This is a genomic window from Nocardia grenadensis NBRC 108939, from assembly GCF_001613445.1.
In the GTDB taxonomy this organism is placed as follows: Bacteria; Actinomycetota; Actinomycetes; order Mycobacteriales; family Mycobacteriaceae; genus Nocardia; species Nocardia grenadensis.
The window spans coordinates 1-57,397 of record NZ_BDCJ01000031.1; the positions used below are offsets into that span (position 1 = coordinate 1).

At 67.2% G+C, this 57,397-nt stretch carries 50 protein-coding genes (1 of these 50 cut by a window edge); 24 read left to right on the plus strand and 26 right to left on the minus strand.

The window, feature by feature from the left end; all coding sequences use genetic code 11:
- Positions 1–100: 100 nt before the first annotated feature.
- A complete protein-coding gene (locus NGR01S_RS27660; RefSeq protein WP_063041950.1) occupies positions 101–892 on the minus strand; it encodes a winged helix-turn-helix domain-containing protein in 792 nt (263 codons plus the stop codon).
- A 99-nt stretch (positions 893–991) separates the two neighbouring features.
- On the opposite strand from NGR01S_RS27660, the gene NGR01S_RS27665 reads away from it, so the two are divergent.
- Complete coding sequence (locus tag NGR01S_RS27665; protein ID WP_245664808.1) at positions 992–2,365, plus strand: ABC1 kinase family protein; 1,374 nt, start codon at positions 992–994, stop codon at positions 2,363–2,365.
- Positions 2,366–2,444: 79 nt separating this feature from the next.
- Here NGR01S_RS27665 and NGR01S_RS32940 read toward each other — a convergent pair whose 3' ends face one another.
- Positions 2,445–2,570, minus strand: a complete 126-nt coding sequence (locus tag NGR01S_RS32940) for a hypothetical protein (RefSeq protein ID WP_281179812.1) — start codon at positions 2,568–2,570, stop codon at positions 2,445–2,447.
- Between the two features lie 118 nt (positions 2,571–2,688).
- Here NGR01S_RS32940 and NGR01S_RS27670 point away from each other — a divergent pair, with 118 nt between their 5' ends.
- Complete coding sequence (locus NGR01S_RS27670) at positions 2,689–5,073, plus strand: lysylphosphatidylglycerol synthase transmembrane domain-containing protein (RefSeq protein WP_063041954.1); 2,385 nt, start codon at positions 2,689–2,691, stop codon at positions 5,071–5,073.
- A gap of 107 nt (positions 5,074–5,180) precedes the next feature.
- Here NGR01S_RS27670 and NGR01S_RS27675 read toward each other — a convergent pair whose 3' ends face one another.
- Positions 5,181–5,774: a cysteine hydrolase family protein gene (locus NGR01S_RS27675; RefSeq protein ID WP_063042055.1), complete on the minus strand. Its 594-nt coding sequence runs from the start codon at positions 5,772–5,774 to the stop codon at positions 5,181–5,183.
- Between the two features lie 142 nt (positions 5,775–5,916).
- Positions 5,917–7,485, minus strand: coding sequence for a fatty-acid--CoA ligase FadD5 (gene fadD5 / locus NGR01S_RS27680; protein ID WP_063041955.1), 1,569 nt, complete (start codon positions 7,483–7,485; stop codon positions 5,917–5,919).
- A 331-nt stretch (positions 7,486–7,816) separates the two neighbouring features.
- Between fadD5 and NGR01S_RS27685 the strand changes: the two genes are divergently transcribed.
- Complete coding sequence (locus tag NGR01S_RS27685; protein ID WP_174551756.1) at positions 7,817–8,794, plus strand: NAD(P)H-dependent flavin oxidoreductase; 978 nt, start codon at positions 7,817–7,819, stop codon at positions 8,792–8,794.
- A 136-nt stretch (positions 8,795–8,930) separates the two neighbouring features.
- On the opposite strand, the gene NGR01S_RS27690 is transcribed toward NGR01S_RS27685, so the two are convergent.
- Entirely contained in the window at positions 8,931–9,884 is a 954-nt protein-coding gene (locus NGR01S_RS27690) for an MBL fold metallo-hydrolase (RefSeq protein ID WP_245664809.1), read from the minus strand.
- A gap of 354 nt (positions 9,885–10,238) precedes the next feature.
- Here NGR01S_RS27690 and NGR01S_RS27695 point away from each other — a divergent pair, with 354 nt between their 5' ends.
- On the plus strand, positions 10,239–12,194 hold the full coding sequence (locus NGR01S_RS27695) for an acyltransferase domain-containing protein (protein WP_063041960.1): 1,956 nt from the start codon (positions 10,239–10,241) through the stop codon (positions 12,192–12,194).
- A 122-nt stretch (positions 12,195–12,316) separates the two neighbouring features.
- On the opposite strand, the gene NGR01S_RS27700 is transcribed toward NGR01S_RS27695, so the two are convergent.
- Entirely contained in the window at positions 12,317–12,721 is a 405-nt protein-coding gene (locus NGR01S_RS27700) for an RNA-binding S4 domain-containing protein (protein ID WP_063041963.1), read from the minus strand.
- Between the two features lie 3 nt (positions 12,722–12,724).
- Entirely contained in the window at positions 12,725–13,363 is a 639-nt protein-coding gene (locus NGR01S_RS27705) for a C40 family peptidase (protein WP_307718785.1), read from the minus strand.
- Between the two features lie 399 nt (positions 13,364–13,762).
- Between NGR01S_RS27705 and NGR01S_RS27710 the strand changes: the two genes are divergently transcribed.
- From NGR01S_RS27710 to NGR01S_RS27730, 5 genes are all read left to right on the plus strand, one after another.
- On the plus strand, positions 13,763–14,950 hold the full coding sequence (locus tag NGR01S_RS27710; RefSeq protein ID WP_063041967.1) for an ATP-binding protein: 1,188 nt from the start codon (positions 13,763–13,765) through the stop codon (positions 14,948–14,950).
- Positions 14,951–15,435: 485 nt separating this feature from the next.
- Positions 15,436–15,726 carry an Rv0250c family protein gene (locus NGR01S_RS27715; protein ID WP_063041969.1) on the plus strand — a complete coding sequence of 97 codons (291 nt, stop codon included), beginning with the start codon at positions 15,436–15,438 and terminating at the stop codon, positions 15,724–15,726.
- 287 nt (positions 15,727–16,013) lie between these two features.
- Positions 16,014–16,847 carry a succinate dehydrogenase subunit SdhC gene (sdhC, locus tag NGR01S_RS27720; protein ID WP_063041971.1) on the plus strand — a complete coding sequence of 278 codons (834 nt, stop codon included), beginning with the start codon at positions 16,014–16,016 and terminating at the stop codon, positions 16,845–16,847.
- Between the two features lie 15 nt (positions 16,848–16,862).
- Entirely contained in the window at positions 16,863–18,833 is a 1,971-nt protein-coding gene (locus NGR01S_RS27725) for a fumarate reductase/succinate dehydrogenase flavoprotein subunit (protein ID WP_063041973.1), read from the plus strand.
- A gap of 4 nt (positions 18,834–18,837) precedes the next feature.
- Positions 18,838–19,584: a succinate dehydrogenase/fumarate reductase iron-sulfur subunit gene (locus NGR01S_RS27730; RefSeq protein WP_063041975.1), complete on the plus strand. Its 747-nt coding sequence runs from the start codon at positions 18,838–18,840 to the stop codon at positions 19,582–19,584.
- Between the two features lie 18 nt (positions 19,585–19,602).
- Here NGR01S_RS27730 and NGR01S_RS27735 read toward each other — a convergent pair whose 3' ends face one another.
- Positions 19,603–19,800: a hypothetical protein gene (locus NGR01S_RS27735; protein ID WP_030524513.1), complete on the minus strand. Its 198-nt coding sequence runs from the start codon at positions 19,798–19,800 to the stop codon at positions 19,603–19,605.
- 75 nt (positions 19,801–19,875) lie between these two features.
- Complete coding sequence (locus NGR01S_RS27740) at positions 19,876–20,112, minus strand: DUF397 domain-containing protein (protein WP_063041977.1); 237 nt, start codon at positions 20,110–20,112, stop codon at positions 19,876–19,878.
- Between the two features lie 279 nt (positions 20,113–20,391).
- Between NGR01S_RS27740 and NGR01S_RS27745 the strand changes: the two genes are divergently transcribed.
- Positions 20,392–20,592 carry a hypothetical protein gene (locus NGR01S_RS27745; protein ID WP_063041979.1) on the plus strand — a complete coding sequence of 67 codons (201 nt, stop codon included), beginning with the start codon at positions 20,392–20,394 and terminating at the stop codon, positions 20,590–20,592.
- A 101-nt stretch (positions 20,593–20,693) separates the two neighbouring features.
- Here the strand turns inward: NGR01S_RS27745 and NGR01S_RS27750 are convergent, their stop codons facing one another.
- Both NGR01S_RS27750 and NGR01S_RS27755 read right to left on the minus strand, forming a co-directional pair.
- Positions 20,694–21,641, minus strand: coding sequence for a DNA-3-methyladenine glycosylase family protein (locus NGR01S_RS27750; protein WP_063041981.1), 948 nt, complete (start codon positions 21,639–21,641; stop codon positions 20,694–20,696).
- 275 nt (positions 21,642–21,916) lie between these two features.
- Positions 21,917–24,724 carry an FAD-binding and (Fe-S)-binding domain-containing protein gene (locus NGR01S_RS27755; RefSeq protein WP_063041983.1) on the minus strand — a complete coding sequence of 936 codons (2,808 nt, stop codon included), beginning with the start codon at positions 24,722–24,724 and terminating at the stop codon, positions 21,917–21,919.
- A 364-nt stretch (positions 24,725–25,088) separates the two neighbouring features.
- Here NGR01S_RS27755 and NGR01S_RS27760 point away from each other — a divergent pair, with 364 nt between their 5' ends.
- The 3 genes from NGR01S_RS27760 (at position 25,089) to NGR01S_RS27770 (ending at position 28,856) form a co-directional block, all read left to right on the plus strand.
- Positions 25,089–25,529, plus strand: a complete 441-nt coding sequence (locus NGR01S_RS27760; RefSeq protein WP_063041985.1) for a hypothetical protein — start codon at positions 25,089–25,091, stop codon at positions 25,527–25,529.
- Between the two features lie 258 nt (positions 25,530–25,787).
- Entirely contained in the window at positions 25,788–26,900 is a 1,113-nt protein-coding gene (locus NGR01S_RS27765) for a DNA polymerase IV (RefSeq protein WP_063041987.1), read from the plus strand.
- A gap of 75 nt (positions 26,901–26,975) precedes the next feature.
- Positions 26,976–28,856: an ABC transporter ATP-binding protein gene (locus NGR01S_RS27770; RefSeq protein WP_063041989.1), complete on the plus strand. Its 1,881-nt coding sequence runs from the start codon at positions 26,976–26,978 to the stop codon at positions 28,854–28,856.
- 18 nt (positions 28,857–28,874) lie between these two features.
- Here the strand turns inward: NGR01S_RS27770 and NGR01S_RS27775 are convergent, their stop codons facing one another.
- The 4 genes from NGR01S_RS27775 to NGR01S_RS27790 all read right to left on the minus strand — a co-directional run bounded on the left by NGR01S_RS27775 (position 28,875) and on the right by NGR01S_RS27790 (position 33,004).
- Positions 28,875–30,482 (minus strand): molybdopterin-dependent oxidoreductase, encoded by a 1,608-nt coding sequence (locus NGR01S_RS27775; RefSeq protein ID WP_084481776.1) that lies wholly within the window; start codon positions 30,480–30,482, stop codon positions 28,875–28,877.
- 216 nt (positions 30,483–30,698) lie between these two features.
- Entirely contained in the window at positions 30,699–31,547 is an 849-nt protein-coding gene (locus NGR01S_RS27780; RefSeq protein WP_063041991.1) for an anti-sigma factor, read from the minus strand.
- On the minus strand, positions 31,540–32,199 hold the full coding sequence (gene sigK, locus NGR01S_RS27785) for an ECF RNA polymerase sigma factor SigK (protein WP_063041993.1): 660 nt from the start codon (positions 32,197–32,199) through the stop codon (positions 31,540–31,542). Before sigK ends, NGR01S_RS27780 begins: the two co-directional genes overlap by 8 nt.
- A 151-nt stretch (positions 32,200–32,350) precedes the next feature.
- A complete protein-coding gene (locus NGR01S_RS27790; protein WP_063042062.1) occupies positions 32,351–33,004 on the minus strand; it encodes a fasciclin domain-containing protein in 654 nt (217 codons plus the stop codon).
- Between the two features lie 692 nt (positions 33,005–33,696).
- On the opposite strand from NGR01S_RS27790, the gene NGR01S_RS27795 reads away from it, so the two are divergent.
- Positions 33,697–34,251, plus strand: coding sequence for an LLM class flavin-dependent oxidoreductase (locus NGR01S_RS27795; RefSeq protein WP_063041995.1), 555 nt, complete (start codon positions 33,697–33,699; stop codon positions 34,249–34,251).
- A gap of 63 nt (positions 34,252–34,314) precedes the next feature.
- Here NGR01S_RS27795 and lon read toward each other — a convergent pair whose 3' ends face one another.
- On the minus strand, positions 34,315–36,660 hold the full coding sequence (gene lon / locus NGR01S_RS27800; RefSeq protein ID WP_063042064.1) for an endopeptidase La: 2,346 nt from the start codon (positions 36,658–36,660) through the stop codon (positions 34,315–34,317).
- A gap of 83 nt (positions 36,661–36,743) precedes the next feature.
- Positions 36,744–36,950 (minus strand): hypothetical protein, encoded by a 207-nt coding sequence (locus NGR01S_RS27805; RefSeq protein WP_063041997.1) that lies wholly within the window; start codon positions 36,948–36,950, stop codon positions 36,744–36,746.
- 98 nt (positions 36,951–37,048) lie between these two features.
- On the opposite strand from NGR01S_RS27805, the gene NGR01S_RS27810 reads away from it, so the two are divergent.
- The 5 genes from NGR01S_RS27810 to NGR01S_RS27830 all read left to right on the plus strand — a co-directional run bounded on the left by NGR01S_RS27810 (position 37,049) and on the right by NGR01S_RS27830 (position 42,091).
- The gene (locus tag NGR01S_RS27810; protein ID WP_063041999.1) at positions 37,049–37,264 is read left to right on the plus strand and encodes a hypothetical protein; all 216 of its coding nucleotides are present in this window, start codon (positions 37,049–37,051) and stop codon (positions 37,262–37,264) included.
- Between the two features lie 224 nt (positions 37,265–37,488).
- Positions 37,489–40,065: an excinuclease ABC subunit UvrA gene (locus NGR01S_RS27815; RefSeq protein WP_218020839.1), complete on the plus strand. Its 2,577-nt coding sequence runs from the start codon at positions 37,489–37,491 to the stop codon at positions 40,063–40,065.
- A gap of 288 nt (positions 40,066–40,353) precedes the next feature.
- Complete coding sequence (locus tag NGR01S_RS27820; RefSeq protein ID WP_063042001.1) at positions 40,354–40,788, plus strand: helix-turn-helix transcriptional regulator; 435 nt, start codon at positions 40,354–40,356, stop codon at positions 40,786–40,788.
- A 20-nt stretch (positions 40,789–40,808) separates the two neighbouring features.
- Positions 40,809–41,219 carry a VOC family protein gene (locus tag NGR01S_RS27825; protein WP_063042068.1) on the plus strand — a complete coding sequence of 137 codons (411 nt, stop codon included), beginning with the start codon at positions 40,809–40,811 and terminating at the stop codon, positions 41,217–41,219.
- 71 nt (positions 41,220–41,290) lie between these two features.
- Positions 41,291–42,091 carry a VOC family protein gene (locus NGR01S_RS27830; RefSeq protein ID WP_063042003.1) on the plus strand — a complete coding sequence of 267 codons (801 nt, stop codon included), beginning with the start codon at positions 41,291–41,293 and terminating at the stop codon, positions 42,089–42,091.
- A 171-nt stretch (positions 42,092–42,262) separates the two neighbouring features.
- On the opposite strand, the gene NGR01S_RS27835 is transcribed toward NGR01S_RS27830, so the two are convergent.
- Both NGR01S_RS27835 and NGR01S_RS27840 read right to left on the minus strand, forming a co-directional pair.
- A complete protein-coding gene (locus NGR01S_RS27835) occupies positions 42,263–43,945 on the minus strand; it encodes a thiamine pyrophosphate-binding protein (RefSeq protein ID WP_063042005.1) in 1,683 nt (560 codons plus the stop codon).
- Positions 43,942–44,742: a cyclase family protein gene (locus NGR01S_RS27840; protein ID WP_063042007.1), complete on the minus strand. Its 801-nt coding sequence runs from the start codon at positions 44,740–44,742 to the stop codon at positions 43,942–43,944. Before NGR01S_RS27840 ends, NGR01S_RS27835 begins: the two co-directional genes overlap by 4 nt.
- 145 nt (positions 44,743–44,887) lie before the next feature.
- Between NGR01S_RS27840 and NGR01S_RS27845 the strand changes: the two genes are divergently transcribed.
- From NGR01S_RS27845 to NGR01S_RS27860, 4 genes are all read left to right on the plus strand, one after another.
- Entirely contained in the window at positions 44,888–46,243 is a 1,356-nt protein-coding gene (locus tag NGR01S_RS27845) for a DUF445 domain-containing protein (RefSeq protein WP_063042009.1), read from the plus strand.
- Positions 46,244–46,375: 132 nt separating this feature from the next.
- A complete protein-coding gene (locus NGR01S_RS27850) occupies positions 46,376–47,179 on the plus strand; it encodes a TIGR03084 family metal-binding protein (protein WP_063042011.1) in 804 nt (267 codons plus the stop codon).
- Positions 47,180–47,544: 365 nt separating this feature from the next.
- On the plus strand, positions 47,545–48,015 hold the full coding sequence (locus NGR01S_RS27855) for an SRPBCC family protein (RefSeq protein ID WP_063042070.1): 471 nt from the start codon (positions 47,545–47,547) through the stop codon (positions 48,013–48,015).
- Between the two features lie 9 nt (positions 48,016–48,024).
- Positions 48,025–48,588, plus strand: coding sequence for a ribonuclease H family protein (locus tag NGR01S_RS27860; RefSeq protein ID WP_063042013.1), 564 nt, complete (start codon positions 48,025–48,027; stop codon positions 48,586–48,588).
- A 373-nt stretch (positions 48,589–48,961) separates the two neighbouring features.
- On the opposite strand, the gene NGR01S_RS27865 is transcribed toward NGR01S_RS27860, so the two are convergent.
- Complete coding sequence (locus tag NGR01S_RS27865; protein WP_157107459.1) at positions 48,962–50,452, minus strand: hypothetical protein; 1,491 nt, start codon at positions 50,450–50,452, stop codon at positions 48,962–48,964.
- A gap of 101 nt (positions 50,453–50,553) precedes the next feature.
- On the opposite strand from NGR01S_RS27865, the gene NGR01S_RS27870 reads away from it, so the two are divergent.
- Positions 50,554–51,126, plus strand: a complete 573-nt coding sequence (locus tag NGR01S_RS27870) for a TetR/AcrR family transcriptional regulator (RefSeq protein ID WP_063042015.1) — start codon at positions 50,554–50,556, stop codon at positions 51,124–51,126.
- A 485-nt stretch (positions 51,127–51,611) separates the two neighbouring features.
- Here NGR01S_RS27870 and NGR01S_RS27875 read toward each other — a convergent pair whose 3' ends face one another.
- The 6 genes from NGR01S_RS27875 to NGR01S_RS27900 form a co-directional block, all read right to left on the minus strand.
- Positions 51,612–52,238, minus strand: a complete 627-nt coding sequence (locus NGR01S_RS27875) for a hypothetical protein (protein ID WP_063042017.1) — start codon at positions 52,236–52,238, stop codon at positions 51,612–51,614.
- Between the two features lie 39 nt (positions 52,239–52,277).
- On the minus strand, positions 52,278–53,261 hold the full coding sequence (locus NGR01S_RS27880) for a prolipoprotein diacylglyceryl transferase (RefSeq protein WP_169811981.1): 984 nt from the start codon (positions 53,259–53,261) through the stop codon (positions 52,278–52,280).
- A 135-nt stretch (positions 53,262–53,396) separates the two neighbouring features.
- Positions 53,397–54,560 carry an MlaD family protein gene (locus NGR01S_RS27885; RefSeq protein WP_063042021.1) on the minus strand — a complete coding sequence of 388 codons (1,164 nt, stop codon included), beginning with the start codon at positions 54,558–54,560 and terminating at the stop codon, positions 53,397–53,399.
- Positions 54,560–55,654 (minus strand): MCE family protein, encoded by a 1,095-nt coding sequence (locus NGR01S_RS27890; RefSeq protein WP_063042023.1) that lies wholly within the window; start codon positions 55,652–55,654, stop codon positions 54,560–54,562. Before NGR01S_RS27890 ends, NGR01S_RS27885 begins: the two co-directional genes overlap by 1 nt.
- The gene (locus NGR01S_RS27895) at positions 55,651–56,751 is read right to left on the minus strand and encodes an MCE family protein (RefSeq protein ID WP_063042025.1); all 1,101 of its coding nucleotides are present in this window, start codon (positions 56,749–56,751) and stop codon (positions 55,651–55,653) included. Before NGR01S_RS27895 ends, NGR01S_RS27890 begins: the two co-directional genes overlap by 4 nt.
- Positions 56,748–57,397 carry the 3' portion of an MCE family protein gene (locus NGR01S_RS27900; RefSeq protein WP_063042073.1) on the minus strand. The gene runs 346 nt beyond the window's last position, so only the last 650 of its 996 coding nucleotides appear in the window; the start codon falls outside the window, past its right edge; the stop codon is at positions 56,748–56,750. Before NGR01S_RS27900 ends, NGR01S_RS27895 begins: the two co-directional genes overlap by 4 nt.

Here is a 57,397-nt window from a genome sequence, read left to right on the forward strand (position 1 = left end):
CGCATAAGGTTGCGTCGGCATCGAACGGCGGATCGGCATGTGGACTTGCGCCACCGCGAGACCCGCCGGGTTCGGCCCTCCGGTCGTCGCGCAAATTCGTTCAGGCGGTGGCCGCGTGGACTTCTTCGGCTTCGGCGTCGGTGCCGAGTAGTTCCTCGAAGCGGGCGATGACCTTGTTGTGGTACATCCCGAACAGGTCCTCGAACAGCGCCAGCTGGGCCGGGGTGGGGCCGGATTCCGATTCCCAGACCGCGATCAGTGCCCGCCACACCAGGACGTGCAGATCGGCGGCGCCGGCGAAGTAGGCGTCGACGGCCTCGGGAACTTCGAGCACCATTTCGCCGATGGAGTTCAAGATGGCGCGCTGCATACTCGATTCGAGAGCCACCAGCAGTTTGCGAACCACGCCGATCTCTATGGCGAGAATGCGCCGATAGTCGGGAACGTCCAGCCGCGCCAGCGTTTCCAGGGTGTCGATCTCGGCTTTCAGTTCGGCGAGGTCGACGCCGGCCGCGGCGGCGGCACCGTGGGCGAGACCGGTGTAGGAGAGCAGTGCGTCCATGACGATGCCGCGCTCGACCTCGACGATATCGCGGAACATCTCGATCGCGACCTCGGGCATCGGGATGGAGAACCGGAAGAGGTGCCGGTAGACGTCGAGACCGCCGGCCGCGCGGACCTCACGGATGGTGAAACCCTTACCGCGCCGTGCCTCGACGAATCCGTAGGACTCCAGCCGGCCGAGGGTGAGCTGGGCGGTGGCCCGGTTCATCTCGAATTCCTCGGCGACCTGCCGGACCGAGGGCATCAGCCCACCCGGCTGATATTCCCCTGCGGCGACGCGACGCGCCAGTTCGTCTGCGACGTCGGCGACCACCGTGCGGGATCCCATGGATGCACCTTTCTCGGCAGCTGATACGTCCCAGACAGTCTAGGCGCAAATATGCCAGACTGCACAGGAGAACTGGCGAATCGCTTCTGGGGATGAGGTATGAGCAGTCGACGTGATCCTGGTGCGCCGCCGGTGCGGCGGGCGCTGCGCAGCGCCAAGCTCGTAGCACTTCCGGTCGCGTTCGCGGGTCGGCAGGCGGCGGGCGCGGGCCGCCGGGCGTTCGGCCGTTCGGCGCAGGAGGTGAACCGGGATATCCAGTCCCGGACCGCCGAGCACATGTTCGCGGTGCTGGGTGAACTGAAGGGCTGCGCGGCCAAACTCGGCCAGCTGCTGGCGATCTACCAGCTGGCACTGCCTCGCGATATCGCCGCCCCGTACCAGGCCGCCCTGGCCCGGTTACAGGATTCGGCGCCGGTGATGCTGCCCGCCACCGTGCACGCCGTACTGGCCGAACATCTGGGGCCGGACTGGCGGGCACTGTTCCGCGAGTTCGACGATCGGCGGGCCGCCGCCGCCTCGATCGGCCAGGTGCATCGGGGGGTCTGGCGCGACGGGCGCGCGGTCGCGGTGAAGGTGATGTATCCGGGCGCCCGGGCGGCGGTGGAGTCGGATCTGGTGCAACTGCGGCGGATCTCGACATTGGCGTCGGTGTTCCTGCCGGGCGCGGATGTGAAATCGGTGACCGAGGCACTCTGCGAGAGCGTGCGGGCGGAGCTGGATTACGCGGCCGAGGCCGATAATCAGCGAGCGTTCGCGAGGGCGTATGCCGACAGTGCCGAATTCCGGGTGCCCGAGGTACTGGCACAGCGCGGCGACGTACTCGTCTCGGAATGGCTCGACGGGATTCCGGCCACCCGGCTCATCGAGTCCGGGAGCCGGGCACAGCGGGACCGGGTCGGCGAGCTGATGATGCGGTTCGTGCTGACCGGATGGGAGGAGCACGGGCTGCTGTACTGCGACCCGCATCCCGGCAATCTACGGCTGCTCGCCGACGGGCGGCTGGGGGTAATGGATTTCGGTGCGTGCGCGCCGTGGCCGCATCCGGGTTTCACCCGGCTGGTGGTCGAGATGTGCGACGCGATCTGCAACGGTGGCCCGGCCGCGGTGGAGACGGCGGTGCGGACGCACGGGTTCGCGCTGCCGGGCCGGGCCTTCGATGCGGTGGCACTCGACGCGGCCCTGTCGGCCTGCGCGGAACCGGTACGGCATCCGCGGTTCCGTATCACCACACCGTGGTTGCGCAAGCAGGTGCTGCGTACCACCGCCCTGCGGTTGTCGAATGTGATGCGGGAGCTGACCCTGCCGCCGGAATGCACTCCGTTCGCGCGGGCCGCACTCACCATGGTCGGCACCTTGAGCCAGCTGGAATGCGAATGCGATTTCGGTGACGAACTGGAACGGTCGGTGCCCGAGCTCGGGGACGTCTTCGCGGTCATGCGGCGCGCTCCGGCACCAGGCGTATCGGCGAACTGACACGCCACCGGCCGGATACGACCAGCTCACCGTCTGGGACATTTTCCGGTGAAGAAACCTAATTTACGTAAAAAATATCCTATTTATCCTGCCCGCGGCCCAGGTCGTGCGCGGTCAGCCGCTCGGTCCAGCCCAGAGCCTGCGGGTCGCCCACGCCGGCGACGAAAGAATCTCCTACGAAACAGATGCGTTGATCACCACTCACCCCTGGATTCTGACAGCGTGTTGGTGTGTATCGTCCGGCTCGGGCTCCTGCATACTCACCTGCTGGTGGGCGTGACCGGCCCGTCAGCGTCACCTCGATCCGAAAGTACCGATACGACATGCGAGTCGATGGGCGGGAGATCCCGGTCACGGGCAGTCTCCTCCAGCCGCTCACGCGGCGGACCAGCGATATTCTGCGTGTCGTCTTCGCGGCCGTCGGCGTGGCTGTCGTCATCGCCGGTTCCCTGATCACCCGGCCCGAGTGGCTGGCGCTGGAACGTTCGGTTTCCAATATCGTCGGATTCCTCAACCCCGACCAGTCCAACCTGGTCTATCTGCTGTACGGGATCGTCATCCTCATCCTGCCGTTCGCGATCCTGGTGGAACTGGCGTTCGGCCGGCAATGGAAACTGCTCGCCGGTTACGCCACCGCCGGGCTCACCGCGGTCCTGCTGCTGTCCATCACACCGAGTGGGTTGTCGGCCCCACAGTGGCACCTGCAGGTGCCGGAGAATCTGGACGACAAAACCTTCCTGCAGCAGTTCCTGGACGACCCCCGCTGGATTGCCATGCTGGCCGCGGTGCTCACCGTCTCCAGCCCGTGGCTGCCGGTGCGGCCACGACGCTGGTTGTGGGTGCTGCTGCTGGCGTTCGCACCGATCCACCTGGTGGTCAGCACCGTGGTTCCGGCCCGCGCCATGTTCGGCCTGGTGGTCGGCTGGCTGGTCGGCGCGGTGATCGTGCTGCTGGTGGGTACTCCGGCGCTGGAGGTACCGCTGGACGCGGCGGTGCGCCAGCTGGCCCGCCGCGACTACACCGTCACCCGGTTCACCGTCGTTCGGCCGGCCGGTCCCGGCGCGCTGCTGCTCTCGGCGACCGTGGAGGAACGCGAGCGGGCGCTGGTGGTCGAACTGTACGGCAAGAATCAGCGCTCGCTGAGCGCGCTGCGCCAGTTGTGGCGCTGGCTGACCTTCCGTTCCAGCGAAACCGCGCCGCTGCACGGTTCCATGCATCGCGCGGTCGAGCATCGCGCGCTGATGGCGATCGCGCTGGCCGAACTCGGCCTGGCCGCGCACCGACCGGTCACGGTCGCCGGACTGCCGCGCGGCTGGATGCTGTACGCGCATACGCTGCCGGCCGGACGCTCGATCGAACAGGATCCCGCCGATACCGCGGCCCTCGATTCGGTGTGGCGGGCGCTGACTGTGCTGCGCGAACGCGGGATCGCGCACGGTGAACTGCGGCCCGCCGAGATCCGGATAGGACCCGACGGTGCGCTGTTCGGTGGCTTCACCGCGGCGGAACTGTGTGCCTCCGACGCACAGCTGCAATCCGATATCGCCCAACTGCTGGTTTCGATGACCGCGGTTTTCGGCGCCGCGGCGGCCGTGCGGTCGGCGATCGGCGTGCTCGGCGAGCGGACCGTGCTCACCGCCTCGCGTCGGCTCACCAAATTCGCCATGCCGGGCGGGATCCGGAAATCCATCACGGACTGGAAATCGGTGGTGTCGGCTGCCCGCGAAGAGGTCCGCACCCAGACCGGCGAGGACCGGATCGAAGCCGAGCAGATCACCCGGTTCAGCCGGAAGAGCCTCATCCAACTGGTGTTGCTGATCGGCCTGGTCTATGTGGCCTACCCGTTCATCAGCGCGGTACCGACCTTCTTCACCCAGCTCAAAGAGGCCAACTGGTGGTGGGCCCTGGCCGGCCTGGCGCTGTCGTCGCTGACCTACCTCGGTACGGCCGCGGCCCTGTGGGCCTGCGCGTCCAGTGTGGTGAAGTACTGGCCGCTGGTCCTCATGCAGATCGCGAACACCTTCGCCGCCACCACCACTCCCGCGCGGGTGGGTGGACTGGCCCTGAGCGTGCGCTTCCTCCAGAAGGGCGGAGTCGGCGCGGTGCGGGCCACGGCCGCGGTGGCATTGCAGCAGGCTGTGCAGGTCTGCACGCATATCGGGCTGCTGGTGCTGTTCAGCGTGGCCGCCGGGACCTCGGCCGACCTCTCACATTTCGTACCGTCGCCGACCATCCTCTATCTGATCGCCGGAGTCGGGGTGGGGATCGTCGGTACTTTCATGTTCGTGCCGAAACTGCGTCGCTGGCTCAATAATTCGGTACTCCCGCAGGTGCAGGAGGTCGTCGGCGAGCTGGCGCTGCTGGCCCGCGACCCGAAACGCTGCGTGATCATCGTGCTCGGCTGCGCGGCCCTGACCCTCGGGCAGGCGCTCGCGCTGTTCGCCAGTGTCCAGGCGTTCGGCGGCGGTACGACCTTCATCACCGTCACCATCGTGACGATGATCGGCGGCACCCTGGCCTCGGCCGCGCCGACACCGGGCGGTGTCGGCGCGGTCGAGGCCGCGCTGATCGGCGGTCTGGCCGCATTCGGTCTTCCCGCCGCGGTCGCGGTGCCGTCGGTGCTGCTCTACCGGGTGCTCACCTGCTGGATCCCGGTGTTCTGCGGCTGGCAGGTGATGCGGTGGATGACCGAGAAGAACATGATCTGAGGTGTGTTCGATTGCCCCGCCTCCGGCGGGGCGGGCCCGACCACGGATGCAGACCCTCCGGAGTAGACGGAGGATCTACGCAGACCTGCACCTCGACCGGCGGAAGGTCAATCGAGGTCGTCGAAGGCGTCTGCGTTGGTGCGGAGGCCGGCGCTGACAAGTGCGATATTGGCCAGAGAGGCCGTGTGCACCTGGTGGTCGGCGGCAGCCACGCAGTCGGCGACCGTATAGACGGTGAAACCGAGGTCGGTGCCGTGGCGTGCGGTCTGCTCGACGGTGAGGTTGGTGGCGACGCCGGTCAGGAACAGCGTGTCGATATCGTTCTCGACCAGCCAGCGCGGCAGATCGTTACCGGCCAGCCCCGACAGCTTCTGGTTGTCGACGATGCGGTCGGCCTGTCCGGCGATCTCGTCGATCAGCCGGCTTCCCGGAGCGTCCGGGCGGAATTCGTGCTGGGCGGCCCCGACCGACTGCATGAACCCGGTATTGCGCACCAGCCGCCCTTCCCCTTCCGGGACGATGAACCGCGTGCAGATAACCGGCAGTCCCAGCTCTGCCGCCTGTTTGTGGAAGTCCGCGGCCCGTTGCACCACTCCGCTGGCGGCCACCGGTTCGGCCAGCATCGGGCCGAAGAACCCTTCCGGCCGAATAACGTTCACCTGCCAGTGCAGGGCGAGGACTGCAGCATGTTGATCCGACATGGCGTAGATGATCGACCATGCGCTCGCGGGGCGCACCACTGCCCGGGATAAATGCTGGCCACCGGGCGCGCCGGAGTCCCCGGCGCGGCTGTGCGCCGGATCGGCGGAACCGATCCGGCGCATGATTCACGTGAAACGTTACCTACGAATCGAGCTTGCGCAGTTCGACTTTCACGACCTTGCCGCTGGCATTGCGCGGCAGTTCCGCCACGAGCACCAGCTCTTTCGGATGCTTGTAGCGGGCCAGGTTCTCGTTGAGGAACGATTCCAGTTCCGCGAGGGTGAGAGCGTCGGCCGGATCGTTGAGCGCGACCACCGCGACCGGTACCTCGCCCCACTTCTCGTGCGCTTTGCCGATCACCGCGGCCTCACGGATCTTCGGATGCGAGAACAGGACGTTCTCCACCTCGGCACAGTAGATGTTCTCGCCACCGGAGATGATCATGTCCTTCTTGCGGTCCACGACGTAGACGAAGCCCTCATCGTCCTGGCGGACCAGATCACCGGAGTGGAACCACCCGCCGGCGAACGCATCCGCGGTCGCCTCCGGCTTGTTCCAGTAGCCCGACATCATGGTGGGGCCGCGGTAGACGATTTCACCGACCTCGCCGGGCGCCACATCGTTCATCTCGTCGTCGACGATGCGGGCCTGGATGGTGGGGATGACCTTCCCGACCGAACCGAGCTTGCGGATGGCGTCCTTGCCTTCGAGTACACAGGTGATCGGCGACATCTCGGTCTGCCCGAACACCGCGACATTGAAGGCATCGGGGAACGCGTCGGCCATCGCCTTCAGCACAGTGTCCGAGGCGGGCGCGGCACCCCAGCTCAGCGCCCGCAGCGCGAGTTTGCGCTGCTTGACGGTCGGCTCGTCACAGATCAGCTGCCACTGGGCGGGCACGCAGAACGCGGAGGTGGCCTGCTCGGCCTCCACGGCGTCGAGGAACTCGGTCGCGCTGAAGGCGCCCAGCGGATGCAGCACCGTCTTCGCGCCGAGCAGGAAAGCCGGTGCCAGGCTGCCGAGTCCGGCGATATGGAACAGCGGCGAGGTGCAGAAACCGATCGACTCCTGCTCGAGCTGCAGCGCGCGGATACAGGTGAGCGCCTGGGAGTTCATATTGCCGTAGGAGAGGATGGCGCCCTTCGGGCTGCCGGTGGTGCCCGAGGTGTACATGATGAGGCACGGCGTGTCCTCGGGGATGTCGAGCGGGGTGTGCGCATCCCCAGCCTCGGCGATCGCGTCCGCGAAGCCGACGACCCCGTCGGCACTGGTACCGCCGATGACGAAGCAGTGCTCGAGGCCCGGCGCCTGGCCCTGTACCGCGGTGGCCAGCGGCTGCAGCACGGTATCGGTGACCACGGCCCTGGCACCGCTGTCGCCGACGATATAGGCGACCTCGGGCGGAGTGAGCCGGAAGTTCACCGGGACCGCGATGGCACCCAGGGCATTGATCCCGAACACGGCCTCCAGGTACTCGGGGTAGTTGAGAGCCAGGATGAGGACCCGGTCGCCGAGGCCGACGCCGCGGCGCGCTAGGGCGTCGGCGAATTTCTGCGACCGTTCGTGCAATTGCCGCCAGGTGGTGTCGGCACCGCGGAAACGCAGCGCCACCTCGTCGGGCCGCATGACCGCATGCGTGGCGAGCTGGTTGTTCCAGTGGTTGCGACGCGATCTGATCGGCTCGGCGAGGGCCTGCGCACCGGTGGACATCCCACGTACTCCTCTCGGTACCGCGCGTCCCGCCGGAGTGTCCGGCGCCACACGCAGTGTGAACATGTCGGCAGAATAACAATTCACATCAGCACCGGCAAGGAAATCGGGCACGAATAGCGGTTAATCCCGAGGAACCCACCCGAGGAGAGAGTCCGCGCTCGTTGAAGCGTGTATTTGGGGTGATACTGGCCGCTGCGCACGTCATCCAGCTACGCGAGATACGATCACATATGCGAATCACGACTCACTTCCAGGGTTGATCGGGCGCTGACACCCGTGGCACCATGCAGCAGACGCGGACTATCCGCGAAAGTAGAGGAGAGCACCGATGCTGCGGACCAGGTTCACCGAGACCTTCGGTATCGAACACCCGATCGTGCAGGGCGGGATGATGTGGGTCGGCCGGGCCGAACTCGTCGCAGCCGTCGCGAACGCCGGTGGGCTCGGTTTCATCACCGCACTGACCCAGCCCACGCCCGACGACCTCCGGCGCGAGATCGAGCGCACGCGCGAACTCACCGACAAGCCGTTCGGGGTGAACCTGACCATTCTGCCCTCGATCAACCCGCCGCCGTACGAGGAGTACGCGCGGGCGATCGTGGACAGCGGGATCAGGATCGTGGAGACGGCCGGCAGCAACCCCGAGCCGTTTCTGCCCACCTACCACGAGGCCGGGATCAAGGTGGTGCACAAATGCACCAGCGTCCGGCACGCCCTCAAAGCCCAGAAGATCGGCGTGGACGCGGTCAGCATCGACGGCTTCGAATGCGCCGGGCATCCCGGCGAAGACGATGTACCGGGCCTGGTGCTCATTCCCGCCGCGGCCCGCGCACTGACCATTCCGATCATCGCCTCCGGCGGTATCGCCGACGCCCGCGGCCTGGTCGCGGCGCTGGCGCTGGGCGCCGACGGCGTGAACATGGGGACCCGGTTCCTGTGCACCGAGGAGTCCTCCATCGACCGGAAGGTCAAGGAGCAGATCGTCGCCAACTCCGAGCGTGATACCAAGCTGATCTTCCGCACCATGCACAACACCGCCCGGGTCGCCGACAACGAGGTGAGCCGCAAGGTGGTCGAGATCGAGAAGGCCGGCGGCAAATTCGAGGATGTCCGCGAACTGGTGTCCGGTGCCCGCGGCCGGCGCGTTTTCGAAGAGGGCGACCTCGACGCCGGTATCTGGTCGGTCGGGCTGTGCCAGGGCCTGATCGAGGACATCCCGAGCTGCGCCGAACTCATCGGCCGCATGGTCGGCGAGGCCGAGGAACTGATCAGCGCGCGGCTGGCCGGTTTCGTCGCTTCGGCCTGAATCGGGCCAGTTCCCCCGCACCGGAACCCCTGGGCCTCCGTCGGACCAATGGCGATTCGATCCGACGCAGGAAACGCGGGAAGCCATCCGGGAAAGGTTGGCTTCCCGCACTCTCCGGCCCGCCGGGCCGTCGGGTTCAGCGCGCCGCGAGCGCAGTCACCGCGTCGTAGTCGTGCGCGGCGACCACCTCGATACCGTCCGGCAGCGCGTGCAGCCGGTGGATGGTCTCGAAGGCGATATTGCGGTCGGCGTCGAACAATCGCCCGGGCATGGGCGCCTTCTCCCGGATCAGTTCGATCTGCAGCCGGTTCCATACCGAGTCGCCGGCGAGCAGCACCCGGCGTCCGTCACTCGTGGCCAGCAGGACGCCGATACTGCCCGGGGTGTGCCCGGCCAGGTCCACGAGTAGTACCGAACCGTCCCCGAACAGATCCAGGCTGCGCGCGAAGGTGAGCACCGGCGGACCGTCGAGCTCCAGCGGTTCCAGCGACCGGCCCTCCAGTGGCCCCCGCACCACACCGGTCGGCGCGTGCGGACCCCGCAGCGCCCAGCCCAGTTCCGCGGACGGCAACCGCACCGGCACCGAATCCGGCAGTTCGAGCACCCCGGAAATATGATCCCAGTGCAGGTGGGTGGGCAGTACGAAATCGACAGTGGCGGGGTCGAGATCGCGTGCGGCCAGTGCGTCCGCCAGCCCGAGGACCGGTTCGTCCGGCGCCACCAGTGACGGAATCGGGAAGGGCAGCCCCGGCAGCACCCGCCGGTGGACATGTGCGCACAGTGCCGGGTCCACGACGAACCGCGCCGAGGGATGCTCGACGATATAGGCGCCCATCGCCATGGGCAGATGCTCGAGACTGCGCACGCCCTCAGCGACGATGGTCGTCGGCGCCGACATCCGCCCCTGGACGAGCACGGTCAACTCCACACTCGCCCGGGCCGCGGGCAGCGGCGCGGATTCCAGCCGCGCCAGGAAATCGGTATCGGGCCGCCGCGGGCGCAGCAGCCGCGCCGGGGTGGCGGCCAGCGCCGCACAGCAGCGCAGCACAGTCGGGAGAGTGGGGGTTCGTCCGTCCACGGAATCGGCCACACGGCAACGGTACCGGCCGGACCCGGGAACCAGTAGCCACAGCGGTGCGGGTCCCCCGCGATACCACGACCACGCACTACCTGCCGGTCTCCGGCGGCGCGCTGTATTCCGCGCTAGGTCGCACCGGCGCGATCTAGATCAGGTGGAGACACGCCGGCCGCGCCGAGCACGGTGATCGCGCCGCCGCGCAGATATCCCACCGGTCGATCGGTCCAGACCGTTGGCGACGGAAGCCGCACGGCGCCAGGAGTTTCGGGCAAACCGAATCCCCGGATTTCTCCGGCATAATCGAGTCGTGAGGCCATCCGCTCGCCACGGCCGCCAGGCAGTCCGGCTTTCCGCAATGTCACTACGATGATCGCTTCACCCCAGGGAGTACTCTTCCTGTTCCCGGGCGAAGGCGGGGAACACGAGCGCATGGGCCGTATGCTGGCCGGCCGCTATCCGGTCTTCGCGGATGCGGTCGCCGCGGCCGGTGACGCGGTCGCCGCCGCCGGCGGGCCCCGGGTCTGGACTCCCCGATACGGCTTCCGCCCGCCCGGCGGATTCGAGCTCGCCGCGGATACCGTCGAACCTTCGGCACATCCGGAGTTCGTCCAACCCGCCCTGTTCGTCTACCAGGTCGCGCTCGCCGAACTGCTCGCCGCGTGGGGTGTGCGGCCGGATGCGGCCGTCGGTCACGGTCCCGGCGAGATCGCCGCGGCGGTGACCGCCGGGGCGCTGCCACTGGCCGAGGCCGCGAAAGTGGTGGTGACGCGCGGCCGGGCGGCGGGCCGGCTGGCGGGTTCGAGCGCGACGGCCGAACTACTGACCGCCGAGTCCGAGGCGATCCGCCTGGTACGACCGCTGGATGGCAAGGTCACGGTCGCCGCGGTCAACGGTCCGCGGTCGGTACTGGTCGCCGGCGCATCTCGCTATGTGGAGGTGGTGGTGCGCCGCGCGGAACGCCGCGGTATCGCCACCGCCCGCCACCCGCGGGATCATCCCGCGCACAGCCCGGCCATGATCGAGGCGATACCGCGATTCCTCGACGAGCTCGGCCCGGTTCGCTCCGGGTTCTCCCGCCTACCGTTGTATTCCAGTACCCACGCGGGCGCCGTCGTCGACGCGGCCGGTATGTCCGCCGGATACTGGGCCGAAAACCTCACCGGCCGCGTGGAACTCGACGCGGCGCTACGGCGGGCGGCCGATGACGGGATGGCGATGATTCTGGAGGTCGGGCCGGAATCCCTGCTCGCACCGGCGGTCCGGGCGATACCGCGGTTCGCGCACACCACCTACGGCGCCGCGGACAGCTCGGATGAGGGAACCGCTTTCCTCACCTGCCTCGCGCAGTTCCACGCGGCACGCGCACTGGGCACGGCCGCGACTGCGGACGGCCGCAACGGTGTCGAGGGACAACCGGAACCGCGCGATGGCACCGCTGTGATCGCACCGGCCGGGCGGCGTCCGGGGCCGTGCGGAATCGGAACAGATTTCCCGGCAATATCTTTCGATGATCGCGACACGGCTACGCGGTCGGACCGGTCACCGCGACCGGCCGGATCCACAGCCACGGCCGAGCCCGGCCGGCGATCGAACGGGGGGGATTTGCGGGCGGAGGTCACGGGTGCCGGAACGCTGGCATCGATACGGCTCGCCGATGACCCCCCACCCACAGATATCATCGCATGGACGCGGGTTGTCGATGCCAATAGGGCTATTCGCTTCATGGCCGGGCGCATCGCGCTCGATCCGCCCATGATGATCGATCGGACCGGAACCTACGTCGTCAGTGGTGGTTTGGGTGCCCTCGGCTCGGTGATGGTGCGCCGTCTGCTCGCCGCCGGAGCACGCGATGTGGTGGTACCGACCCGGTCACCACGGCCGGTTCCGCCGCTGCTGGAGGGGTTCGAAGAGCGGATTGTGGTGGTGCGCTGCGATACCGCCGACCGCCACGATCTGGACAACGCATTGCGCGATATCCGGGAAACCGGCTGCACCATCCGCGGAGTGATCCATGCGGCACAGGTTTTCGAGGACACCGTGGTCGATGCCGCCGTATCCGTCGATATCCCGATGGGGTCGGCGACCAGGGCCCCGCAGGCGGTGGCCGAGAACTCGATACCGGATCCGGCACTCGACGCGGGCCGGCTGGCACGTCGATTCGCCCGGATCTCCGCATCGGCGGCCCATCTCATCGAACTCACCGCGGCCGACCCGGTCGCTTTCATCGCCGTGTTCTCCACTCCGGTCGTCGGAGCGCCCCGGCCCGCCGGGGCGACGACGGCCGGACCCTGGACCTATCCGGATACCGCCGACTCCCCGTAATCCGCCGCCGGTACCCGCGAGCACTGAACCTCCGGCGCGGCCCGAGCACGTGGGCCACGCCGGACGATAGAGATCGGGTCTACCGTTGGGCGAGAAGATGGTCGCCGGGCCGGGGAGCGGGCTCAGTGATCGGTCCGACCGAGCAGCCGGTCGGTTTCGCGACGTTCCCGTTTGGTCGGACGCCCGGTCCCGCGGTCTCGTTGCGGCAGGGCAGCGAGCACTTCCTTGGGCGGAGGCGGTGGACTGCGGTCGATCAGGCATTGGGCGGCGATCGGAGCACCTACCCGTTTTGTGATCACCCGTTCCACGACGACGATGCGCTCCAGACCGTGGTTCCGGATCCGGATCTCGTCGCCCGGACGTACCGGCTGTGCGGGTTTGGCCGTCGCCCCGTTCACACGCACATGACCGCCCCGACAGGCGGCTGCGGCAGCCGACCGAGTTTTGAACAAGCGGACAGCCCAGACCCAGGAGTCGACCCGGGCCTGGATGGTGCCGTCGTTCGGCTCGGTCGCGGCTCGGTTCACCCGCTATACGATACGACGCGCGGTGACCACATCGTCGGCGGACAGGTGGGTGTAGGAGACCGGCTCACCGGACTGCACCGCGTTCAGCAGCAGACCGTCACCGGCGTACAGGCCGACATGACCGCCACCGTTGGTGATGACGAGATCGCCGGGCTTCAGGTTGGAGAAGGCCACCGGCGCGCCCACATGGGACTGTTCGAAGCTGGTACGCGGCAGTTTGATACCGGCCTGCTTGTAGGCCCACTGGACCAGGCCGGAGCAGTCGAAGTTGGCCGGGCCGGCGGCACCCCAGGAGTACATGGCGCCGACCTTGGTCTTGGCGGCGTCGAGCGCGATATCGCCGAGGGTCTGCTGGACCGGGGCGGGCGGCGCGAAGTTGGGCAGCGCGGGAGCGGCGGGCATGGCGTGGGGGGCCTGTTCGAGGACCTGGTTCAGCTGCTGGTTGAGCTGATCGGCCTGGCTGGCGAACTGGTCCGGTACCTCGACGTCGAACTTACCGATGCCGGGGACGTCGATCGTGGTCGTCGCGGCCGAGGCGATCGCGGGCATCGTGCCCGTAGTCGCGGCCAGCGTGCCCATGACCAGTGCGCCCTTGACAGAATTAGGCAGCTTGGATTCTCGCTGCAAGCTGTGCTTACCCACCGAGCTACGTCTCCGATCCTCGTGCTCTCCCGTCGTTCCGGTCGCGCGTCCTGCTCTATTCGCGGCGGCCGACTGCGGCGGTGACCAATGGCGCCGCCTCACTTACGAAACGACTCGACTCCACTAAGTCACAAGAAGGTTACGATGCCGCCCGGGTGTTGTCCAGCCGAACGGGTGTCCTTTTCGCGCCAACAGGGAGTACACCTGCAAAGTGCAGGCGCGCCAGCGTTTTTCGACCCGGCAACAGGTCACGCGGAGGTCTCGTCCGGGCGTGTCCCGCCGATCCCGGCCGGTGTCACGGCGCGGTGGCGCGCAAGGCTCCGAAGGCCCACTAAGCCTCTCCAGAACCCGGCATAGATACGGACAGATTTTCCGATCGGTTCGCTACGGTGTGAGGGTATGGACCCCGTGCGGAACCCGTATGCGCCCGGCGCCGGCCAGCGTCCACCGGAACTCGCCGGGCGCGGCAAACAGCTCGACGCGTTCGATATCGTCCTCGAACGGATCGCCCGGGGTCGTCCGGAGCGCAGCGTGATGCTCACCGGGCTGCGCGGGGTGGGGAAGACAGTACTGCTCAACCAGTTGCGTTCGGCCGCGGTTTCCCGGGGGTGGGGCACCGGCAAGATAGAAGCCCGCCCGGACCAGGAGTTGCGCCGGCCGCTGTCCTCGGCTCTGCACACGGCCGCGCGAGCCATCGCCAAAACGCACCACAACCAGGAACGTATCGACGATTTCCTGGGCATCCTCAAAGCGTTCGCGTTGCGCGCGTCCGCGGACAAGGGCATGCGGGAGCGATGGCAACCGGGTATCGACGTACCGGCCGTGACCGGCCGCGCCGACTCCGGCGATATCGAGATCGACCTCGTGGAACTGTTGATGGAGGCCGCGGCGCTGGCCCAGGACGTCGGCGCGGGTATCGCCGTCTTCATCGACGAGATGCAAGATCTGGGCCCGGCCGATATCTCGGCCATCTGCGGCGCCTGCCACGAACTCAGCCAGGACACGGCGCCGTTGATCGTGGTGGGGGCGGGTCTGCCGCATCTGCCGGCGGTCCTGTCGGCGTCCAAGAGCTATTCCGAACGACTGTTCGGCTATCACCGCATCGACCGGCTGGACCGGGCGGCGGCCGACCGCGCGCTGATCGCGCCGGCCGAGCGCGAGGACGTGAAGTTCTCCGACGAGGCGCTCACCGCGCTCTATCGCAAGGCCGACGGGTATCCGTATTTCGTGCAGGCCTACGGCAAGGCGACCTGGGATCAGGCGCCGGGCAGTCCGATCACCGCCGAGGATGTCGAGGTGGCGGCACCGACCGCCGAGGAGGAGCTCGCGGTGGGATTCTTCGGCTCCCGGTACGAACGGGCGACCCCGGCCGAACGCGAGTACATGCGCGCGATGGCCGACCTCGCCGGTGACGACGGTCCGGTCGCCACGTCGGCGGTGGCCGCCGAGCTGGGCCGCAAACCCGCATCACTGTCGCCGGCCCGCGACGGGCTCATCAAGAAAGGTCTCATCTACTCCGCGGAGCGCGGCACCATCGGGTTCACCGTCCCGCATTTCGGGCGCTACCTGCGCAGTGTCGCCACCTGACAGCCACGCCATCAATCTATTGGCATTACTAGAGGAATTCGTAGAAAGGCGTAGAGAGTCCGATATCGTCGGCGGACCGCCACTGCCTCCGGGGCCGCTCACACAACCGCGGACCCCGGACATCCACCCGGCCAGCGGCGCACGCTCCCGCGACATCGCCTCCATACCGGCAATACATCTTTATGCCGTTTTCTAGTGCCTCGACTAGAGATGTTCATACAGCCATCGAGTCCCGCCGGAGCGATGTGTTCGCGATTCTCGCCTGAGCGCTAGACAGCCGTATAGACCCACACAGACCGTCGGTCGAGCTGTACACATCGGCCCCCAACCGAAACCCGATCTTGATCATCGGACGAGCCGGAATCGGGATTTTGACGTACTGTGTTGTAGATCACCTTGTGTGGTCGGTCACAAGCACGCCGGGCGGCCGGCGCAGTCCGGGCGGCGTTCCACATCGCGACCGGTCAGCAACTCAGGAGGTATCCATGACACGTAGCGACATCGCGGAACTCCGATACGCCGTAAACCAGCTCCGCCACTCCATCGGGGTGCTGCGCACCCATTATGGGGACGCCGGCTCCGTACGGCGACTGGAGAACGACCTGGAACGGCTCTGCATCGATGCAGACGAACTGGAGAAGAGCCCGCCACCGCAGGTGGCGGGCCGCCGCGGCCAGGAACCCATCTACGTCCCGGACAGCAAATCCGACGAATCGGCGTGGATGGGCGCCCAGGACGAGGGCCTCGGCTTCCACTCGCGGCCACGTACCCAGTGATCGGCCGGAGTTCACCGCCGGATAACTGAACACCGGGCATCGGGCCACAACCCGATGATCTTCGGACGGCCGGTCGCCGCACAGGCGACCGGCCGTCTTCGTTTGCGACGTGTTCACCCGCGCAAGATCGTCAGTAAATGTGGCGCAAATCACCCACCCTCTAGCTCATCGAGATTACGCAGACCCTGCTCGTTCGATAGCGGGCCGGGCGTATGGTGCTCAGCATCACATTCGATCGCGGAGGTACCCATGACCACCCGCACCGCCGATCAGCGAGGCATCGACCAGTGAGTGCCACAACGACCACGACCGCTCCCGAAGCGGGTACAGGCGTATTCAGCAGGACCCGGGCCCGGATCACCGCCCGGACCCTACGCACGGATCGGTGGTGGCTACCGCCGCTGATCACGGTGATCGGACTGGCCGCGTTCGTCATCTACGCGGCCATCAGATCCTTTGTACGCACGGCGTATTGGGTACCCGACTACCACTACCTGACGCCGTTCTACTCCCCCTGCCTGAGCACCTCATGCGTCGAAGGGGCGAGCCATTTCGGCACCCCGTTCGGCGACCTGCCGATGTTCCTGCCGCTCGGGTTCCTGGTGCTGCCGTTCCTGCTCGGTTTCCGGCTCACCTGCTACTACTACCGCAAGGCCTACTACCGGTCGGTGTGGTTCTCACCGCCGGCCTGCGCGGTGGCCGAACCGCACGCGAAGTACACCGGAGAGACCCGGCTGCCCCTGATCATCCAGAACGCGCACCGCTACTTCTTCTATGTCGCGGTGCTCATCTCGCTGATCAACACCTACGACGCGGTGCTCGCCTACCACGGCAGAACCGGCGGATTCGGGCTGGGTCTGGGCAGTCTGATCATCACCGGCAATGTGATCCTGCTCTGGGCCTACACCCTGTCCTGCCATTCCTGCCGGCATATCGCGGGCGGACGGCTCAAACACTTCTCCGCACATCCGGTGCGGTACTGGTTCTGGACACAGGTCTCCAAGCTCAACACCAGGCATATGCAGCTCGCCTGGACCACGCTGGGCACCCTCGTACTCACCGACTTCTACGTGATGTTGGTGGCCGGCGGCACGATTTCCGATCTTCGCATCATCGACTGAGGAGTTAGCACGGCTATGCCCGAAGTGGAGCGGCACACCTACGACGTCGTGGTGATCGGTGCCGGCGGCGCCGGACTACGCGCGGTGATCGAAGCCCGGGAACACGGTCTCTCGGTGGCGGTGGTGTGCAAATCGCTATTCGGCAAGGCCCATACCGTGATGGCCGAGGGCGGCTGCGCGGCGGCGATGGGCAACGCCAATGAGAAAGACACCTGGGAGACCCATTTCCGCGACACCATGCGCGGCGGCAAATTTCTGAACAACTGGCGGATGGCCGAACTACACGCCCGGGAGGCCCCCGACCGCGTCTGGGAGCTGGAAACCTACGGTGCCCTGTTCGACCGGACCGCCGATGGCCGGATCAGCCAGCGCAACTTCGGTGGGCACACCTACCCGCGGCTGGCGCATGTGGGAGACCGCACGGGGCTCGAACTCATCCGCACCATGCAGCAGAAGATCGTCTCGCTGCAACAGGAGGACTACGCGCAGACCGGTGACTACGAGTCACGGATCAAGGTCTTCGCCGAATGCACCATCACGGAACTGCTCAAGGACGGTGACCGGATCAGCGGCGCCTTCGGCTACTGGCGCGAATCCGGCCGCTTCATCCTGTTCGAAACCCCCGCGGTCGTGCTGGCGACGGGTGGAATCGGCAAGTCCTACAAGGTGACCTCGAACTCCTGGGAGTACACCGGTGACGGCCACGCCCTGGCGCTGCGGGCCGGCGCCCGGCTGATCAATATGGAGTTCCTGCAGTTCCATCCCACCGGGATGGTGTGGCCGCCGAGCGTGAAGGGAATCCTCGTCACCGAGGGTGTCCGCGGTGACGGCGGCGTACTGAAGAACACCGACGGCGAACGGTTCATGTTCGACTACATTCCGGCGGTCTTCAAGGGGCAGTACGCCGAGAGCGAAGAAGAGGCCGATCAGTGGCTGCGCGACAACGATTCGGCGCGCCGCACCCCCGACCTGCTGCCCCGCGACGAAGTGGCCCGCGCCATCAACGAAGAGGTCAAGGCCGGCCGGGGTACCGAACACGGCGGTGTCTACCTCGATATCGCCTCGCGACTCGGCCCGGAGGAGATCATCCGCCGGTTGCCGTCGATGCACCACCAGTTCAAGGAACTGGCCGATGTGGACATCACCAAGGAACCGATGGAGGTCGGGCCCACCTGTCACTACGTGATGGGCGGGATCGAGGTCGATCCGGATACCGGCGCGGCGCACGTACCGGGGCTCTTCGCCGCCGGGGAATGTTCGGGCGGTATGCACGGGTCCAACCGGCTCGGCGGCAACTCCCTGTCCGACCTGCTGGTCTTCGGTCGGCGGGCGGGGTTGGGCGCGGCCGAGTACGTCGAAGGGCTCGCCGAGCGGCCGGCGGTTGCCGACACCGATATCGCGACGGCGGCCCGGTCCGCACTGGCTCCGTTCGACCCACCGGAGGGCGCGTCCGGGGAGAACCCGTACACCCTGCACACCGATCTGCAGCAGACCATGAACGATCTGGTGGGCATCATTCGCAAGGAAGCCGAGGTCCGCGAGGCGATCTCGCAGCTGGAGGCCCTGCGCGAGCGGTTCGCCCACGTCACCATCGAGGGGCACCGGCAGTTCAACCCGGGCTGGCATCTCGCCATAGATATGCGGAACATGCTGCTGGTCAGCCAATGCGTGGCCCAGGCCGCGCTACTGCGCACCGAGAGCCGCGGCGGACACACCCGCGACGACCACCCGGGCATGGACCCGCAGTGGCGCAACAAGCTGCTCGTCTGCGCCGCCGACGGCGCCGGAGTCGCCGACATCCCCGATATCTCGGTGACCGTGCAGGATCAGCTGCCGATGCGGGACGAACTACTCGCCCTCTTCGATTTCGGCGAGTTGGAGAAGTACTACACCCCAGCCGAACTCGCGGCCCATCCGGCCGCGGTGGACGGCGCCGCGGCCGGGACTACGCCCGAAGGCCGCGAATCAGACAGCAAGGAGGCGTGAGCGGATGAGTTACGACGCCCGGTTCCGCGTATGGCGCGGCGATACCGACGGTGGGGAACTACAGGATTTCACGGTGGCGGTGAACGAGGGCGAAGTGGTTCTCGACATCATCCACCGGCTGCAGGCGACCCAGGCGCCCGATCTCGCGGTCCGCTGGAACTGCAAGGCGGGCAAATGCGGTTCGTGTTCGGCCGAGGTGAACGGAAAACCGCGGCTACTCTGTATGACCCGTATGTCCACCTTCACGCCGGAAGATGTTGTCACTGTGACACCGCTGCGCACGTTCCCGGTGGTTCGCGACCTGGTGACCGATGTCTCCTACAACTACAAGAAGGCCCGCGAGATCCCCTCGTTCACCCCGCCGCCGGATCTGGAGCCCGGACAGTACCGGATGCAGCAGGTGGATGTGCAGCGCTCGCAGGAGTTCCGCAAGTGCATCGAATGTTTCCTGTGCCAGAACATCTGCCATGTGGTGCGCGATCACGACGAGAACAAAGAGGCCTTCGCCGGCCCGCGGTACCTCATGCGGATCGCGGAGCTGGAAATGCATCCGCTGGATGTGGCCGATCGCCGGGATGCCGCGCAGGAGCAGCACGGACTCGGCTACTGCAATATCACCAAATGCTGCACTGAAGTGTGCCCGGAGAATATCAAGATCACAGACAATGCGCTGATACCGATGAAGGAGCGCGTCGCCGACCGGAAGTACGACCCGATCGTCTGGCTCGGCAACAAGCTCTTCCGCCGCTGACCGATCCACACGACCGTCTCACAACATCGCGACCACACCGGTCGCGACCAGCCCCACCAGCACCCCGACGAACAACGCCGAGAACACCGATCCGGTGAGTACGAAAACGCCCACCGCCGATGCCGCAAAGAGCAGGCCGACGATCAATCGCGCGACGCCGTCGCCGGGCCCGAATTTGCGGAGCCGGGGACGGGAATTCTTGATCCCTGGGTCCACATATTGTTGTCTACCCGTTACCTGTTTGACCCAAACGCGGTGATCAGGGAGAGGCCGGCCCGGGCGAACAGGTAGTTATGGCCGGTCGAACTCGCCGTCGCGTACGCCGGCGGTGAAGGCCGCCCACTCGCCCGGGGTGAAGACCAGCACCGGTCCGTCGGGATTCTTGCCGTCGCGCATTCCGACATGACCGTCGGCGAGCATCGCGATCTCGACGCTGTGGGTCCCTGGCGTAGCGGCGCTTTCTCCGGTCGCGCCGCTGACCCAGCGGGCGCCGGACAGGTCCACTCTCGTACCGTTGTCGATGCTCATCCAGATTCTCCTTCACCGCCGCGGATATCGCCGTGTTTCGAGTCGAGGGTCCCGGCGCTGCGCGCCACAAGCATGTAGCGCGATGCTACGCGCAGCACCGGCCGAGGCGGGTTTACACCCGTCTACAGGAAATTTCGTGAATCGGTACCGGTAAAATCACCGAATCTCACCCGTTATCGGACCTTCTCGGCCTATGGTGAGCTGTTGGTCGTATGTGCACACCCGGAAAACCACCGCGGACAACAGGAGTCGACCGCGGGTTCAGAAGGAGGTCGTGTGATGCGGTTGAATCTGGACGCCCCGATCCCCACCCTGCTCGCCTGCGGTGACGATCCCGGCGTGATGACCCCCGAACAAGCCCATTCGGCGATGCAACTGCATCTGGACTGCACCGTCGACGAGTGCCGGGTCCGTCGGCGCGCCCGGGCCACCCTGGTGGAATCGGGCCGCTGCGTACTGGACAACCGCGCCCTCCAATAGCGAGCGGGTTCCACCGCCGTACCGGCCGCTCACCGGCCGGACCCGACAGGTTCGGCGAAGCCGGAACCTCGGATGCTCCGGACCGCGAACGCCCCTACCGGTCAGTGCCAGCGGTGATCGGTCACCGCGGCGCGCGGGCCGAACCGTGGCTTACGAGCCTGCCCACTGATCTCGAGCAGACGGATGGTGCGATAGCGATGCGGACGTACCGGTTCGAGGTAGTCGACCATCTCGGCGTCATCCATATCGCGACCGAGCAGGGTCCAGCCGACTATCGACGCCAGATGGTAATCACCCACCGACAGCGCGTCGGCGTCGCCGAAAGCGCGCTGCGCTGTCTCCGCGGCGGTCCATTCCCCGATCCCGGGGATCGTCCGGAGCCGGCGCGCGGCCTCGGCCGGGGGCAGCGTGGTCATCCGCTCCAGGGAATCGGCGAGACGGGCCACCCGTACGATGGTCCGGCTGCGCTGCGGCCCGACATTGGCCCCGTGGAAGCTCCATGAGGGAATATGGCTCCAGGCCGCCGCGTCCGGCGGTACCAGCATCCCCGCCGGGGCAGGGCCGGGCGGCGGACTGCCGAACAGGTGCACCAGGCGGCGCCACGCGGCATGGGCGGAGACGATCGTCACCTTCTGTTCCAGGATCGCCGGGATCAGCGCTTCGAGCACCCGGCCGGTGCGCAGCATCCGCAGCCCGGGATACCGCTGGTGCGCGGCCGCCACCGTGGGGTGGATCGGTACGAAATCGTCGACCCGCTGGTCCAGGCACAGCATGCGATCGAGCTCGTCCAGGAACTCCGCGGCGCCCACGCCCCACGCGTCCGCGGTGACGGTCAGCGGATCGTCCTGGACCAGCCGGTAGGTGACCGGCCCGGTCGCCATGCGCGAGGTGTGCCAATGTGCCCCGTCCGGGGTGATCTGGTGACAGGGGTCGCCGGGCCCGCGGCGCAACGGCGCGAGGGTATGGGCGAGGTGGACCGGGGCGTCGGCGGACAGGGTCCGCGTCACCCACGCATCATCGGTGGATCCGGCTGCTCGGACAGGCACCATGCCATTGTGCGCTGCCCGGAGTAACGCCGTACGATCGCCCGGCGATGAAGACGCAGTTGAGCAAATATGCGGTTTCTGCCGTGACTGGAGGTTCCTATGATCACCGAAGCGCTCAATTGGTTACTCGATCTCTGGGGTTCGGTTTTCGCCGGTAGCTCCGGCTACCAGATTCCACCCGAGACCCTCCCATTCGGAAGTTGAGCTCTTACCAACAGCGGCCGCCCATTCGAGGTCGGCCGCTGTTCGATAACCAGGAACCCGCAGCTCACCCGGAATCAATTGTCTCCCAGCAGGATCTGTGCCAGATGTCGGCCGCGGCGGGCGGTGAGCTGGGCGGCCTGGGTCCGGCAGGAGAATCCGTCGGCGACCACCACGGCATCCGGCCCGGCGCTCTCGATTGCCGGCAGTATTCCGTTGCCTGCCACCGCCGCCGATATCTCGTAATGCCCTTTCTGCATTCCGAAATTACCCGCCAAGCCGCAACATCCTGCGATCTCTGTCACATTTACCCCCATCTGGGCAAATACCTGGCGATCTGCGTCGAAGCCGAGCACCGAATGGTGGTGACAATGCGGCTGGACGACCATCGTGCGGCCGGGGAGCCGGGGTGGACGCCAGTCCGGTTGCGCGGTGAGGAACTCGGCGAGCGTGCGTACCGCGGCCGCCACCGGCCGGGAACGCGGGTCCTCGGGCAGTAGCTCCGGCAGATCGGCCCGTAACACCGCGGTGCAGGAGGGTTCGAGGCCGATCACCGTCCCACCGGCCCGCACATGGTCGTCGAGGGCGTCGAGCGTGGCGCGCAGCCGCGCCCGGGCGCCGTCCAGCTGCCCGGTGCTGATCCAGGTCAGCCCACAGCACACCGGCCGATGTGGCACCACCACTCGGTAGCCGAGCGTATCGAGCAGGCGCATCGCCGCCACCGCGATATCCGGATCGAAGGCATTGGTGAAAGTGTCGATCCACAGCATTACGGTGGTCGCGTCCGGCTTCGCCACCCGCTGCTTCGCCGCCTCCCGGCGCCGGCTGCGCCGGAAGGACCGCGGTGCGAGCTCCGGCACCTCCCGGCGTGGATCCATCCCGGCGGCCCGCATCCCGAGCCGGCGCAGCGGCCCGATCCCGGCCAGCGCGTTGACCAGCCGCGGCGCCCGGGTGGCGGCGGCCAGCCAGCGCGGGAGCATACCCAGCGTGTAGTGGTCGCGGGGGCGCAGCCGACCGCGGTAGCGGCGGTAGAGGGTTTCGGACTTGTAGGTCGCCATATCGACGCCCGCCGGGCAGTCCGTTCCGCAGGCGCGACAGGACAGGCACAGGTCCAGCGATTCGGCCACCTCGGGCGCGGACCAGTCCAGTTCCCCCCGGACCACCTCCTGCAATACCCGGGCCCGGCCGCGGGTGGTGTCCTTCTCGTCGGCCGTCGCCAGATAGGAGGGGCACATGAAACCACCCGTGCCGCGGGTATCGGCCCGGCATTTGCCCACCCCGACACAACGGTGCACCGCGGTGGCCAGGTCCCCGGCGTCATCGGCGAAGGCGAAGCCGCCCGCGCGCGGCAGCGGTGGCAGACCCGCCAGCCGCAGGTCGGCATCGAGCGGGCGCGGCTGCACCAGCACACCCGGGTTGAGGAGGTTCGCGGGATCGAACAGCGCCTTGTAACCGGCGAAGACCGCGCGGACCTCGGGTGAGTACATGATCTCCAGCAGTTCCGACCGGGCCCGGCCGTCGCCGTGCTCCCCGCTCAACGAACCACCGTGGCCTACCACCAGATGCGCCGCGTCGGTCAGGAAGGCCCGGAAGCGTTCCGGCGCGGTGGCGATGGGCAGGTCCAGCCGCACATGGATACAGCCGTCGCCGATATGCCCGTAGAGCATTCCGTCGACCTTGTGCTCCCGGGTCAGCTCATCGAAATCGCGCAGGTAGGCACCGAGCCGGGCGGGCGGGACCGCCGCGTCCTCCCAGCCCGGCCAGGCGGGCTCACCGTCGCGGGTGCGTCCGGCCAGACCGGCGCCGTCGGCCCGGATCCGCCACAGCGCCGCCGCGGCGCCGGGGTCTTCGATGATCCGGCTGTCCAGCGCACCCGCCGCCCGGCACAATCGGCGGGCCGCGGCGTGGGTGGCGGCCGCGTCCTCCCCCGCCAGTTCCACGAACAGCCAGCCGGTGCCACGCGGCAGATCGGGGACCCGCCGGCCGTGTGCGCGCACCATCTCGATCAGCCGGGCATCGATACCCTCGACCGCCACCGGCGCGACCGAGACCACCGCGGCGATATCGTCGGCGGCGGTCGCCAGATCCGGGTACCCGAGCACGACCAGCAGGGTCGCCGCCGGGATCGGCACCAGTTCCACCTCGGCTTCGAGTAGCACACCGCAGGTGCCTTCGGCGCCGACGAACGAAGCGGCCACCGAACCGCCGCGTTCCGGCAGCAGATGTTCGAGCCCGTAGCCGGATGCCTGCCGGTCGAACCGGCCCAGGTCGGTGCGCAGTACAGCGAGGGATCTCGCGGTGAACTCCGGGAGCCCGGGAACCGCGTCCAGCGAGTCGGCGAGGTGGCGGGACGCGCCGGTACCATCGATGATCCGCAACTCCCGGACCCGGTCGGCGGTGCGGCCCCACGCGATGGCGTGCGGACCGCAGGCGTTGTTGCCGATCATGCCGCCGAGGGTGCAGCGGTTCTGGGTGGACGGATCCGGCCCGAAGCGCAGCCCGTATTCGCGGGCCCGGCGCTGCAACTCCGACAGCACCACGCCCGGCTGCACCCGGGCGGTCCGCCGATCCGGATCGATCTCCGCGATACCGGTCATATGCCTGCTGAAATCGAGGACGATGCCGGTACCGACCGCATTGCCCGCGACCGAGGTGCCGCCGCCCCGCGGGGTCACGGCTGTGCCCGCGCTCCGCGCGACCTCCAGTACGGCCGCCACGTCGTCGTCGGACCGGGGGAAGACCACCGCCTCGGGCAGTACCCGGTAGTTCGACGCGTCCGACGAGTACTCCACCCGTCGTCGGTGGGAGATGTCCACCGCCTCGGCACCGATCCGCGCGCGCAGCTGCCGTGCGGGTATGTCCCGTCGTGCGTCGTGGTCGGTCACAGGATCCAGAGTAGCCAGCCGACAAGGGGGTCCGGAAACATCGACGAGGTACACGCTGAGCAGTTCCTGCGGATATCGATCTGGTCCGGGCGTGCGCTTTACATGCAGAGGTGCATCGTTCGGGCGATATTCCCATTTCAAAAGCAATGTTCCGGTTCCGAAGCGGGGTGGTCGACGGTTTCTCTGGGCGGCCCATTGCCGGTGGGTTCCTGCCTTGGAAGGACCTTATCCCCTTGTTTCTCCATTTCGACCTTCGGGACAATCCAACTGGTTGTCGGCACCACCGAAATCTGTGTGCGTTCATTTTGCCTGCCTCCACACCGCTCGAGGCAGATGGAGCCAGATCGAGAAGAAGGGAACGGAAATGAGTGACTACGCAGACTTCCACGGCCCCTGCGGGGAAAGTAAAGACAAGCACAATCCGAAGGTGGTGACTTCACAGTCTCATCTTCAACGCGATCAGGAAGTCCGCCTGAACGGCAACTCAAACCTCAGCACCTGCATCGTAGGCAACAACAACGCCAAGGTTTACGGAATTTCGTTGACCGAATCGGCCTCATCCGTGTATTACCGATACACGATATATGTGGATGCCGAGGGGCCCCACGGTTTCGGTTCCGGATCCCTCTACCTCGCCTTCAAGGATGAGACCGACGACGTTTACTACCTGAGCATATTCAGAAGCGATAGAATGCGGCATTCCGTGTCGTTCGACAGTGATGCTCCGGCAATCAAAGAGATTTACTGGTGCGATTTCGAATTCACCGTCGAAAAAGCAGCCACGAGTCGTGATCTGAACGTGTAACCCGACCACGGACATGCCTGATTTATGGACCTTCCGGGATAGCGGGTCCACCTGCCGGTCGGGGTAGCCCGGTAGGTGGACCCGCGCTCCCGAACGGTCACGCAGTTCGAAAGGCGACTGGTCGCGCGGTGCCATGGTGATATGTGACCCGTCGGCCGCCGAGTATGACTTTTCGTCTCTGGCCCACAGACCGGCCGGCGCCGGTGCGCCGGCCCCGAAATCCCGCTCCTTGTCACCCGGTAGGAGTAAGACGGTGTCGTGGCCAGATGGCTGTTGCACGTCGACCTCGACCAGTTCCAGGCCGCGGTGGAGTACCGGCGCCATCCCGAACTACGCGGGCGGCCGGTGATCGTGGGCGGAAACGGCGACCCGGACGAGCCCCGCAAGGTGGTGACCTGCGCGTCGTATCCGGCGCGCGGCTACGGGGTGCGGGCGGGTATGGCGTTGCGGTCGGCGGCGCGAAAATGCCCGGAGGCGGTCTTCCTGCCCTTGGACGTCCCCTGTTACGAGGAAGCGTCCGAGGAGGTCATGGCGCGGCTGCGCGCGTTCACCGATCAGGTGGAGGTCTGGGGGTGGGACGAGGCATTCCTGGCGGTGGATACCGAGGATCCCGAAGAATACGCTCGGGCGATCCGGGCCGCGGTGGCAGAACTGGATCTCACCTGCGCGATCGGCATCGGCGACAACAAGCTCACCGCGAAACTGGCCACCGGTTTCGCGAAATCCGTCGGGAAGCCCGGGGTGGCCGCGGCCGACCATCCGGGAGCGCACGACGGCATGTTCCGGCTCACCGCCGCCAACTGGTCGGAGGTGATGGCCCATCGTCCGACGAACGCGCTCTGGGGGATCGGTAACCGGATCGCGGCCCGGCTGGCCGCACTGGATATCCATACCGTCGAGGAGCTGATGGCCGCCGACCGGGCCCGGCTCGCGGCCGAGTTCGGTCCGGCGAACGGTCCCGCGCTGTGGGTAATGAGTCGCGGCGCCGGTGATACCGAGGTGGTGACGAAACCGCCACCGGCGGTGGGGCGCAGCAGATCGGAGACCTTCCCGCGGGATCTCGGCGATCCGGCCGAGATCGGCGCGCAGGTGGCCCGGTTGGCGGCGGAGGTCGCGGCGGAGATCGTCGAGGCGGGCCGGACCGCCACCCGGGTCTCGGTCACCGTGCGCACCAGCACCTTCTACACCCGGAGCAAGCAATCCAAATTTCCGGAGCCGACCACCGATATCCCCACGATCGTCGATACGGCACTGCGGGTGCTGGACCGCTTTCCACTGGATCGTCCGGTCCGGTTGCTCGGTGTCCGTCTCGAACTCGCCCCGGTCGCGCAGGCGCCGAGGACCGGTGGTTCCCAGGCACCCGATGCTTGACCTGAACGATGGTTCAGCTTTTAGTGTCGGTGCACCGGAGTTCAATCGTGCTCCGGAGCGGAAGGACATTCTCAGATGAGCATGGAATCGGTGGCCTGGGACCAGATGTACCGGCGTATGCACGCGCCCGAGGAGACACGGTCGTTCAGTCTCGCCACGGCCCGGCGCATCCTGCGCTTCGCCCGGCCGCATAGGCGGCGGCTGATCGCCTTTCTCGTCCTCAGCGTGGCCGCGGCGGTACTGGTGGTCGCCACGCCGCTGCTCGCGGGCCGGGTGGTCGACGATATCTTCGCGGGGTCGCCACCGCGGACGGTGATACTGCTGGCACTGGCCATCGCCGCGCTGGCCGTCTTCGATGCCGGCCTCGGCCTGGCCATCCGGTGGTTGTCGGCGCGAATCGGGGAAGGCCTGATCCTCGACCTGCGGACCGCGGTCTTCGACCACGTCCAGCGGATGCCGATCGCCTTCTTCACCCGGACCCGGACCGGCGCCCTGGTGAGCCGGTTGAACAACGATGTGATCGGGGCGCAGCGCGCGTTCAGCGATACCCTCTCGGGCGTGGTCGCCAATATCGTCACCGTGGCGCTCACCCTGGTGGTGATGCTCCAATTGTCCTGGCAGATCACCCTGCTCGCGCTGCTCCTGCTGCCGGTTTTCGTGATTCCGGCCCGGCGAATGGGCGACCGGCTGGCCGATATCCAACGTGAGGCAGCGGGCTTGAACGCGGCGATGAGCACGCAGATGACCGAGCGTTTCTCCGCGCCGGGCGCGACCTTGGTGAAACTCTTCGGCCGTCCCGCGCAGGAATCGGCCGAGTTCGCGCTACGGGCGCGGCGGGTCCGCGATATCGGCGTGCGCACCGCCATGCTGCAGACCGTTTTCGTCACGGCGTTGACGCTGGTCTCGGCGCTGGCCGTCGCGCTGGTCTACGGTCTCGGCGGCTGGTACGCGCTGCGCGGGCAGTTGGACGCGGGTGCCGTGGTGGCCCTGTCACTCCTGCTCACCCGGCTGTACTCGCCGCTGACCGCGCTGGCCAGTGCCCGGATGGAGATCATGTCCGCGCTGGTCAGTTTCGAGCGGGTCTTCGAGGTCCTCGATCTGAAACCACTGATCGAGGACGCGCCTGGCGCGCGGCCGGTCCCCGCCGGCCCCGTCGCGGTGGAACTCGACGAAGTGCGGTTCGGATACCCTGCCGCCGACAAGGTCTCGCTGGCCTCGCTGGAAGAGGTCGCGACCTTGGACACCCGCGGCGGTGAGGAAGTGCTGCACGGGGTGTCACTGCGCGCGGAACCCGGGCAGCTGATCGCCCTGGTCGGCTCCTCCGGCGCCGGCAAATCGACCATCGCGCAACTGGTCTCCCGGCTCTACGACGTCGATTCCGGCGCGGTCCGGCTGGGCGGCACCGATATCCGCGAACTCACCACGGAGTCGATCCAGGAAACCGTCGGCCTGGTCACCCAGGACGGCCATCTGTTCCACGACACCATCCGTGCCAACCTGCTGCTGGCCGCCCCGGAGGCCGACGAGGAACAGTTGTGGGACGCGCTGGAGCGGGCCCGCCTGAGCGATCTGATCGCGAGCCTGCCCGACGGGCTGGACACGGTGGTCGGGGAACGCGGCTATCGCCTCTCCGGCGGTGAGCGCCAGCGTCTCACCATTGCCCGGCTGCTGCTCAAACAGCCGCGGGTGGTGGTCCTGGACGAGGCGACCGCCTCCCTCGACTCGACCTCCGAGGCCGCAGTGCAGGCGGCGCTCACCGAAGCGCTCCAGGGGCGTACTGCCCTGGTGATCGCCCACCGGCTCTCCACCGTGCGGGCTGCCGATCAGATCCTGGTGGTCGAATCCGGTCATATCGTGGAACGTGGATCGCATACCGAACTGCTCGCCGCGGGCGGACGCTACGCCGAGCTGTACCGGACCCAGTTCGCGCAAGAACCGGCGCCGGCGGCCGCATAACAGGCCGGACGGTCACCATCACCCGACGGTGACCGTCCGGCTGTGCCAACCTGTGGCACCATCCGGGACCGGGTCGGCGCGCTGCTCTGTCTGCACCTGCCCCGCCCCGTCGGTGGCCCGTACTCGCAGCGTGTGCGAACCGGGTAGCGCGTCCCACCGCCAGGTCCACTGCCGCCAGGTGTCCAGTGAGTACTCCGGTGCCAGATCGGCCGCCTGCCAGGGGCCGTCGTCGACCTGGACCTCCACCGCCGCGATTCCGCGCTGCTGAGCCCAGGCCACCCCGGCCACCGTCACCGGTCCCGGAGCGACCCGACCGAAGGCCGCCGGAACATCGATACGGGAAGCGGTTTTGATCGGGCCGAACGCCGACCAGCCGCGCCGGGTCCAGTAGGCCTGGGCGCGATCGAATCGGGTGACCTCGAGATCGACCACCCATTTCGTGGCACTGACGTATCCGTAGAGACCGGGGACCACCATCCGGGCCGGGTAACCGTGCTCGACCGGCAGCGGCGCACCGTTCATACCCACCGCGAGCAGGGCGTCGCGACCATCGGTGAGCGCCGCGAGCGGGGTACCGGCGGTGAAACCGTCGACGCTGGTGGACAGCACCATATCCGCGTCCGGTCGGGGCCCGGCCTCGGCGAGGAGGTCGGCGAGTGGGTATCCGATCCAGCTCGCGTTGCCGACGAGGTCACCACCGACCTCGTTGGATACGCAGGTCAGGGTGATCATTTTCTCCACGGCGGGGCGCCGCAGCAGCTCGTCCATGGTGAGCTGTATCTCACGGTCCACCATGCCGTGGATGCGCAGCTGCCAGTCGTCGCTGGTCAACGCGGGTATCCGCAGAGCGGTATCGATCCGGTAGAAGGTTTCGTCGGGAGTGCGGAACGCCGTGAGTCCCGGGACCGGCGGGTCGGTCCCCGCCGGTATGGGCGCGGCCGCCACCTGCGGACGCGGCACCACGAACCGCCGCAGATCCGCGGTCACCGCGCGGGCACGTTCGCCGACCCACCGCCCGGCGGCGGCGGATCCGGCGGCAAGCACCACGGCCCCGGCGGCCCACCCGAGGAACCGTCGCCGCGAGGCGTCGGCAGTATCCCCGCCCGCGGCGGCCGCACCGGTGGATTCGCCCTCCGGCGCCGCGCGGCGCGGTGCCCGGGTGATCAGGATTCGCAGGGTGAGGACCCCGGCGACAGCACCGAGCAGTATCGGCACGGCGAACGCCGCCGTCGCGTTCGGTCGCTGCAACACAGCGATACCGACGGCCACTGCCAGCCCGGCCAGCAGCACACTGCCATAGGGCCGACGCCGTTCCAGCAGTCCAGCCACCACGGCGAGCACCACCATGGCCGCACCCATACCGAGGAACAACACGAGCTTGTCGCGCGTACCGAACTGTTCGATCGCGAACTCCCGCAACACCTGCGGGGTGTGGTCGACCACGGTGGCCCCGGTGGCCAAGAAGGGCGAGGCCTCGGGTGCGATCAGGGCCGCGACCAGCTCCCCCACTCCGAGCACCACAGCGGCGGCCAGCAGGCCGCTCGAGCCCGCCGCGAACCACCCGATGGTCCGCCGATTCTGCCGATCCGGCCCCGGGAAACCGGTCGAACTCGTCGTATCCTGCATCGGCGTCCCCGTTCTTCCATCGGCGCGAAGCGCACCGGAGCTGGGAATTCGTCACGTGGCCCTTCGCGGATGGTGCCACTCACGACCGCGGCAGGGAAGACCTCGCCGCACGGCGGCACCGAACCGGTCGATATCGCTCTGCGAGGGCGCGCCGGAGCAGGGTGTCGTCCACGCCCCGGCGAGAACCCTCACGTGGGTACACCCGGACCCGCGGACTCAGCCGAGCGCCACAGCGGCCAACGGATCGCCGGTGGGCGCGGGCGATCCGCCGTCGGGCTCCAACGTGATCGCGAGCTGGTCCGAATCGGTGAATTCGGTGACGTACGGATCGTTCGCACCCGGGAGATCGGTCAGTACACCGGCCGATCGCGGTGTCCCCTTCGCATCGATGAGCCACAACTGATAATCGCTGCCGGGCGGCGGCGCGGGAGTCGCATCGAAGGAGACAGTGGCCGCCCCCAGCGCGGCGGATATGTGGACGGTGAGAATGCCGTCGGACCCGATCGCGGCGCTGGCGGTCCGGGCGTCGGGCTGGGCCAGCACCTCCTGCGCGGTCACGGTCCCGGGCGGTTCGGCACCGCGCTGGGTGACCACACCCACCCCTACCGCGATACCGACGGCGACCACCACCGCGGCCGCTGCGCCTATCAGCGTCCACCGGCGCGAAGACGCCCGGCTACGCTCGCGGGCGCGCGCCAGCTCGTCGGTGCCGGGAACGGGTGGATCGGCTTGCGGACCGCCGGCGTCGTCGGGCGTTGCTCCGGACCGCAGCGGCCACCGCACCGCGGACCGAGCACCCGGCGCCTGCTCGAGGGACGCGAGAATCCGGGCCTCGACGCGGGCCGGGGGAGCTTGGGCATCGAGAACCGAGAGCGCCGCCATGGCTTCCCGCACCTCTCGGACGGTGTCCTGAAAAGCGCGTACGGTCGCGGGATCGGCGGCGTCCATCCGCTCCTCGATTTCCCCGCCCTCAGCGGTATCCACCGCGTCGAGGGCATAAGGGAACGCCAGATCCAGTAGGTCGCCGCCATTCTCCGGCGAATCGGGTGGTGAGGTATCAGGCATCGGAAACAACCCCTGCTAGGCAATTCTGGAGCCGCTTCAGACCGTCGCGGATGCGGCTCTTGATCGTGGGCAGCGGAGATTCGAGGTGGTCGGCCACCTCGCGATAGGTGCGCCCGCTGTAGTAGGCGAGGGCGACAGCCTCACGCTGGGTGAAGGTCAGTACCTCGAGACAGTCGCGGACCGCCTGCTCGTCGAGCCGCTGATCCACCGTTTCGGAGACGATATCGTGATCGCGCCCCAGGTGGGTGTGGCCGTAGACGATTTCTCTGCCGGTAGCCGACTCCTCGGCCCGCACCCGGTCCACAGCGCGCCGGTGGGTGATCATCATCAGCCAGCCGATGGCACTCGACCGGGACGGGTCGTAACGTGCCGCCGCGGACCAAACCTGGAGGTAAACCTCCTGGGTGGCTTCCTCGGCGGCCGCCGGGCTGCGTAGGATCCGCCGCGCCAGCCCGAACACGCGCGGGCTGGTCTCCCGGTAGAACCGGGTGAACGCTTCCCGATCACCGTCGCCTGCCGCGAACAGCAGGTCGGCGAGCCGTCGTTGCGTCGCGTGGTCCTCGTGTCCGTCGGGACGAACCGGGCAGGACGCCCCGTCCTCGGCGCCGGCATCGGCCAACCGGATCGGGCCGGACCCCGGCCCCTTCGTCATGATCGTGCCCTCGACTGCATGGCAAGGCGTTCGCCGGGGGACCCGGCCGGGACGGGTCCGAGCCCCGGATTGTTGTCCAGATCACCGTAGCGAACACAATGCATCATGCCGACAGTCTCGTGTATCCGGCCCGCATACGCACCCAGAACTGTCAGGCCGGTGGCATGAGGACCTTGTCGATCATGTACACCGTGGCGTTCGCTGTCTGCACTCCGCCGCAGATCACCGTGGCGTCACCGACCTCGATGGTCTCGCCGTCCCGGGCGACCTCGACAGGCGCGCCCTGCACCGTGGCGTGTTCCCCGGCGATATCGGCGGGCGCGATCCGGCCGGGCACGACGTGGTAGGTGAGGATCTTCGTCAGTGTGGCGGAGTCGGTCTTCAAACTGTCGAGTGTCGCCGGATCGATTTCGGCGAAGGCCGAATCGATCGGGGCGAAGACGGTGAATTCGCCGCCGTTGAGTGTATCGACCAGATTCACCTGCGGATTGATCTTGCCGGACACCGCCTGGACCAGAGTCTTCAGCATCGGGTTGTTCGAGGCCGCCACCGCGACCGGGTCCTGGGCCATACCGCCGACCGAACCCGCGCCACTGGGCACCTGGGCCGCGTAGTCCGCGCAACCGGGACCGACGAGGCCGGCGGCCGGATCGTCCGAGGCCGGGGACGCGGACTTCGCCATCGGGCTACTCGTGGCCGACCCGACGGGATCACTGGCTGCGTCGGTGGAACAGGCCGTCGATCCCAGCAGGGCGGCGGTCGAGACGATAGCCGCCGCAAGCACAACGCGTTGCATGCTCTTCATGGATTCCATCACTTTCGGCCAGGACGACCCGCGAGCGGGTGCACCGTGAACATTGCAAGACGGAATTCGGGTGGCACGGCGTCGCGGATGGGACCTGACCGGATTCGGCCGAAAGATACCGCTACATGGGGTAGCCGTAGCATTCGCCGAAACACTCGGCACCCAGATCGCTGAACTCACCAACGCTCTCGGCGACTGGGCACTCGCCCATGTCGACCAGATCCTCACCGCGCGAATAGCTTTCGACACGCACGGAACGTGCCCCAACAGCCGCTCAACGCGACCCGACTGCGCGCGAGCCGACGACACAGCCACTACGCCGCCCCCCGGGTTCCGGTAGTGACCGCCGAAAAACCAACAGATATGGCATAGCCGTCGGCGACAAAAGCAGTAGTCGATGCGCTGAGCTGGGCGTATAGGGCCATACGAGTCCAGTCGGGGTGCGATCCGGCTTGGGTGCACCTGCCGACCGACGGTGGCTGCCGCGACACAGCGGATGTCCGATTCGTTCAATCCTGGCCCAGGGCCGACTCCATCAGCTGACTGCGTGGGAATTCGAGGTGTTCGAGGAGGTTTCGGGCTGCTCGGTCCCGCTTCCGGCTTCGCGGCCGATCATCCGCGGCGGCTTCATGTGGTTGCCGTCCCGGCCGCAGGCGCGAGGTCCTTACACCACCACGATCTGAGGAGAAGAGTTGCGGATCGGAATCGGTCTGCCCGCCGCTGTAGCGGGAAGCGACCCCATAGCGATCGGTGACTGGGCCGCCGCGAGTGAGGCGCGTGGTTTCCACTCGCTCGCCGTGATCGACCGGCTGGTTTTCGACAATCTGGACCCACTTGTGGCCTTGGCTGCCGCCGCGGCGCGCACCGAGCGAGTCGAATTGCTGACCACTGTCCTCAATACGGGCTACCGGCGTAACCCGATCGTCCTGGCCAAGCAGATCGACTCCCTGGAACGCCTTTCCGGCGGACGTCTCACAGTGGGGCTGGGTATGGGCGGCTGGCCGGAGGACTATGCCGTCAGTGGGGTCACGCTGGCCGGCCGGGGGGCCGCGTTCGAAAGTACGCTGGCTGCGATGCGCACGGTGTGGCGAGGCGAGGTGTCGGGTGCCTCGGGGCCTGTGCACGCTTTACCGCCGGGCCGGCCTGGGGTCCTGCTCGCCGGGGGGGTGGTGCCCGCAGGTTTCGCGAGGCGGTATGGGCACAACCACTGCCGGTCTTGTACGAAACGGACACGACTGTCGGGGTAGCGGTAGCAGACGAAAGAGCCGCGACAACCCTTTCCGGGGTTGCCGCGGCCCGTAACCGGTGGATCAGGCGCTGGCCGCCAGGGTCCGGCCGTCCAGGGCCGGTTCCCGTACCGGTTCGATGGCGTAGGCCAGGATCTCGGCGACATCGCCCACCGGGCGGACGTCGAGTTCGGCCAGCACATCGGCGGGCACATCGTCCAGGTCCGGTTCGTTGCGGGCCGGGATGAACACCGTCTTCAGTCCGGCACGCTGCGCGGCGAGCAGTTTCTGCTTCACCCCGCCGATCGGCAGCACCCGGCCGTTCAACGTGACCTCGCCCGTCATGCCGACATCGGAGCGCACCGGGCGGCCCAGGGCCAGCGACACCAGCGCGGTGACCATGGTGACACCGGCCGACGGTCCGTCCTTGGGCACGGCGCCGGCGGGCACGTGGACGTGCAGATTGCCATCCAGCACCGTCGATTCGATGCCGATCTCACCAAGGTGCGATCGCACGTAGGTCAGGGCGATCTGCGCCGATTCCTTCATGACGTCGCCGAGTTGGCCGGTCAGTGTCAGAGCCCGGTCGCCCTCGGCGGTGTTGGCCTCGATGTAGAGGACGTCACCGCCCAGCCCGGTGACCGCCAGGCCGGTCGACACACCCGGCACCGCGGTGCGTTCCGCCGAATCCGGAGTGAAGCGGGGCCGCCCCAGGTATTCTTTCAGATCCGCGACGTCGATGGTCAGCAGCGGTTCCGTGACACCGGTCTGCCCGGATGCCGTATCCGGCTCGACGCCCACGTCGGTGCCCGATGCGGCACCGGTCTCGGACAGGCGCGTCGCCGCCTTGCGCAATGCCTTGGCGATCAATCGCTCCAGCTGCCGGACCCCGGCCTCCCTGGTGTAGTTCGCCGCGACCTCGCGCAACGCCGCGTCGGTGACCCGGACCTCCGCGCCGGTCAGCGCGTTGCGTTCCAGCTGCCGGGGCAGCAGGAAGTCGCGGGCGATGGCCACCTTGTCGTCCTCGGTGTACCCGTCGACCGTGATCACTTCCATCCGGTCCAGCAGTGGGCCGGGGATGGTGTCCATGACATTGGCCGTGGCCAGGAACAGCACATCGGACAGGTCCAGGTCCATATCCAGGTAGTGGTCGCGGAAGGTGTGGTTCTGCGCGGGGTCGAGTACCTCGAGCAGGGCCGCCGCGGGGTCGCCCCGGAAATCCGAACCGATCTTGTCGACCTCGTCCAGCAGGACGACCGGGTTCATCGAACCGGCCTCCTTGATGGCCCGCACGATCCGGCCGGGCATGGCGCCCACATAGGTGCGCCGGTGACCCCGGATCTCCGCCTCGTCCCGCACGCCGCCCAGGGCGACCCGGACGAACTTGCGGCCCAGCGCACGGGCGACGGATTCGCCGAGCGAGGTCTTACCGACCCCGGGCGGACCGGCCAGCGCCAGCACCGCGCCGGATCCGCGTCCGCCCACGACCTCCAGGCCGCGTTGCGCGCGCCGCGCGCGGACCGCCAGGTACTCGACCATCCGGTCCTTCACCTCGTCCAGGCCGTGGTGGTCGGCGTCGAGCACGGCCCGGGCGGCCGACACATCGGTGGAATCCTCGGTTTTCACCTGCCACGGCAGTTCCAGGACGGTGTCCAGCCAGGTGCGGATCCACCCGGATTCCGGGCTCTGATCGCTGGAGCGCTCCAACCGGCCGACCTCGCGCAGTGCCGCCTCCCGCACATTGCCCGGCAGATCGGCCTGTTCCACGCGGGTGCGGTAGTCGTCGGCGCCGTCGGGTTCGTCCTCGCCGAGTTCCTTGCGGATGGCGTTGAGCTGCTGGCGCAACAGGAATTCGCGCTGGCTCTTCTCCATGTTCTCGCGGACCTCGTCACCGATCTTCTCGGTGACCTCGGCCTCGGCGATATGCGCCCGGGTCCATTCGATCAGCCGGTTCAGCCGCTGCGCGACGTCCGGGGTCTCGAGCAGTTCGCGTTTCTGCTCGTCGGTGAGATAGGCGGCATAGCCGGCGGTATCGGCGATGGCGGACGGATCGGTGAGCTGGTTGAAGGCGTCGATCATCTGCCACGCCTCGCGCTTCTGCAGCACCGAGACGACCAGCTTCTTGTATTCGGCGGCCAGTTCCCGGGTGCGGCCGTCGGCGGCGGGGGTTTCGACCGGTTCGGCCTCCACCCACAGTGCGGCGCCGGGACCGGTGACCCCGTGGCCGATCTTCGCGCGCCGTTCCGCCTTCAGCACCGCGGCGGGCGTACCGCCGCGCATCCGGCCGATCTGTTCGATGGTGGCGAGCACACCGTAGGCGGCGTAACCCTCGGACAGGCGCGGCGCCAGCAACACGGTCCCGGTCTGCGCGGCCTGCGCGGCGTCGATGGCCGCCTGTGCGGATTCATCCAGTTCGATCGGTACGACCATCCCGGGCAGCACGATGGGATCGGTCAGGAACAGCACCGGAAGATTCAGTGGTGTAGTCACGAACACAACCTCCAATAGTTGAGCTACACCCACTCAACTTGGTCGGGCTCGCCTTTGTTCCACCCGACGCCCTTGTTCGCCCACGGCGAAGAAGATGTCGATTCTCTGGCGTGTCGCCTGCTCATGTTTCTGTCGGCGGTTACGTGCTCTTCGGCCATCCGCACCAGCTCGACCGCTGCCGGCTGCTCGGCCGAGACCTTCTCCCTTGCCATGGCATCAAGGGTTGTCATCACGGCACCCTGAGTTCGTAGTCCCGGCAGAGAAGTACCACGGCGACCGAAACAAGCAGAAGCGCGGTAAGAAGAAGTAGCCGAAGGAGCGAGGATGAATGACAATTCCGCAGTACACAATCTCTCACTTCTCTCAGTCGAATCCGGCTGGAGACAACCAAGGTGATCTCGTCGCGCTGTTGCGGACCGTAGCCGCTTCGATCGAAAGCCTCGGCGACGTGGCCGTGCAAGACCTGGTCTTGCACAACGAGGTCACTGCCGACGGCCCGTGGCCGTCGATCACCGTCTACTACTCCGAGGAACCGAAAGAGTAGTTTCGACCTCACGCCAACCTCACCGGTGTCTCCGTCGACGCACACGTATCAACGGCTGATGCCTCGTCCGGCGCGGTGTCGGTGCGCAGGCCCCGCCAACTCGTCGTGCACAGCCGGTCATTGACCGGCTGTGCTCGAGCGAGCCCGCCTTGCACCAGCAGGAAGGCGGTTACAGCGCAAGATCGGTCAGGCGCGGGAGGCGATCGACCAGACAGACTCGACGGGTGAGCAACCGACGTGATCGCCTCCGAAATCTGCTGCACGATGATCGAAACGAGGCGGTATCCGCGCAGCATGGCGGCTATGCCGGTCCGGGCAGCATCGAGGTGATCGGGGCGCGCACCAACAATTTGCGGGATGTGTCGGTGACCGTCCCCAAGGGGCGGCTGGTCGCCTTCACCGGGGTCAGCGGTAGCGGCAAGACTTCGCTCGCCGTCGATACCCTGCACAACGAGGCACAGTTGCGGTATCTGGAGGGGCTTTCGCCCTTCGTCCGGCAGTACATCACCCAGCGCAATCGGCCGCAGGTGGACCGCATTCTGGGACTGGGCGCGACCCTCGCGGTCGACCAGCGCCGCCTGAACCGAAACCCGCGCTCCACGGTCGCCACGCTCACCGGCATCGACGGACACTTGGGTCTGTTGTACTCCCGCCTGCCCGTGATCGGCACCGACTCGGATAGGCAGGGCTGTATCGAGCCGTTGACGACAGCCCATTTCGACCGCAAGACGCCGGAAGGGAACTGCGCGGACTGCCACGGGGTAGGCGGGCGCTGGCAGGCACAGGAAGATCTGCTCATCATTCGTCCGGACCTACCGCTGTTCGAGGGGGCTTCGCCGTGGTACGCCAAATGGCGGTCCGGGGAGCACGCGTTCGTTCCGGCGCTCGCCGAGAAGAGAGGTGTGGACCTGCGGCGGCCATGGCAGTCGCTGCCCGCGGATTTCCGCCGCTGTGTGCTGTACGGAACGGGTACCGAGAAGATCGAGGCGACTGTCGAGATACCGAACAAGAACGAGACGGCCCGCATGACCTATACCTCGAGTCAACCACTGCGGGGTGCCCTCGCCGAGGTGGAGCGGGTCTTCGTGAACGCCCGGACACCCGGCGCCAAGGAACGCTACCTGGTCTATATGCGCAAACTTCCGTGCGGCACATGCGACGGCAGCGGGTACAGCGAAACGGCCAGGTCCATCCGGCTCGGTGGGATGACCTTTCCGCAACTCGTCGAGGTGGACGTACGGACGGTGCGTGACTGGGCACGGCGCCTCTCAGCGGCGGTGCAACCACGGCAGCGCGAGGTGGCCGGACCGCTGCTGCACGACCTGGACCGCAGGCTGGGGATCCTCGACCGGCTCGGCCTGGGCCATGTGCAGCTGTCGCGGAGCGCGAGCACACTGTCCGGCGGTGAACTGCAGCGCACCCGCCTCGCCGCGCAGCTCAGCACCGAACTGAGCGACATCACATTCGTCCTGGACGAGCCCGGAACGGGATTACATCCGGCGGACAAGGCACATTTGCTCGAGATCGCCCTGGAACTGCGCGCCGGGGGTAACACGGTGCTGCTCGTCGAACACGATCCCGAGCTCATCGCCCGGGCCGACTGGGTCATCGATATGGGACCCGGCGCGGGGCGCCTCGGCGGTACGGTCCTGGTGTCCGGGCCCCCGGCAGAGGTGGCCGCTCACCCGGAATCGGTTACCGGGCGTTATCTGTCCGGTGCGGGTCCGCGTCTGCGGCGAGTGCGGCGCCCGGCCGGCGATACCACCGGCTGGGTGGAGCTCCGCGGCCTGCGGACGCACAACGTGACCGCGGATCTGGTGCGGTTTCCGAGCGGTCGGCTGACCTGCCTGACCGGCGTGAGCGGTAGCGGCAAGAGCAGCGTTCTCGCCACACTCGGGGAGGCTACGCGGGCTTTCCTCGAGGGAACGGAGACCGGCACCATCAGGGAGACAGCCGGCCTGGAATGGTTCGACTGGGTCGCCGTTATCGATCAAGAACCGCTGGGGCGGACACCGCGGTCGAATCCGGCCACCTACAGCAAGGCGTTCGATATCGTTCGCAAACTGTTCGCCGACACCGAGGCAGCGCGCGATCGCGGTATCGATGCGTCCTGGTTCAGTTTCAACACCGCGAGCGGCGGGCGTTGCACGGCGTGTGCCGGCTACGGCCGCACCCTGGTCGATATGCACTTTCTGCCGGACGTATGGGTCGTCTGCGACGAATGTGAGGGCCGGCGCTACAAACCGGAGGCCTCGGAAATCCTTTACCACGGGTCGACCATCTACGACGTACTGGAACTCACCGTCGCCGAGGCCGTAGAGCGGTTCCGCGCATCGCGGCCGCTCGCGGAGATCCTGGAAGCGCTGGACCGCGTCGGGCTCGGCTATCTGCGGCTGGGCCAGAGCGCCACCGAGTTGTCCGGAGGTGAAGCTCAGCGACTGAAGCTGGCATCCGCTGTCCGGCGCGGTGCCGCCAGCCGTCAGGCCGGACTCGTCGTTCTCGACGAGCCCGTCTCGGGCCTGCACCCGTCCGATGTCCAACGTGTTGTGGACGCACTCGATGCGTTGCTCGATTCGGGCAATACCGTCGTCGTAGCCGAACACGATATCGCCGTCGCCGCGGCCGCGGACTGGCTCATCGACCTGGGGCCGGGCGCCGGTCCGAACGGCGGTCGCATCGTCGCGGCGGGCCCTCCGGATATCGTCTCGGCAGCGGACACCAGTACCGCCGGATTCTTGCGGCGATACGCAGCAGGGCTTCCGCTCCTGGAGCACCGGGCACACGCCACGACCGCGGACTGACCCCACCGCCGGCAGTTGTCGTCCAGCAGGTGCGGTCCCGCCCGGTCCACCGGAGGTGCGTTGATGTTCGACAGCCGCGCCCCGCAACAGCTAGGAGTTCGCCGCCCGCTCGACGAGATCGGCGAGCTGCTTCCAGGCTGCTTCCGACGGGTCGGTCAGCGCGTAGGAGGTCGGCCACAGCCCACAGCCGTCATCGAGTGACGCCTGGACACCGAATCCGAATATCGAGTACCGCTCCTTGATGGGTGTGTCGGAGGGGGCGACGGGGCGGGGTGAAAAGATGCGGGCATGGGCTCGGAGCGTTCGGAGGCGCAACGTTTACGCGACATTGCCGTGATCCGTCGTGTGCGCGACCGCATCGATCGGGAGTACGCGAAGCCACTGAATGTCGAGGCACTGGCCCGCGGGGCGCATATGTCGGTTGGTCATCTGTGTCGAGAGTTCCGCCGCATCTACGGTGAGTCACCGTACGCGTATTTGATGACCCGGCGAATCGAACGGGCCATGACGCTGCTGCGCCGCGGCGATCTCAACGTCACGGAGGTGTGCTTCGCGGTGGGCTCCTCGTCGTTGGGCACGTTCAGCACCAGGTTCACCGAGCTGGTCGGGGTGCCGCCGAGCGTCTACCGCCGTGACCATTCCCAGGCCGCGGCGGGAATTCCGCCGTGTCTGGCGAAGCAGGTGACCAGACCGATCAGAAATCGAGAAGCGCGTGACCAGTAGCCCTGGTTAGCGTGGTCGATATGACCCTGACCATTCATTATGCTTTCCTCCCGCACACCGATCCAGAAGCCGCGCTGGGTTTCTACCGCGACATCCTGGGCTTGGAAGTCCGCAAGGACGTCGGCTACGGAGATATGCGGTGGATCACCGTCGGACCGGCCGACCAACCCGGTACCTCCATCGTGCTGCACCCGCCCGCCGCCGACCCGGGAGTCACCGATGAGGAGCGGCGCACCATCTTGGAGCTCATCGCCAAGGGCGTCTATACCGCCGTCACGCTGGCGACAGACGACCTCGACGGGCTCTTCGACCGCGTTCAGGCCGCAGGTGCGGACGTGGTTCAAGAACCTACCGACCAAGACTACGGAGTCCGCGACTGCGCCTTCCGCGATCCGGCCGGGAATCTCATCCGCATCAACCAGCTGACCTGAGTGAGCCCGGCCCGCTCGGCACCGACCATCAGAAGGCCGGCTCTGACCGGTCGAAGGAAAGGAGTCGCACTATGGTGCTCGCGCTCGATGTGATCACAATCGGCGTACCGCAGGTGGAAGCCGCACGGGCCTTCTACACGGCCGCGTTTTCGACCACCGCGACCGACAGCGACCACACCGTCCACCTGGACCTGCACAACACTGGCCGACTCGCCCTCGGCCCAATCGACGTACCGGCCCCCAATACCGCTGCAAAGACGGCAAGTACGTCGTTCCCCGGCTATCTCCTGTCCTCTATCGTCAACCAACCCGCCGAGGTCAAGGCCCTTATCGAAGCCGCCACAACGCACGGTGCGACAGTCGTCAAGCCGCCCAAAAAGCAATTCTTCGGCGATTTCAGCGCCGTATACCAGGCACCGGACGGCACGCTCTGGAAGGTGGCAGCCACTTCGAAAAAGGACACAGGGGTCGTTTCCGGCCCGCCGAAGCCGACGGAAACCGCGATCTTCCTCGGAGTAGCCAAGCCGAAAATCTCCAAGGTCTTCTACGAGGAGCTCGGCATGAGCGCCGACCGCGACTACGGTGACAAGTTCGTCGATTTCACCCTGACCGAGGGTGTCTGCCGGCTCGGCCTGCTACCACGCAAAGCCCTCGCCAAGGACGCCGGTGTGGAGGACCGGCGCAGCGACGTGTCCCCGCTCGTACTCACCCACATCGCCGACTCCCGTCATGAGGTCGACGCGCTGCTCACCGCCGCGGACTCTGCCGGCGGCCGGATCACCGCCACCGCAAGGCACGGCGACAATGGCGACTACACAGGGCATTTCAGCGACCCCGACGGCTACCACTGGTGCGTCACCACCTCCGGGTAACCGAGACCGGTCGGGTCCGGGTCGAGGTTGTGGTCCCGCACTCGCTCGCAGCGAGTCGTCGGGCGACAACCAGATTGTGGGCGCCGGACCGCCGAACCCGGACCGGCATCGCGCGGCCGACGGGCTGCCGGTGGCGATCTTCTGATCGGGCACCGCTCCCGTACCCGGAGCTCAGTGCCCGGCGAATGCCTCCGCCAGCCACCACGCGCCGCCATCGCTGGTGATCTTCGCGTCGATCACCAGTGGCCGGGCCCGGCCCGTGCGCCGGTACTGCTCGACCCACTCGCGTACCGGGGCAAGATCGGCGACCGAACCGACGGTGACACCGGTGGCGCCGAATCCGGTGGCGATGGCGGCGATATCGGTCTCCGGGAAGGTCACCGTGGCGTGGTCGGCGGCGCCGAAGTGGTGCACCTCGGCGCCGTAGGCGGAGTCGTTGTATACGATCACCACCAGCGGGAGTGCGCAGCGCACCGCGGTTTCCAGCTCGGATATCGCCATGAGGAAGCCGCCGTCCCCGGTGCCGAGCACCGGGAGCCGGTCCGGCCGGGCGAAGGCCGCGCCGATGGCGGTGCCCAGCCCCAGGCCGATCGACTGGAAGGCCTGGGTGAAACAGAATCCGTTCTCGTCGGGCACCGACAGATGGGTGGCGGGATAGCCCATGAAGTTCCCCGAGTCGATCGAGACGATCCGCTGGGCCGGCAGGATCGCGTCGAGCGCGATCGTGAGGGCGCGGGGATCGATCCGCTCACCGGTGGAGGTGTCGTCCACCGGGACGTCCTGCCAGCGGCCCGTGCGGGCGATACGGTCCGCCACCTCGGCGGTGCGGTAGCCGGTCACCGGCTCCGCGCCGGACCGCCCCAGCTCGGCCAGTACATCCCGGGCGGTCGGCGCGCAATCGCCGAGCACGCCGAGATCGACCGGGCGGTGTGCGCCGATGGCGTCGATATCGTCGTCGACCTGCACCACCCGGGCGCCGGGGCCGATCAGGCGGCCGTGCCGCATCGTCCACATGTTCAACGCACAACCCCAGCCGACCACGAGGTCGGCGCCGGTGATGAGTTCAGCGGTGGCCGGCGAGGAGAAACCACCTGAAATACCCAGCGCGAACTCGTCTCCGGCGAAGAGTCCGTTCGCGACGGCCGAGGTGGCCACCAGCGCACCGCGGGCCTGCGCCAGGGCGGCGATCTCGGGTCCGGCGTGGCGGGCGCCGCGTCCCGCCACGAAAACCGGCCGCCGCGCGCCACGCAGCGCATCCACCAATTGCGTTACCGCTTCGGCGCCGGGCCGGACCCGCGGCAACGGCATCGGGGCCGCGACCGGCCCGGATGCGGTGGCCGAGGCGGCGGCGACGTCGATCGCCACATCGAGGACCACGGTGCGGCGCTGGGCCACCGCCGTCCGGAAGGCCCGTGTCACATCGGCGACCACGGTCCGCTCCGAGAACACCCGCTCGCTCACCGCTCCGACACTGCGGGCCAGAGCTTCCTGGTCCACCCGGAAATTGGACCGCAGTGCCGCCGCCGGACTGTCCGCGGCCAGCACGATCATCGGGGTGCGGCTCTTGGCTGCCTCGCCGATCCCGGTCATCGCGTTGGTCAGCCCGCAGCCCTGGTGCAGTGACAGCACCCCCACCCGGCCCGACATCCGCGTGTAGGCGTCGGCCATACTCGCCGCGCCGCCCTCGTGCCGTGCCGCCGTGAACGGCACGCCACCCCGGCGCAGCGCATTGGTCATTACGAAATTGCCGCTGCCCACAACCCCGAAACAGTGCCCGGCACCCAGGTCGGCCAGCACCCCGCCCACCACATCGGCGACGGTCGGACCGTAACCGGCGGAGCCGCCCGCGGTCATACCGCGCCGGCCCGATCGTGCACCGCGAGCACCCGCGACGGGCTCCCGGTACCGCCGACGATCGGCAGCGGACTCACCACCAGCATCGCGCCCACGGCGGGGAGCCGGCCGAGATTGCGCAGCGAGGTCAGGCCGTACTTGTCGTTGCCGAGGAAGTAGTGGTGCACCGGGAAGGCCGGGTCGAAACCGCCGGCCAGACCGGCGTCGACCCCGACCGTTTCCACCCCGAGCCCGGTCAGGCCCCGCTCGGTGGCCAGCCAGCGCGCACAGTCGACCGTCACCCCCGGTGTATGCGAACCCGTCTCGTCGGCATTGAGGAACTCGGCCTCGGAACCACCGCGCGCCTCCCAGCCGGTGCGCAGCAGCAGCCACGCTCCCTCGGCCAACCGGCCGTGCCGCTGCTCCCACGCCTGCACCTCGTCGATCGTGAGCAGATGGTCCGGATCGGCGGCCACCTCGGCGGTCAGGTCCAGCACAGCGGCCGGGCCGACGAGCCGGCCCACCGGGATCTGTGACACATCGTCACCGTCGCGGCCGGTGACCCAGTGCACCGGGGCGTCGAGATGGGTGCCGATATGTTCCCCGGTGTGGATGTTGTTGTGCCGCCAGAACGGGCCGGGCTCGTTGTAGGCGCTGACCTCCTCGAGACTGAAATCGATCAGATTGGCGAACGGTTCGGGCAGCCGCAGGGCCGGCGTGGAACTGCTCAACGGTGTGGTCAGATCGATCACTTCCAGCCGCCCGTCGGCGAGGGCGGCGAGGAAGGCGGGGAGTACCGAGGTCTCGGGGTTGCTCATGTCGGCACCTTATTCCGGTTTTCCGCGGCGCGTCGGTCCCACCACCAGGGCCGCACTGGGCCGGTGAGCCCTGATTGACACTCGGGACGGGCCGATGACAATGTGATGATCTCGAATACCCGATCCGGACCAAGGGGAGCGCGCGATGATCACACTCTCGTCCGGAGTGTTGATCAATTGGGAAGAACTCACCGGTCAGAGCAAGTTCGTCGTCGATCTGATCAGTTTCCCGATATTCAGCGCGGCCGCCGGTTGGCTCACCAACTGGACCGGTGTACTGATGCTGTTCTGGCCGCTGTTGTTCCGCGGTATCCGGATTCCCGGGCTCGACGTGCTGTATCCCTATCTGCCGCGCCGGGTCCAGGTACTGCCGACTTTTTCCGAGGACGGGTCCCGGCTGGGTTTCCAGGGCTTCATTCCGGCACGTGCCGAGAAAATGGCCAGTATCTGCGTGGACAAAGCTCTGCTGCGAATCGGCAGTCCCCGGGATTTCATCCATGAACTGGATCTCGACGGTATCGCCGACTATGTCGCCGCCCTGGCCCGCAAACAGGTCAAGAGCATCGTCGACGAGGTGATGAACCGGGAGAACCCGGACCTGTGGAATGCCGTACCCCGGGCGATGCGGCAACTGATCTATCAGCGGGTGGAACGGGAGCTGCCCGAGCTCACCGGCAAGGCGTTCGATTCCCTCGGCGACAATGTCGATCAGCTCATCGACGTGAAAGGTTTCGTGATCCGGTATCTGCAGGAGAATCCGCAGATCCTCAAGGATCTCACCACCACAATCGCGGCGCCGGAGCTGAAGTTCATGGTCCGGATCGGCCTGCTCGGCGCCCCGTTCGGACTGCTGCTCGCGCTCTACCTGCACATCCACTCCGATATCCCGGTCTGGGGATGGGTGCCGTCGTGGGTGATCGTGCTGGCGGCCTCGGCGCTCATCGGTGTCATGGTGAACATCATCGCCGTGCGGGTGGTGTTCACCCCCGGCGATCCGCAACCCCGCTACAAATACATCTGGAAACAGGCCCTGCTGGCGAAACGGCAGCCGCAGGCGGCCACCGATCTGGCCCATATCCTCGCCTACCAGGTCCTCACCCTGCCCAACCTGTCCAACGAGTTGCTCAACGGCCCCAACGGCGACAAGACCCGGCTGCTGCTCGAACAGCTCATCTCCGACGAGATCCACCGTCAGCTCGGCCGCACCACCTCGGTGGTCCGGGCCGCGTTCGGGCGGCGGCAGTTCGACAATCTGAAGGTCGGTGCGGCGGGCGCGGCGGTCGGGCTGGCGCCCTCGCTGGTGGAGGACGCCGATTTCATCCGGGAGCAGGCCGAGAACATCGACGAATTCGCGGCCCGCAAGCTCCAGCAGCTGACACCCGGTGAATTCATGGAGATGTTCTACGCCTCGGTCGAACAGGATGCCTGGCTGCTCTATCTGCACGGTGCCGCGCTCGGGTTGCTGGTCGGGGCCACCCATCTGCTGATCTTCGGCTGGTAATCACTCGTACCGGCACGCGCGCCACCCGTTCGCCCCTTCCCCCGAATACAAGCAGGCATGCTTGTATTTTTTCGGCCTCGCTGGAATGCTGATCTCCGCACCGATGTGCGCGGGACGGAGATGAGGGAACCGATGGCCGATCTGGACGCGTTACTCCGCGACCTCGCCGCGGAAGGCGCCGAGCTCGAGGCATTGGTCGCGGCTCTGCCACAGTCGGACTGGGCTCGGCCGACGCCGGCGGCGGGCTGGACCGTCGCCCATCAGATCGGCCACCTCTCCTGGACCGACGAAGTCGCCACGTTGGCTGCCACCGATGCCCGGACCGGCGACAGCGCCTTCACCGATCTGCTGACCGCGGCCGCCGCCCGGGTGGCGACCTTCGTCGACGATGCCGCCGCCGAAGCCGCCGAAGCTCCACCGGCGGACCTCCTCGAACGCTGGCGACGCGGCCGCAGCGAGCTCGCCGCGGCATTGCGGGCGGTCCCCGCGGACGCGAAGGTGCCGTGGTTCGGCCCGCCCATGCGCCCGGGGTCGATGGTCACCGCCCGGCTCATGGAGACCTGGGCCCACGGCCAGGACGTCGCCGACGCACTCGGGGTGGAACGGGAACCGACCGACCGCCTCCGCTCGGTGGCCCATATCGGTGTCCGTACGAGGGATTTCGCCTACACCGTCCGGGAGCTGCCGGTGCCCGCCACGGAATTCCGGGTCGAGCTGCAGGCGCCCTCGGGTGAGCTGTGGTCGTGGGGGCCGGCGGAGGCTCCCGAACGAGTCACCGGCCCGGCGCTCGACTTCTGCTTCCTGGTGACCCAGCGCCGGCATCCGGACGATCTGGCGCTGTGCACGACGGGCACCGAAGCTGCACGGTGGCTCACCATCGCCCAGGCCTTCGCGGGCCCGCCGGGCAGCGGGCGGCCACCGACCGGTAAGAGCTGACAGCGCCGGCGAGCGTCACACCGTCCCCGGGACAGCCGGACATCATTGGCCGGATAGCTCATCACGGCAGTCGGGTACAGCGCTCGCCGGCGGGTGAAAAGTACCCCCGCAGAGGGTTCCCGAAACCCTGCGGCGGTCACGGATCGGCACCTCCACGTGGGCATGGCCGACGCGGCTGTGACGCTCGTCTCGAGTGTCCAGGCCACTTGTTCTCCGCCCGGCCGGTGCTCACCTGCTCTGATACGCTCGGCGAACCGTTCGGCGCTGCGTCACAGCCGGTGTCAAGAGGCTATCGACTCCTAATCGGCCTTAAATAAACCGGAAAGCTATAGTACTTTTAGCGGGCAGCCGTGGAGGGAGGGCCCGTGGGCTTCATCAAATACGCCAGCGACGTAACGGCGCCGATCACCGTTGCCTTCGCCTATGCCGACAATCCCCGGTCCATCCCGAATTGGATGGTGGGAGCCGCCGAGATCACCCTGTGTGGCGATCCGGAACGCGGTATCGGAGCGAAGTACGAGATCGGCTACCGGCTCGGCCCCTGGCGCCCCGTCCTCCACTGCGCGGTCGCCGAACATCGTCCGGACGCAGTGCTGGGCTACACCTTCACCGGCCCGTTCACCGCCCGGCTGACACTGCGATTCGACCCGCTCGGCCGCGGCCGCTCGGTGCTGACCTCCGAACTCGACTTCCCCGGTTCCAAGGGTTTCGCCGCGACCCTGCGCGAACGACCACGTGCCGCGCTGCTGCGCCGCGCCCTGCGGCGCAGCGAATCACGATTGCGCAGAGCGATAGAGGAATTCCACGGCACAGACCTTGTCGGGCGACTTGCGTAAGGTACTGCCATGATCATCGTGAGTACCGACGGATCGTGTCTGCGCAACCCCGGCGGAGCGATCGGCTGGGCGTGGGTGGACCACGCGGGTGGCGCGGAAAGCGGCGGCGAGGCAACGGGTACCAATCAGATCGCCGAGTTACGTGCGGTCCTGGAGGCGATCCGGGCCCACCCCGGAGTGGATCCGTTACTCATCGAGAGCGATTCGCTGTACGCGATCAAATGCGCCTCCGAATGGCTGCCGAACTGGCGCAACAACGGCTGGCGCACCTCGAGCGGGTCCGCGGTCAAGAACGTCGAACTCATCCGGGAAATCGACCATGCCATCGCGGGCCGCCCCGGCCCGGTGCGATTCCGCTGGGTGCGCGGACATGTCGGTAACTATTTCAACGAACAGGCCGATGCACTGGCCGGGGCCGCCGCGCGTAAGGCCGCGGCCACGTCCACCGTGGCCACCCGGACCGTCACCCGCGTCGCCCCCGAAACTTCCGCGGCAGCAGGGAAGGCTGCGGAACCGGCGGTTGTAACGACCGCCGACTACGCGACAACAGCGCAGGCGCTCCACCTGTTCTGATCCCTGTCCGGGATCGGAGCGCCCGCGCTGTTGTCGCCGTGGTACTGCTGGATCCGGATACCAACCGAATAGCCTCCGGCGGTGGTGGCTCGACCCACCGCCGGGGGCGCCCGGATTCTTTTTCCTCTGCTCCACTATGTTTCGGTACCCGCGATTCTTCGGAAAGCACTCGATTCTCGGCTTCCCTCTCGTCTGCGTGCCCGGCATGCGCCCACGAACATGCGCGTTTCGCAGCGGCTCGCGCCCGGAACAGCGCGATCGTCGGCCAGGTGCGGAAGCGGGCAGGACCAACGCGATGTCGTGGCCCGTCACACGGCCGGCAGCGCCCACGATTCCCGCGGCGGGCTCACCGCGAGTATGTGCCCGCGCAGCGTTATTCGAGAATGAGGACGGCCGAGGCATGGGCGGGGAGCGCGAGTCGGCCATCCCGGACAGTCCGGGCTGTCGGGCCACCCGTGGGCGTCGAGGCGTCGACCGAGTACAGGGTCGACTGTTGGCCGCAGTCAACGACTTCCACATTCACGGGCACACTGCGTTTGTTCACCAGAACGACGCGGCGGCGTCCGTCGGAGCCAACGGTGGATTGGGCGTGGATGCGGGCATCGGGGTACCCGGGCGCGCCTGTCGTGGTGGGTACGAGCCGGTCGCCGAGGCGGACGTGGTCGACCATGAGTTTGGTGGCATGGTATCGCGCGTTCGGTTCTCCGGTATCCCAATCGACCAGCGATACTCCTGGGATCATGCCCGGATAGCCGGTGAACTCGGCGACTCCGAAGAGGTCGATGTCGAGCGTGAGGCACCGCGCCCACAGATAGGTGTGGAAACTCGCGCTGAGCGCCCAGTACTCGTAGGGCAGGTCCGGCGCCGGGTTCATGATGTCGGAGGGATAGGTCCCGATCTCGTTGAGGAGCATCTTGGTGCCGGGCGATAGGCGCCGGGCGATCGATGAGATGAGGCGCACCTGTTCGAGAAACCCTTCGGCCTGGGCGAAGAACGTCGACTCCCATGTCGAGGTCGGCGGATTGCCGTCCGGGCCGAACGGGTTGACGATGTCGGGGGAGGCGTAGAAGTGGATCGAGAAGGCGTCGAGCGGGATACCGGGTGCGTGGTTCGCAGGGTCGAGGAAATGCCAGAAGTACTCTGGATTGTGGTGTACATGGCTCAGCGAGAGTCCGATGAACCGCATTTCCGGGTCGAGTGGACGTAGTCGTTCGACGACCGCATCGTAGAGCCGCGTATAGACTTCGGGGCTCAACTGCCGGTTGACGTCTGGTTCGCACAGGACTTCCCAGTAGGCGAATCGGTAGTGGTGGCCGGATTCGTGCCACACCCCGTGTTCGTCGTGGAATCCGCCGGCGATGTACCAGCTGGCGAGGCGATAGAAGTAATCGGCGACCTCGGCCAGGGACTCGTCGCGAAATACCGTGCCGGATTCGTAGTCCCAGTGGATCGCGTCGGGATCGTCTCCGAGATCGACGTTCTCGCCACCGACGAACATCCAGTGCGGGATGGTCGCGAAATTCGCTGTGACGGGACGCCCTTCGGCAGCCTCGATGAAGTCCTCTACATATGGGTCCAGACGTTTGAAATCCCATGAGGTCGTCGTCGCCGTGGGCGCCCTCAGCGCCGGCACGGAGACCAGCGGGTTCGAGAACCAGGGCAGGAAACGCGCGTAGTCGACGCCCAGCTCGCGCAGTGCGGCGAAGGCGCGGTCATGGGCGGGAGCGCCACGCTCGATGGGCGGCGCTGCCCACAGGTGCGTCGTCAGAACGGTCCGTATCAGGCGGCCGGCGGACGACCAGTCGGCGAGGACAGGTGTTGCCGGCAAATGCGCGGGCGGGCTGAGCAGGGAGATGTCGGTCATGGTTCCTTCTCGGGATCGGCCGTGATTTGTACATATGTACGGTACGTTTGTGAAAAACATTTGTACAGTACGTTTGTGCAATCGGCTGATAGGGTGTGCGCATGGGGCAGAAGGAGCAACTGCTGGCGGGCGCGCGCGCCTGCATAGTGGAACGCGGTTACGCGAACACCACCGCACGCGATATCGCGAACGCGTCCGGAGCGCATCTCGCCTCGATCGGATACCACTTCGGATCAAAGGATGCGCTGCTCAACGCCGCAGTCCTCGAAATCATCGAAGAGTGGGGCGACCGGCTGACATACGCGGGCACCCTCGGCGCGGGATCGCCCGCGGACCGCCTCGAACGGTTCCTCGACGGCATCCTCGCCGCCGGCACCGATGAGCGGCGCGTGCTCGTCGCGAGCGTGCAATCCTATGCCCAAGCAGAGTTCGTCCCGGAGCTGCGCGAACAACTCCGCCAGGTATACAACACCGCTCGCCGGGATATCGCTGCGCTCGTACTCGGCATCGAACGCGACACCGTAACCGCCGAGCAGGCGGAGACCATCGGCTCCATCGCTCTCTCCCTGATCAACGGCGCGGTTCTGCAATGGCTGGTCGATCCCGCCGACTCTCGCGGAGCGACCCGAATCGCCGCGGCCGTCTCCGCATTGGCGCCCGAACAGGTCCCGTGAAGCCGCGCGGACATCGCCCCCCCTCCGCGGAGACACAGAGTGCTGGTAGGGATCGTCTCACCAGGTACATGAGCTGGCGGCGGGCGCGGATCATCGTCGGCCAGGGCAGCGGATCCGGCGGTTGTCCGGTCGAGTTGATCAGATTGTCGGGCTGTGTCGTCGGTCCCGGCGGCTCGGGTCGCCGTGCTATCGGCCGAATCCAAGCGGATATGGCGTAGCTGCGGGTCGGTGGTGCGGGAAGCGCCCGGGACGATAACGAGCCGGCTGCGTCGATGTACTGGTGGAGTCCGGGTTCGGAGCCGGGCCCCGCGGCAGCGTGCTGTCGATGCCGGGATATGCGGCGGCGGTCGCCGAGGCGTCACGAGAAGTGGCCGCAGTACCGGCCGAGCATCGCGCGACCGAATAACCGGCGTCGGCGCTGCGTCGTGTCGACCCGGAAATGGCAGGGTGACGCCCCAGAAGGCGCCACCCTGTCGCTGTTCGGCTCAGTTACCCGGCTGCGGGGCGGGTTGTCCGCCCTCGGGGGCGGCCGGCGCCGGACCGGCGGGCGCGGGCTGTCCGCCCTGACCACCCACACCCGCGAGCATGGCCAGCTCCCACTGGTTCACGATCCAACGGTCGCCGTCCTTTTCCAGGGTCGCGGTCACCGCGATGTCCTGGCGCTTCGGCTCGGGCGTCACCGAATTCGTCTTCATGAGGCCGATATTGACGAGTACCTTCGCGGATTTCTCGTCCCCGGACTGGAAACCGCAGGTCGCCTCGTCGACCCAGGATTTCACCTTGGATTCGGTGAGCAGCTGGCGCAGTACATCCCAGTTCTGCTCGAGCGAGGACACCACATTGTCGGTGGCGCCGTCCTTCATGGCCTGCATGAAGCCGTCCAGGTCGCCCTGATAGTCGTAGGTGTTGGTGGCGCGGGCGAAATCGCATGCGGCGCGGGTGGACTGGTCCTGGGCGGCAAGCTCTCCACGGTTCTCCTGGAACGCACGGAAGTACACGACACCGGCGGCGACCAGCGCCACCAGCACCACACCCGCCACGAAGGCAGCCACCACCGGCAGCAGTCCGGACTTGTCGCCGCTGTCCGGTGCCGCGGTCTCGTTCTTGACCATAGCTTCGAGTCCTAACGTCTGGTCGTCTCGCGGCTGCAGCTACTGCTGCATCATCGGCGTATCGAAGTCGGCGACCAGCCAGGTGCCGTCGATCTTCTGCATGGAGACATTCGCGGCTACCTTGACCTGCCCCGGCCCCTGCTCCTGCGGAACGTTCGCGGTGGTGAACTGCTGGTCGATGACCAGCACCACGCGCGCCTCGTCACCGGACCCGGATTCGTAACCGCACTGCACCCCGGTCGCGGTGGAGCTGACCTCGGACTCGGCGAACCGGGTCTTCAGATCCGGTCCGATCTGCGAGACCAGTTTCTTCCACTCACCGGTGGCGGACCGGTCCAGGCGCTGTATGTAGTCGTCGGCCCCGTCGCCGGTGTAGGTCGCGAAAGTGTTCCCGAAATCGCAGGCGGCCTTGGTGGCCGAGGCCCGCCGGTCCAGTTCGTCCTGCTTGTTCCCGGCGAGGAAGAAGAAGACCCCGACCGCGACGAGGGCGGCCACCAGCAGCGCCGCGGCACCGATCAACGCGGGCAGCGGGAACGGCGAGCGGCGGCCGGTGGGTGTCGCGCCTTCGCCGGACTTCGCCTCCTCCTCGGCGGCGGACTTCTTCCCGATATCGACCTTCTCGGTGGCGGCCTCCGATTCGCTCGCCGCCACCGTGGCGCCGGATTCCGCCGCGCCGGCCTTGTCCACCAGTACTGCGTCGTCGGCGGCTGCTCCGGCCTTGCCGATCACCGCCGTCTTCTCGTCGCCCGCGGTACCGGCGCGGGCCGCATCGGGCTCGGCGGCGGACGCCGACTTCGTGGTTTCCGAGGCCGAATCCGAAGCATCCGCCTTTCCGGACCGCGCGGTGGTGTCCGCGGCTCCGGTTTCCGACGCGGGCTCATCGGCTCTGTTCTCGGTCGCGCCGCTACTCGGCGCGGCGTCGGTTTCGTCTTTACCGGAAGGGGAGTGCTCAGCCGCGGCGTCCGCTGGCACACCGGTGCCTTCCGGCTCCAAGGGATCGGAGACGGGTTTTTCTGAGGACATCTGTACTGTTCACACCTTCCCGGCGCGGCTCTGCGAAACGCGCCGTAATCTACCGGTCGAAAACGACCGCCGGGTGTGGCGGGCATCTCTGCGAGAGTATGCACCGTCGCACCCGGCGCGCGGCGACCGGTCCTCCTACCGCACGGGCGGCAGCGTACGTTCGTTCGGATCCACCCCCGGCGGGATGGTGGCGCCGTTGTTCGGGATGTTCGGTCGCGGTGCGTTCACCGCGCCACGGATCTGCTCCCCCGGTCCGGGGCTATCGCAGTAGTTCCACCTCGGGATGGTGCCGTCCTGGATGACCTGGGTCTTCATCGGAGTGGACTGGTACTGGCAGTACGGCCGGAACCAGATATCGAGGATGGTGTGGAACTCGTTGTCGTGGGCGGGCACACCGAGTGCGGCGCCACCGATCTCGAGTGCCGGGAAGAGCGCGGCCAGCGCGGGGGTGCGCAGCTGCGCCGCCCGGGTGAGGGCGAGGAAATTGTTGGCCAGCGCGGTGATCGGGTCGCTGGTGCTGTCCAGGGTGGCGGTCACGCTCGCGAACTGTCCCGGCGCCTGATCGAGCACCTTGATCAGTTCGGCGTTGGCCTTGTTGAACTGATCGAACAGCACCCGCGAATTGGCGGTCAACGTGCCCAGATCGGGCTGGGCCTGGGAGGTGGTGCCCGCGATGGTGCGCAGATTGGCGATGAGGTGTGTGGTCTGCGGCAGCAGCGAATCCATCCCCGCGGTGACCAGGCTGACGCCTTCGATCAGTGAACGCAGCTGATCGGGCCCCCCGCTGAGCGCGGTATCGAGCTCGTTCAGGATCACCGCGAAATGTTCCGGGTTCACCTGGGCGATGAGATCGCTGGAATTCTCCAGCACCGCCGAAATCGGGACCGGGGTACTCACGCGCTCTGGATCGAAGGTGACCTCCGAACCGTCGGTCAGGTACGGGCCCTGGTCGCCGGCCGGCCGGAAATCGATGTACTGTTCACCGGCGCCCGACAGGGCCTGTACGGCCACCTTCGTATCCACCGGGATGTCGTAGCGGGAATCGATCTCGGCCTTCGCCTGGATACCGGCGCCGTCGTCGACGAGCCGGAGGTCGCTCACCTCACCGACCCGGTAACCGCGCAGGGTGACATCGTTGCCGGGCTGCAGCCCACCGGACCGGTCGAGGTTCACGGTGACGGTGTAGGTGTTGCGCAGCGGATTTACCCGCATGACGTTGACCAGCAGATAGGTACCGCCGATCACCAGCGCCAGCACGAGTCCGATATTGGACAGCAGGATCTTGTTCTTGGACAACATCACTGGCCTCCCACGCGGTACTGCACGACCTGGAGGATCTGGAGCAGACTGCCCGCGAAGTCCTGCAGATCGCGCCCATCGTAGAAGTGGCTGGTGCCGGGCGCGGTCAGCATGGCGATATCGAGATTGGTCACGTTGACCTGGGCCGCCAGGCTGCTACCGCGGAAGGTGGCGTTCACCGGGCCCTTCAGATCGTGCAGGGCGTCCATCAGCGCGCCGAAGTTGTCGCCGGTGGCCGCGAGCGCCGCCATCAGGCTGTTCAGATTGTCCAGCGTGCCGGCCAGATCGCCGCCGGTGGTGTTCGCGTAGTCGCCGAGCGCCGCGCTGGTGGTCGCGATCTTGCCCAGCAGATCCCCGAGCGCCCGGTTGTTCTCGGCGATGGCGCCGATCATATCGGGCAGCGTGTCGGCCACCTGACCGAGTTCGGCCCGCCGGGTATCGAGAGTATTGGCCAGCACATTGAATTCGCCGAGCACACTGTCGATCCGCGCGGAGTTGGCATTGATACTCGAGACCACGCCCGTGATCTCGTTGACCAGATGCACCAGCTGATCGCTGCGCCCGCCGACGATCGAGTCCAGTTCGGTGCCCAGCCGGGTGAGGTGGGCGATACCGCCGCCGTTGAACATCAGCGATACCGACAGCAGCAGTTCCTCCACTGTCGCACCGGCCGAGGTCTTCTCGATGGGCAGCGTATCGCCGTCGGTGAGCAGCCGCCTGCCCTGTTCGGTGGGCGGTTTGGAGACCGCGATGAACACATCGCCGAGCGGGGTGGCCTGGCGCAGTTCGGCGGTGGTGCCCTCCGGGAGGTCGATATCCTTGCGGATCTCCATGTCGACGATGGCCTGGAAGTTCTTGGTCGCGATATCGGTGACCACACCGACATCGGAACCGCCGATCTTCACCTTGGCCTGGTCGGGCAGGTTCAGCGCGTTCTCGAACACCGCCTTCAGCGTGAACGTGTCACCGCCGATACCGGGTTTCGGCAGCGGAATGTCCTCCACGGTCAGACCGCATCCGGAGGCCAGCACCACCGTCCCGGCCGCGGCGAGGGCGGCCATGGCACGGCGGGCCCGGCGGATCGTTCGCATCATTTTGTCAGTCCCAGCAGTGCGGCGGTGAGTCCGAAGTCGGGTCCGAAATCTTCGGGCCGGCCGGTGCGGCAGCCGTCGGACTTCATCTGTATCCGTTCGCAGAACAGGCTGATGAGCTCGCCGCCTCCGAGGTTCGTGCCGATCAGCGCGTGCAGCCGGACGTAGCCCTGCTCGTAGTTCATCGACCGGTGGATACTCTGCAGCAGCATCGGCGCGACGTCGACCACTTCGGTGACACCGTGCGCGTTGGCCCGCAGCTGCTCGATCACGGTGTTCATCCGGTTCAGCGTGTCCACCAGCTGATCCTGATGCTGCGCGAAGACCGAACTGGTGTTGTTCAGGAAGTCGTAGAGCTGCTGCAGGGTGGCCTGCAGGCCCGGCGCTTGTTCGGCCAGCATGGTGGTCATCTGGGTGGCCTGGTTGCTGAAATCGCGAACCGCCTGGTCGTTCTCGGCCAGCATCGTGGTCAGCTCATTGAGCTTGATGATGATGTTCGAGATGTGGTCCTTGTTGTCGACACCGACCTTCAGCGCGCTCGACAGCGCGTTGAGGGTGTCACGCATCTTCGCGCCCTGGCCGTTGAGCATCGGGTACAGCACCCGGCCCGAGAGCGGGCCGACGCCTTCCTGCCCCTCCTGGGGTTTGAGCGCATCGGCGAACTTGTCGATGGTCTTGAGCATCGTGTCCAGTTCCACCGGGACATCGGTGCGTTCCAGCGGTAGATGATCGCCGTCCTCGAGGGTATCGCCTTCGACGTAGCGGGGGGTCATCTCGATATGCCGGTCGGTGACGATGGAGGGGGAGACCACCACCGCCATAGCGTCCTTGGGGATCTGCACATCACCGTCGAGGGTCATATGGACCTCGACCAGATCGCCGTGCGGCACGATCTTGTCGACCTTGCCGACCTCGAGCCCGAGCACGGTGATGGGGTTGCCCTCGAACATGCCGGCGATGTTCTCGAAATCGGCGGTGACCTTGATATCCCCGCCGGTCACACTGTTCACCACCGAACAGCTGCCGAGTGCGACCGCCGACACGCCGATGACCAGCGCCTGGGCGGTACGCTTCACGATCCCGATCTTGTTCTTGATCATCCCTGGCACCCCTCGGCGACTTCGGCGAAGCACAACCAGTTGTCCGGGAACAGCCACGGAATACCGACCTCGGCGTAGTTGCCGTTACCCCACGCATTGGCCAGGTAGCGCACCGAGGGCGGCATGATCGACAGCAGCCGATCCAGGTTGTCCTTGTTCTTCTGCAGGCCCGTCGCCATGGTGTTCAGCTGGTCGAGCGTGGTGCTGAACTGGTTGTTGTTCTGGGCCCCGATCGCCTGCAACTGCGCGGTCAGCGTGGCCACATTGTCGAGCAGGGTGCGCAGCAGCTGCTGCCGTTCCACCACCCGCGAGGCGATGGCCTCGCCCTGGGTGATGATCAGCAGCGCGCTGTTTCGGTTGTCGGCCAAGATGGTGGTCACCCGGTCGAGGTCGGAGAGCAACTGCGCGACATCGCCCTTACGCTTGTCGATCACCTTGGCCAGCGCGCCGATACTGTCCAGCGACTGGACGACCAGTTCCGGCGACCCCTTCAACTGCTCGTTGAACAGGTTCAGCGATTCGGCCAGTTTGCCGGGATCGAGTTCCTGGAACTCCGGGGTGCCCTTGGTGACCACATCGGCGAGGTCGTAGGGGACCGCGGTATTGGTCTTCGGGATCCGGTCGTCGGGCAGGCCGGAGCCGTCAC

What these genes read in the sequence shown, in the direction of transcription:
- NGR01S_RS27790 (WP_063042062.1), bottom strand. Translation starts at nt 33,004, where the DNA reads ATGAAGAGCATGCAACGCGTTGTGCTTGCGGCGGCTATCGTCTCGACC.
- NGR01S_RS27850 (WP_063042011.1), top strand. Translation starts at nt 46,376, where the DNA reads ATGGCCGATCTGGACGCGTTACTCCGCGACCTCGCCGCGGAAGGCGCC.
- NGR01S_RS27710 (WP_063041967.1), top strand. Translation starts at nt 13,763, where the DNA reads ATGGACCCCGTGCGGAACCCGTATGCGCCCGGCGCCGGCCAGCGTCCA.
- NGR01S_RS27820 (WP_063042001.1), top strand. Translation starts at nt 40,354, where the DNA reads ATGGGCTCGGAGCGTTCGGAGGCGCAACGTTTACGCGACATTGCCGTG.
- NGR01S_RS27760 (WP_063041985.1), top strand. Translation starts at nt 25,089, where the DNA reads ATGAGTGACTACGCAGACTTCCACGGCCCCTGCGGGGAAAGTAAAGAC.
- NGR01S_RS27860 (WP_063042013.1), top strand. Translation starts at nt 48,025, where the DNA reads ATGATCATCGTGAGTACCGACGGATCGTGTCTGCGCAACCCCGGCGGA.
- NGR01S_RS27840 (WP_063042007.1), bottom strand. Translation starts at nt 44,742, where the DNA reads ATGAGCAACCCCGAGACCTCGGTACTCCCCGCCTTCCTCGCCGCCCTC.
- NGR01S_RS27750 (WP_063041981.1), bottom strand. Translation starts at nt 21,641, where the DNA reads ATGGTGCCTGTCCGAGCAGCCGGATCCACCGATGATGCGTGGGTGACG.
- NGR01S_RS27880 (WP_169811981.1), bottom strand. Translation starts at nt 53,261, where the DNA reads ATGTCCTCAGAAAAACCCGTCTCCGATCCCTTGGAGCCGGAAGGCACC.
- NGR01S_RS27685 (WP_174551756.1), top strand. Translation starts at nt 7,817, where the DNA reads ATGCTGCGGACCAGGTTCACCGAGACCTTCGGTATCGAACACCCGATC.
- NGR01S_RS27875 (WP_063042017.1), bottom strand. Translation starts at nt 52,238, where the DNA reads ATGGTCAAGAACGAGACCGCGGCACCGGACAGCGGCGACAAGTCCGGA.
- NGR01S_RS27770 (WP_063041989.1), top strand. Translation starts at nt 26,976, where the DNA reads ATGAGCATGGAATCGGTGGCCTGGGACCAGATGTACCGGCGTATGCAC.
- NGR01S_RS27835 (WP_063042005.1), bottom strand. Translation starts at nt 43,945, where the DNA reads ATGACCGCGGGCGGCTCCGCCGGTTACGGTCCGACCGTCGCCGATGTG.
- NGR01S_RS27885 (WP_063042021.1), bottom strand. Translation starts at nt 54,560, where the DNA reads ATGTTGTCCAAGAACAAGATCCTGCTGTCCAATATCGGACTCGTGCTG.
- NGR01S_RS27870 (WP_063042015.1), top strand. Translation starts at nt 50,554, where the DNA reads ATGGGGCAGAAGGAGCAACTGCTGGCGGGCGCGCGCGCCTGCATAGTG.
- NGR01S_RS27715 (WP_063041969.1), top strand. Translation starts at nt 15,436, where the DNA reads ATGACACGTAGCGACATCGCGGAACTCCGATACGCCGTAAACCAGCTC.
- NGR01S_RS27865 (WP_157107459.1), bottom strand. Translation starts at nt 50,452, where the DNA reads ATGACCGACATCTCCCTGCTCAGCCCGCCCGCGCATTTGCCGGCAACA.
- NGR01S_RS27740 (WP_063041977.1), bottom strand. Translation starts at nt 20,112, where the DNA reads ATGAGCATCGACAACGGTACGAGAGTGGACCTGTCCGGCGCCCGCTGG.
- NGR01S_RS27830 (WP_063042003.1), top strand. Translation starts at nt 41,291, where the DNA reads ATGGTGCTCGCGCTCGATGTGATCACAATCGGCGTACCGCAGGTGGAA.
- NGR01S_RS27810 (WP_063041999.1), top strand. Translation starts at nt 37,049, where the DNA reads ATGACAATTCCGCAGTACACAATCTCTCACTTCTCTCAGTCGAATCCG.
- NGR01S_RS27730 (WP_063041975.1), top strand. Translation starts at nt 18,838, where the DNA reads ATGAGTTACGACGCCCGGTTCCGCGTATGGCGCGGCGATACCGACGGT.
- NGR01S_RS27660 (WP_063041950.1), bottom strand. Translation starts at nt 892, where the DNA reads ATGGGATCCCGCACGGTGGTCGCCGACGTCGCAGACGAACTGGCGCGT.
- NGR01S_RS27670 (WP_063041954.1), top strand. Translation starts at nt 2,689, where the DNA reads ATGCGAGTCGATGGGCGGGAGATCCCGGTCACGGGCAGTCTCCTCCAG.
- NGR01S_RS27780 (WP_063041991.1), bottom strand. Translation starts at nt 31,547, where the DNA reads ATGCCTGATACCTCACCACCCGATTCGCCGGAGAATGGCGGCGACCTA.
- NGR01S_RS27805 (WP_063041997.1), bottom strand. Translation starts at nt 36,950, where the DNA reads ATGACAACCCTTGATGCCATGGCAAGGGAGAAGGTCTCGGCCGAGCAG.
- NGR01S_RS27675 (WP_063042055.1), bottom strand. Translation starts at nt 5,774, where the DNA reads ATGTCGGATCAACATGCTGCAGTCCTCGCCCTGCACTGGCAGGTGAAC.
- NGR01S_RS27895 (WP_063042025.1), bottom strand. Translation starts at nt 56,751, where the DNA reads ATGATCAAGAACAAGATCGGGATCGTGAAGCGTACCGCCCAGGCGCTG.
- NGR01S_RS27825 (WP_063042068.1), top strand. Translation starts at nt 40,809, where the DNA reads ATGACCCTGACCATTCATTATGCTTTCCTCCCGCACACCGATCCAGAA.
- NGR01S_RS27890 (WP_063042023.1), bottom strand. Translation starts at nt 55,654, where the DNA reads ATGATGCGAACGATCCGCCGGGCCCGCCGTGCCATGGCCGCCCTCGCC.
- NGR01S_RS27845 (WP_063042009.1), top strand. Translation starts at nt 44,888, where the DNA reads ATGATCACACTCTCGTCCGGAGTGTTGATCAATTGGGAAGAACTCACC.
- lon (WP_063042064.1), bottom strand. Translation starts at nt 36,660, where the DNA reads ATGGTCGTACCGATCGAACTGGATGAATCCGCACAGGCGGCCATCGAC.
- sigK (WP_063041993.1), bottom strand. Translation starts at nt 32,199, where the DNA reads ATGACGAAGGGGCCGGGGTCCGGCCCGATCCGGTTGGCCGATGCCGGC.
- NGR01S_RS27695 (WP_063041960.1), top strand. Translation starts at nt 10,239, where the DNA reads ATGATCGCTTCACCCCAGGGAGTACTCTTCCTGTTCCCGGGCGAAGGC.
- NGR01S_RS27775 (WP_084481776.1), bottom strand. Translation starts at nt 30,482, where the DNA reads ATGCAGGATACGACGAGTTCGACCGGTTTCCCGGGGCCGGATCGGCAG.
- NGR01S_RS27745 (WP_063041979.1), top strand. Translation starts at nt 20,392, where the DNA reads ATGCGGTTGAATCTGGACGCCCCGATCCCCACCCTGCTCGCCTGCGGT.
- fadD5 (WP_063041955.1), bottom strand. Translation starts at nt 7,485, where the DNA reads ATGTCCACCGGTGCGCAGGCCCTCGCCGAGCCGATCAGATCGCGTCGC.
- NGR01S_RS27665 (WP_245664808.1), top strand. Translation starts at nt 992, where the DNA reads ATGAGCAGTCGACGTGATCCTGGTGCGCCGCCGGTGCGGCGGGCGCTG.
- NGR01S_RS27725 (WP_063041973.1), top strand. Translation starts at nt 16,863, where the DNA reads ATGCCCGAAGTGGAGCGGCACACCTACGACGTCGTGGTGATCGGTGCC.